Source organism: Stappia stellulata DSM 5886, assembly GCF_000423705.1.
GTDB lineage: Bacteria > Pseudomonadota > Alphaproteobacteria > Rhizobiales > Stappiaceae > Stappia > Stappia stellulata.
In genome coordinates this window covers 452,727-510,397 of the sequence record NZ_AUIM01000004.1, presented here as the reverse complement: position 1 = coordinate 510,397, position 57,671 = coordinate 452,727, and the positions used below count along the sequence as shown (strand labels likewise).

General features: G+C 63.6%; 47 protein-coding genes (1 of these 47 only partly in view). 35 read left to right on the top strand and 12 right to left on the bottom strand.

The window, feature by feature from the left end:
* The first annotated feature begins 437 nt into the window (after positions 1–437).
* From G572_RS0102515 to G572_RS0102495, 5 genes are all read left to right on the top strand, one after another.
* The gene (locus tag G572_RS0102515; RefSeq protein ID WP_029057149.1) at positions 438–1,100 is read left to right on the top strand and encodes a protein-L-isoaspartate O-methyltransferase family protein; all 663 of its coding nucleotides are present in this window, start codon (positions 438–440) and stop codon (positions 1,098–1,100) included.
* A 522-nt stretch (positions 1,101–1,622) separates the two neighbouring features.
* Entirely contained in the window at positions 1,623–2,996 is a 1,374-nt protein-coding gene (locus G572_RS0102510) for a TolC family outer membrane protein (protein ID WP_029057148.1), read from the top strand.
* A 283-nt stretch (positions 2,997–3,279) separates the two neighbouring features.
* Complete coding sequence (locus G572_RS0102505) at positions 3,280–3,924, top strand: PopZ family protein (RefSeq protein WP_208979005.1); 645 nt, start codon at positions 3,280–3,282, stop codon at positions 3,922–3,924.
* A 171-nt stretch (positions 3,925–4,095) separates the two neighbouring features.
* A complete protein-coding gene (locus tag G572_RS0102500; RefSeq protein ID WP_029057146.1) occupies positions 4,096–6,948 on the top strand; it encodes a valine--tRNA ligase in 2,853 nt (950 codons plus the stop codon).
* A 26-nt stretch (positions 6,949–6,974) separates the two neighbouring features.
* Positions 6,975–7,511: a DUF2155 domain-containing protein gene (locus G572_RS0102495; RefSeq protein WP_037545121.1), complete on the top strand. Its 537-nt coding sequence runs from the start codon at positions 6,975–6,977 to the stop codon at positions 7,509–7,511.
* Between the two features lie 18 nt (positions 7,512–7,529).
* On the opposite strand, the gene G572_RS22130 is transcribed toward G572_RS0102495, so the two are convergent.
* Both G572_RS22130 and G572_RS0102485 read right to left on the bottom strand, forming a co-directional pair.
* Complete coding sequence (locus tag G572_RS22130; protein ID WP_169391276.1) at positions 7,530–8,597, bottom strand: alpha/beta hydrolase family protein; 1,068 nt, start codon at positions 8,595–8,597, stop codon at positions 7,530–7,532.
* An 88-nt stretch (positions 8,598–8,685) separates the two neighbouring features.
* Positions 8,686–9,585, bottom strand: a complete 900-nt coding sequence (locus tag G572_RS0102485) for an ATP-binding protein (RefSeq protein ID WP_029057144.1) — start codon at positions 9,583–9,585, stop codon at positions 8,686–8,688.
* A 248-nt stretch (positions 9,586–9,833) separates the two neighbouring features.
* Between G572_RS0102485 and yajC the strand changes: the two genes are divergently transcribed.
* The 6 genes from yajC (at position 9,834) to G572_RS22125 (ending at position 16,163) form a co-directional block, all read left to right on the top strand.
* Positions 9,834–10,169 carry a preprotein translocase subunit YajC gene (gene yajC, locus G572_RS0102480; RefSeq protein ID WP_029057143.1) on the top strand — a complete coding sequence of 112 codons (336 nt, stop codon included), beginning with the start codon at positions 9,834–9,836 and terminating at the stop codon, positions 10,167–10,169.
* 77 nt (positions 10,170–10,246) lie between these two features.
* Complete coding sequence (secD, locus tag G572_RS26610; RefSeq protein WP_029057142.1) at positions 10,247–11,857, top strand: protein translocase subunit SecD; 1,611 nt, start codon at positions 10,247–10,249, stop codon at positions 11,855–11,857.
* An 18-nt stretch (positions 11,858–11,875) separates the two neighbouring features.
* Entirely contained in the window at positions 11,876–12,832 is a 957-nt protein-coding gene (gene secF, locus G572_RS26605; protein ID WP_029057141.1) for a protein translocase subunit SecF, read from the top strand.
* Between the two features lie 21 nt (positions 12,833–12,853).
* A complete protein-coding gene (locus tag G572_RS0102465; RefSeq protein WP_037545118.1) occupies positions 12,854–13,252 on the top strand; it encodes an Mth938-like domain-containing protein in 399 nt (132 codons plus the stop codon).
* 27 nt (positions 13,253–13,279) lie between these two features.
* The gene (locus tag G572_RS0102460) at positions 13,280–14,149 is read left to right on the top strand and encodes a phytoene/squalene synthase family protein (RefSeq protein WP_037545116.1); all 870 of its coding nucleotides are present in this window, start codon (positions 13,280–13,282) and stop codon (positions 14,147–14,149) included.
* Positions 14,150–14,333: 184 nt separating this feature from the next.
* Positions 14,334–16,163, top strand: coding sequence for a mechanosensitive ion channel family protein (locus tag G572_RS22125; RefSeq protein WP_169391274.1), 1,830 nt, complete (start codon positions 14,334–14,336; stop codon positions 16,161–16,163).
* An 85-nt stretch (positions 16,164–16,248) separates the two neighbouring features.
* On the opposite strand, the gene trmFO is transcribed toward G572_RS22125, so the two are convergent.
* Positions 16,249–17,661, bottom strand: coding sequence for a methylenetetrahydrofolate--tRNA-(uracil(54)-C(5))-methyltransferase (FADH(2)-oxidizing) TrmFO (gene trmFO, locus G572_RS0102450; RefSeq protein WP_029057138.1), 1,413 nt, complete (start codon positions 17,659–17,661; stop codon positions 16,249–16,251).
* A gap of 85 nt (positions 17,662–17,746) precedes the next feature.
* On the opposite strand from trmFO, the gene G572_RS0102445 reads away from it, so the two are divergent.
* The 4 genes from G572_RS0102445 to G572_RS0102430 all read left to right on the top strand — a co-directional run bounded on the left by G572_RS0102445 (position 17,747) and on the right by G572_RS0102430 (position 22,426).
* Complete coding sequence (locus G572_RS0102445; protein ID WP_208979004.1) at positions 17,747–18,415, top strand: hypothetical protein; 669 nt, start codon at positions 17,747–17,749, stop codon at positions 18,413–18,415.
* 639 nt (positions 18,416–19,054) lie between these two features.
* On the top strand, positions 19,055–20,386 hold the full coding sequence (gene proS, locus G572_RS0102440) for a proline--tRNA ligase (RefSeq protein ID WP_029057136.1): 1,332 nt from the start codon (positions 19,055–19,057) through the stop codon (positions 20,384–20,386).
* A 37-nt stretch (positions 20,387–20,423) separates the two neighbouring features.
* Positions 20,424–21,713 (top strand): lipoprotein-releasing ABC transporter permease subunit, encoded by a 1,290-nt coding sequence (locus tag G572_RS0102435; RefSeq protein WP_029057135.1) that lies wholly within the window; start codon positions 20,424–20,426, stop codon positions 21,711–21,713.
* Entirely contained in the window at positions 21,710–22,426 is a 717-nt protein-coding gene (locus G572_RS0102430; protein ID WP_051241481.1) for an ABC transporter ATP-binding protein, read from the top strand. The genes G572_RS0102435 and G572_RS0102430 overlap by 4 nt, the downstream gene beginning before the upstream one ends.
* Positions 22,427–22,526: 100 nt before the next feature.
* Here the strand turns inward: G572_RS0102430 and G572_RS0102425 are convergent, their stop codons facing one another.
* Positions 22,527–22,838, bottom strand: a complete 312-nt coding sequence (locus tag G572_RS0102425; protein ID WP_029057133.1) for a DMT family transporter — start codon at positions 22,836–22,838, stop codon at positions 22,527–22,529.
* A 573-nt stretch (positions 22,839–23,411) separates the two neighbouring features.
* Between G572_RS0102425 and dnaE the strand changes: the two genes are divergently transcribed.
* From dnaE to lpxB, 15 genes are all read left to right on the top strand, one after another.
* The gene (gene dnaE, locus G572_RS0102415; protein ID WP_029057132.1) at positions 23,412–26,852 is read left to right on the top strand and encodes a DNA polymerase III subunit alpha; all 3,441 of its coding nucleotides are present in this window, start codon (positions 23,412–23,414) and stop codon (positions 26,850–26,852) included.
* Between the two features lie 345 nt (positions 26,853–27,197).
* The gene (gene rpsB, locus G572_RS0102410; RefSeq protein ID WP_029057131.1) at positions 27,198–28,028 is read left to right on the top strand and encodes a 30S ribosomal protein S2; all 831 of its coding nucleotides are present in this window, start codon (positions 27,198–27,200) and stop codon (positions 28,026–28,028) included.
* 127 nt (positions 28,029–28,155) lie between these two features.
* A complete protein-coding gene (gene tsf / locus G572_RS0102405) occupies positions 28,156–29,079 on the top strand; it encodes a translation elongation factor Ts (protein WP_029057130.1) in 924 nt (307 codons plus the stop codon).
* 132 nt (positions 29,080–29,211) lie between these two features.
* A complete protein-coding gene (pyrH, locus tag G572_RS0102400) occupies positions 29,212–29,931 on the top strand; it encodes a UMP kinase (protein ID WP_029057129.1) in 720 nt (239 codons plus the stop codon).
* 190 nt (positions 29,932–30,121) lie between these two features.
* Positions 30,122–30,685 carry a ribosome recycling factor gene (frr, locus tag G572_RS0102395; RefSeq protein WP_029057128.1) on the top strand — a complete coding sequence of 188 codons (564 nt, stop codon included), beginning with the start codon at positions 30,122–30,124 and terminating at the stop codon, positions 30,683–30,685.
* Between the two features lie 40 nt (positions 30,686–30,725).
* Positions 30,726–31,496: an isoprenyl transferase gene (locus G572_RS0102390; protein ID WP_051241479.1), complete on the top strand. Its 771-nt coding sequence runs from the start codon at positions 30,726–30,728 to the stop codon at positions 31,494–31,496.
* A complete protein-coding gene (locus tag G572_RS0102385) occupies positions 31,493–32,362 on the top strand; it encodes a phosphatidate cytidylyltransferase (protein ID WP_051241478.1) in 870 nt (289 codons plus the stop codon). Before G572_RS0102390 ends, G572_RS0102385 begins: the two co-directional genes overlap by 4 nt.
* Positions 32,363–32,365: 3 nt before the next feature.
* Positions 32,366–33,586 (top strand): 1-deoxy-D-xylulose-5-phosphate reductoisomerase, encoded by a 1,221-nt coding sequence (dxr, locus tag G572_RS0102380; RefSeq protein WP_245566137.1) that lies wholly within the window; start codon positions 32,366–32,368, stop codon positions 33,584–33,586.
* 107 nt (positions 33,587–33,693) lie between these two features.
* Positions 33,694–34,830 (top strand): RIP metalloprotease RseP, encoded by a 1,137-nt coding sequence (gene rseP / locus G572_RS0102375; RefSeq protein WP_029057124.1) that lies wholly within the window; start codon positions 33,694–33,696, stop codon positions 34,828–34,830.
* A 180-nt stretch (positions 34,831–35,010) separates the two neighbouring features.
* A complete protein-coding gene (bamA, locus tag G572_RS0102370; RefSeq protein WP_029057123.1) occupies positions 35,011–37,380 on the top strand; it encodes an outer membrane protein assembly factor BamA in 2,370 nt (789 codons plus the stop codon).
* A gap of 69 nt (positions 37,381–37,449) precedes the next feature.
* Positions 37,450–38,505, top strand: a complete 1,056-nt coding sequence (lpxD, locus tag G572_RS0102365; RefSeq protein WP_029057122.1) for a UDP-3-O-(3-hydroxymyristoyl)glucosamine N-acyltransferase — start codon at positions 37,450–37,452, stop codon at positions 38,503–38,505.
* Positions 38,506–38,539: 34 nt separating this feature from the next.
* Entirely contained in the window at positions 38,540–39,007 is a 468-nt protein-coding gene (gene fabZ / locus G572_RS0102360) for a 3-hydroxyacyl-ACP dehydratase FabZ (RefSeq protein WP_029057121.1), read from the top strand.
* Between the two features lie 11 nt (positions 39,008–39,018).
* Positions 39,019–39,819: an acyl-ACP--UDP-N-acetylglucosamine O-acyltransferase gene (gene lpxA / locus G572_RS0102355; RefSeq protein WP_029057120.1), complete on the top strand. Its 801-nt coding sequence runs from the start codon at positions 39,019–39,021 to the stop codon at positions 39,817–39,819.
* Positions 39,820–39,825: 6 nt separating this feature from the next.
* On the top strand, positions 39,826–40,725 hold the full coding sequence (locus G572_RS22120) for an LpxI family protein (RefSeq protein ID WP_084649829.1): 900 nt from the start codon (positions 39,826–39,828) through the stop codon (positions 40,723–40,725).
* Positions 40,722–41,936: a lipid-A-disaccharide synthase gene (gene lpxB, locus G572_RS0102345; protein ID WP_029057119.1), complete on the top strand. Its 1,215-nt coding sequence runs from the start codon at positions 40,722–40,724 to the stop codon at positions 41,934–41,936. Before G572_RS22120 ends, lpxB begins: the two co-directional genes overlap by 4 nt.
* Before the next feature lie 219 nt (positions 41,937–42,155).
* Here lpxB and gltA read toward each other — a convergent pair whose 3' ends face one another.
* On the bottom strand, positions 42,156–43,448 hold the full coding sequence (gltA, locus tag G572_RS0102340; RefSeq protein WP_029057118.1) for a citrate synthase: 1,293 nt from the start codon (positions 43,446–43,448) through the stop codon (positions 42,156–42,158).
* A gap of 215 nt (positions 43,449–43,663) precedes the next feature.
* Positions 43,664–45,094 carry a glutamate--tRNA ligase gene (gene gltX, locus G572_RS0102335; protein ID WP_029057117.1) on the bottom strand — a complete coding sequence of 477 codons (1,431 nt, stop codon included), beginning with the start codon at positions 45,092–45,094 and terminating at the stop codon, positions 43,664–43,666.
* A gap of 233 nt (positions 45,095–45,327) precedes the next feature.
* On the opposite strand from gltX, the gene G572_RS22115 reads away from it, so the two are divergent.
* Entirely contained in the window at positions 45,328–47,727 is a 2,400-nt protein-coding gene (locus G572_RS22115; protein WP_051241477.1) for a ComEC/Rec2 family competence protein, read from the top strand.
* 16 nt (positions 47,728–47,743) lie between these two features.
* On the opposite strand, the gene lexA is transcribed toward G572_RS22115, so the two are convergent.
* The 6 genes from lexA to G572_RS0102300 form a co-directional block, all read right to left on the bottom strand.
* Positions 47,744–48,454, bottom strand: a complete 711-nt coding sequence (gene lexA / locus G572_RS0102325; RefSeq protein ID WP_029057116.1) for a transcriptional repressor LexA — start codon at positions 48,452–48,454, stop codon at positions 47,744–47,746.
* Positions 48,455–48,541: 87 nt separating this feature from the next.
* Positions 48,542–49,762, bottom strand: a complete 1,221-nt coding sequence (locus tag G572_RS0102320; protein WP_029057115.1) for a molybdopterin molybdotransferase MoeA — start codon at positions 49,760–49,762, stop codon at positions 48,542–48,544.
* Positions 49,759–50,247 carry a cyclic pyranopterin monophosphate synthase MoaC gene (gene moaC / locus G572_RS0102315; RefSeq protein ID WP_029057114.1) on the bottom strand — a complete coding sequence of 163 codons (489 nt, stop codon included), beginning with the start codon at positions 50,245–50,247 and terminating at the stop codon, positions 49,759–49,761. Before moaC ends, G572_RS0102320 begins: the two co-directional genes overlap by 4 nt.
* Positions 50,248–50,282: 35 nt before the next feature.
* Entirely contained in the window at positions 50,283–51,092 is an 810-nt protein-coding gene (trpC, locus tag G572_RS0102310) for an indole-3-glycerol phosphate synthase TrpC (RefSeq protein ID WP_029057113.1), read from the bottom strand.
* Positions 51,085–52,113 carry an anthranilate phosphoribosyltransferase gene (gene trpD, locus G572_RS0102305; protein WP_029057112.1) on the bottom strand — a complete coding sequence of 343 codons (1,029 nt, stop codon included), beginning with the start codon at positions 52,111–52,113 and terminating at the stop codon, positions 51,085–51,087. Before trpD ends, trpC begins: the two co-directional genes overlap by 8 nt.
* Before the next feature lie 92 nt (positions 52,114–52,205).
* Positions 52,206–54,098 (bottom strand): peptidylprolyl isomerase, encoded by a 1,893-nt coding sequence (locus tag G572_RS0102300; protein WP_029057111.1) that lies wholly within the window; start codon positions 54,096–54,098, stop codon positions 52,206–52,208.
* Positions 54,099–54,333: 235 nt separating this feature from the next.
* On the opposite strand from G572_RS0102300, the gene tpiA reads away from it, so the two are divergent.
* From tpiA to G572_RS0102280, 4 genes are all read left to right on the top strand, one after another.
* Positions 54,334–55,089 carry a triose-phosphate isomerase gene (gene tpiA, locus G572_RS0102295; RefSeq protein WP_029057110.1) on the top strand — a complete coding sequence of 252 codons (756 nt, stop codon included), beginning with the start codon at positions 54,334–54,336 and terminating at the stop codon, positions 55,087–55,089.
* Between the two features lie 100 nt (positions 55,090–55,189).
* A complete protein-coding gene (gene secG / locus G572_RS0102290; RefSeq protein WP_029057109.1) occupies positions 55,190–55,567 on the top strand; it encodes a preprotein translocase subunit SecG in 378 nt (125 codons plus the stop codon).
* 122 nt (positions 55,568–55,689) lie between these two features.
* On the top strand, positions 55,690–57,318 hold the full coding sequence (locus tag G572_RS0102285) for a CTP synthase (RefSeq protein ID WP_029057108.1): 1,629 nt from the start codon (positions 55,690–55,692) through the stop codon (positions 57,316–57,318).
* A 65-nt stretch (positions 57,319–57,383) separates the two neighbouring features.
* Positions 57,384–57,671, top strand: the start of a protein-coding gene (locus tag G572_RS0102280; protein WP_029057107.1) for a VOC family protein. 576 nt of this gene lie beyond the right edge of the window; 288 of the gene's 864 nt are visible here — the first part of the coding sequence; its start codon is at positions 57,384–57,386; the stop codon falls past the right edge of the window.

Sequence of the window (57,671 nt, the reverse complement as noted above, 5' to 3'; positions counted from 1 at the left end):
ACGCCGAGCGGCAAGATCTGCGATATCGGCCTTCGCTCCCGATTTGGTCCGCACGGACAGGGCTTGTCGGTCGCAAGGCCTGTCGCCCTTTGCCGGGTTCACGGAACGGCTGGCGGCAGGTGAATGACTGTCAGAATTGCAATCTCATTCGACACGCTTTCTGAACGACCGTGATGAAGCCGTTATTCTGGACGGGTCCGAAACCGGTTGCAAACAATGTGCTTTCGAAGCTCGGGCTTGCAAAAAAAGCGGGTGGAATTCACGCATCGCCTGATACATTGCGAAATGACGAATTCGGCGGTGATCGGAAGATTCTGACGGATGCTTGGCGAAATGGGTTGATGCGAGCCGTCATCCGTTCTCGTGCATCTTGTCACGGGCTTCGGACGCCGGTAATGAACCGGAACCACTCACTCGCTAAGCTGAAGAGGCGTGCAATGGGCGACTTCGAACGGGCTCGCACTCACATGGTCGACAATCAGTTGCGGACCAACGACGTAACCGACCATGGCATTCTCGACGCCATGGCAAGCGTCCCGCGCGAACGATTCGTGCCGGCCTCCAGGCGCAGCATTGCCTACAGCGATTCCGACATTCCCCTCTCTGTCGGCGACACCCAGCGCTATCTGATGAAACCGCATGTCTTTGCCAAGCTCATTCAGCTTGCAAAGATCGGACCTGACGACGTCGTTTTGTGCGTGGGTTGCGCGTCCGGCTACAGCGTGGCGGTCCTGGCGGAGCTCGCGGGCTCGGTCGTCGGGCTCGAGGCAACCGCAGACGCGACGGCCGCTGCGTCGGATCTGCTGGTCGATCTCGGGATCGAGAATGCGGCTGTCGTCGATGGCGATCTCGTCACCGGCGCGGCCTCGGAAGGACCGTATGACGTGATTGTCATCGACGGTGCCATTGAACATTTGCCGGATGCACTGACCGCGCAGATGAAGGACGGCGGTCGCCTCGTTGCCATCGAGGGCGTGGGCGGCGCGGGCGTCGCGCGGCTCTACGTACGTTCCGGCGAGGCCGTTTCGGGACGCTTCGCCTTCAATGCAACGGCTCATGTTCTGCCAGGCTATCAGGCCGCAAAAGAGTTCGTCTTTTAATCTGGAACGGTGCTGAGAGTACGGCCTGCACGGAACCGGGTGACGGCGCGGTCGCGTCTCCGGCCGCTTGCGGGAATCGGGCGCGCGCATCCGCGGATATCTGCCCTTGCGGCAGGTCAGCGTGCGGCGGTTTTCCGATGCTCGGGTGTGTTGCCCCGAGGACGCATCCCGGCCGGAATAGTCGGTGGGCGGGCTCTGCGCGGTTGTCTCGCGGGAGGAGCGCGGTAACAGTATGCTCCGGTTGGCTGCGGCGCGGTGCCAGGACCAACTCCCGGTTTGGTCATGTTGCGATCCCTTCGGCGTTCTCGGTCGAGGGCGGGCTGACCGGATGACGATATTCGCCGTCGCTTCCTTGTCTATGCGCCAGGGAAACGACGGTTCGCAGACCAGAATGTCAAAAACGGCACGGGTCTGAAGGTGAATGAGGCGGCGGCGGACGCTCTGTCCGCTAAAAACAGAAAGACCGTCGTGTGCCATTCGTGGCGTCAGACGGTCGGACAGAAGTCAACAGGGGTGCTCAACGTGAAACGCAGTGGTTACTGGCTTGGTGCGGCCGCTCTTTTCGTGCTTTCGGGAGCGGTTCCTGGCATTGGCCATGCCCAGTCAATTGACGAGGCCCTGGCACAGACTTACTCCAACAACCCGACGATCAACGCCGCACGCGCAACCCTGCGCTCCGTTGACGAGCGGGTCCCGCAGGCCCTGTCGGGGTGGCGTCCGCAGGTGTTCGGCCGGTTCGACGTCGGCGCCCAGTACTCCGATTCCGTGCCTGGACGTGCGAGTTATCGCAATACCGCCACTGCCGGTCTTGCCATTACCCAGAATATCTTTCGCGGGTTCAGGACGGTCAATTCTACGCGTCAGGCCGAAGCTGTGGTCAGGTCGGAGCGTGAAAGCCTCCGCGCGACGGAGCAAACGATTCTCCAGCAGGCGGCCACCGCCTATATGGACGTGATCTCGAACACGGCAATCGTCTCGCTGCGCCGCAGCAGCCTGGAATTCCTGTCCGAGCAGGTTCGCGCCGCCGATGACCGCTTCGAGGTGGGGGAGGGCACGCGCACCGACGTCTCCCAAGCCCGTGCCCGTTTTTCCGAGGCCCAGTCGGATCTCAATCTTGCAATGGCGAATGTGAACACAAGCCGCGCGATCTATCGGCAGCTTGTCGGAGCCGATCCCAAGCGGCTGTCCGCGCGCACATCGATTTACGGCCGTTTGCCGAAGGGGCTGGACGCGGCGCTGGGGGCGGGGGCGGCCAATCACCCCTCGATCTTGTCCGCGCAGCATCTTGTGGATGCGGCCGTGTTCGCCGTGAAGACGACGGAAGGCGAGCTGTTGCCGACCGTGACGCTGGAAGGCAACCTTCAGCGCCAGTGGAATCCGCCGACGTCCTCGACCGTCGATACGGTGGATTCCGCAAGCATCTTCGGAAGGGTCTCGATCCCGCTGTATCAGGGGGGCGCCGTGTCCTCTCGTGTCCGTCAGACGAAGGAAGACCTCGGCCAGACACGCATCCAGCTGGATGTCGCGCGCGACCAGATCCGGGCCTCGATCGTCTCGGCCTGGGGCCAGTATCAGGCAGCTGTCGCATCGATCGCGGCAGCGCAGGATGCGGTCTCCGCCAACCAGCTTGCCCTTGAAGGCGTGATCGAGGAACAGCGCGTGGGACAGCGCACGACACTCGATGTGCTGAATGCGCAGTTCGAGCTCGTCAACAGCCGGGTCAGCCTCGTTACGGCCCAGCGCAACCGTACGGTCGCGGCCTATGCGTTGCTCGCAGCCTCGGGCGCGCTCACCGCTGACCGCCTCGGTCTTGCCGTCGCGCGTTACGACGAAAAGGCGCATTACAAGAAGGTTCGCAACAGCTGGTTCGGGCTCAAGACGCCTGACGGTCGCTGAACCGCGACGGGACGCAAGGGTCACCCGGTGTTTGCCGGGTGCGGAATCGCGAAATTCGGTCGAAAACAGTGCTTTCTTGTGCTTGACAAGAGCAAAGCAGCGGATTCGTCGTTGCGTTGTGCTTTTCCCTTCGCCTTCGAACGCGTTATATTCTTCACAAGTGAGTCGCGCGACGGCATGAGGCGACAGCCTCTGCCATAGTGCCCGGGCATCGGTCCGGTCATCGCGGTAGTCGAGTACGGGGATCGGTATGGCCAACGCCAATCAAGCTCAGGAACCCTCCATGGAGGAAATTCTGGCGTCTATTCGCCGGATCATTTCCGACGAGGAAACGCCGGCAGCCGAAGCCGAGGACAATGTCGATGCGCCGGAGGCCGTGGCCGACGAGGACGGCTCCGCGGAGATGTCTCAGGACGATCTCGACAAGCTTTTTGATTCCGACGAAGACGAGGTCGAGCTCGGCGAGCCGGAACCCGAGTTCGCCCCGGAACCGGAGCTCGCCCCTGAACCGGAAGTCGAGGCTGAAGCGGATGACGTTCTCGAGTTGACCGAGGACCTTGCCGTCGACGATGCCGATGATGCTTTCGATATGGTCGAGGGACTGGCCACCGCCGAGGAGCAGATCGGCGATGTCGCCTTCATGGAAGAGGAACCCGTTGCAGAGCCGACGCCGGAGCCCTCCGGCGAGGCGCAAAGCGCGAGCGACCGGTTCACCGAGGAACTTCTTTCTCCGACCGCAAACCAGGCGGTGCATTCGGCTTTCAACAACCTTGCCGGCACGATCCTTTCCAACAACGCCAGGACGCTTGAGGATCTGGTCAAGGAAATGTTGCGGCCGATGCTCAAGTCCTGGCTGGACGAAAACCTCCCTCCCATGGTCGAACGCCTCGTACGGCAGGAAATCGAGCGGGTATCGCGCGGCCGGTAGGAAGGACGGATGTCCTTTCGCGCTTCTTTCCGCGCCGCCCTATCGGGGCGGCGCATTTATTTTCCGCTCATGTATCCAGCGCCTTGCTGTTGCCCCCTTTCCGGCGACGGTTGACTTGGCGCCGCGCCTGCGAGTAACCACGCGTTCAGTTTTCAGGATCCGAGAAAAACAATGCTCGACAAGTCATATGATGCCGCCAATGTCGAACCTCGTATCGCGGGGGTCTGGGAAGAGGCCGAGGCCTTCAAGGCCGGCGCCGGCGCCGATCCGGGCGCGGCGTCCTATTCCATCGTGATCCCGCCGCCCAATGTGACGGGTTCGCTGCACATGGGGCATGCGCTCAACAACACGCTGCAGGACATTCTGGTCCGCTTCCAGCGCATGCGCGGCCGCGATGTCCTTTGGCAGCCGGGCATGGATCATGCCGGGATCGCCACACAGATGGTCGTCGAGCGACAACTTGCGGAGCGGAACGAGCCCGACCGCCGCGCGATGGGGCGCGAAACCTTCGTTGAGCGCATCTGGGACTGGAAGGCCGAGTCCGGCGGCATGATCCTGAACCAGCTCAAGCGCCTGGGGGCATCGTGCGACTGGTCGCGCGAACGCTTCACCATGGACGAGGGGCTGTCGAAGGCCGTTCTCGAGGTGTTCGTCGGCCTGTTTCGCGAAGGGCTCATCTACAAGGACAAGCGCCTCGTCAACTGGGACCCGCGGTTCCTGACGGCGATTTCCGACCTTGAGGTCGAGCAGCGCGAGATCAAGGGCAATCTCTGGCACTTCCGGTATCCGCTGGAGGCGGGCGCAAGCTTTCAGGCGCCGGTTGCATGGGATGAGGACGGCACGCCGACCGAGTTCGAGACACGCACCTACATCACCGTGGCGACAACGCGCCCGGAGACCATGCTGGGCGATACAGCGGTTGCCGTGAACCCGGAAGATCCGCGTTATCGTGACCTTATCGGCAAGAGTGTTGTCCTGCCACTGGTCGGCCGATCCATTCCCATTGTTGCCGATGATTATGCCGATCCGGATGCGGGGTCGGGCGCGGTCAAGATCACGCCGGCGCATGATTTCAACGATTTCGAGGTCGGCCGGCGGCACAAGCTGCCGATGATTTCGGTCCTCGACCGTGAGGCGAAAGTCTGTCTGCGCGACAATCCGGAATTCCTGGACGGTCTTGCGGAGACCGATGAACTTGCCGCGACGATGGATGCCTTCGAGGGCGGCGACCGGTTCGACGTGCGCAAGCGCCTTGTCGAGGCAATGGACGAGAAGGGTCTGCTCGACCGGATCGAGCCGCATGCGCATATGGTTCCGCACGGCGACCGCGGCGGCGTTCCGATCGAGCCCTTGCTCACGGACCAGTGGTATGTCGACGCCAAGACGCTGGCAAAGCCGGCGATCGCCAGCGTGCGGGAGGGGCGGACCGAGTTCGTGCCCCGCAACTGGGAAAAGACCTATTTCGAGTGGATGGAAAACATCCAGCCGTGGTGCATCTCGCGCCAGCTGTGGTGGGGGCATCGCATTCCCGCCTGGTACGGACCCGACGGAAAAATCTTTGTCGAACGCTCGGAAGAGGACGCTGTCGCCGCTGCCCAGACCCATTACGGCAAGAGCTGCGAGGTGATCGCCCAGGATGACGCGCTCGCGCGCTGGGAGGAGGGCGGCGCCGACACAGCGGCCGTTGCGCTCTACCGCGACGAAGACGTGCTCGACACGTGGTTTTCCTCCGCGCTGTGGCCGTTCTCGACGCTCGGCTGGCCCGACAAGACGCCGGAGCTTGCCAATTACTATCCCACGAGCGTTCTGGTTACCGGCTTTGACATCATCTTTTTCTGGGTCGCCCGGATGATGATGTTCGGCGATCACTACATGACCACCGAACCCTTCAGCACGGTCTACATCCACGCCCTGGTCCGAGACGAGAAGGGCCAGAAGATGTCGAAGTCGAAGGGCAATGTCATCGACCCGTTGGCGCTGATCGACGAGTTCGGGGCGGATGCATTGCGCTTCACGCTGGCGGCGATGGCGGCGCAGGGGCGCGACATCAAGCTGGCGACCAGCCGCGTCGGCGGCTACCGGAACTTCGTCACGAAGCTGTGGAATGCGGCTCGCTTCGTCGAGATGAACGGCGGGACGCGCCCCGAGGGCTTCGATCCGGCCGGCGCGCAGGAAAGCGTAAACCGCTGGATCGTTACCGAAACGGGGCGTTGCACCGCGGATGTCACCGAGGCCCTGGACGGCTTCCGCTTCAACGAGGCGGCGGGCGCGGCCTATCGCTTCGTCTGGAACACTTACTGTGACTGGTACCTGGAGTTCGCCAAGCCGATCTTCGCCGACGGCTCGGACGCGGCAAAGGCGGAAACCCGCGCCACCGCAGCCTGGGTGCTCGACGAGATCCTGAAGATCCTGCATCCCTTCATGCCGTTCATGACCGAAGAACTGTGGGCACGCACGGTCGAAGAGGACGGCGCGGGCAAACCGCGTCCACGTCTTCTCGCGCACACCCGCTGGCCAAGCTCGCTCGGTGGCGATCCCGATGCCGCGGCGGAGATCAACTGGCTTGTCGACCTGATCTCGTCGGTTCGCTCCGTGCGCGCGGAGATGAACGTCCCGGCCGGCGCCAAAGTGCCGCTCGTGGTCACCGGCGCAAACGAAGAGACCAGGCGGCGGCTCGAGACGCATGAGGCGCTGATCCTCAGGCTGGCGCGGGCGGAAACCGTTTCGCTGGCCGAGGCCGCGCCGCGTGGCGCCGTGCAGATCGTCAGCGGTGAGGCGATGATCTGTCTCCCGCTCGCGGATGTCATCGACATCGAGGCGGAGGCCGGGCGTCTGGCGAAGGAAGCGTCGAAGCTCGACGGCGAGATCGCGCGCATCGACAAGAAGCTCGGCAACGAGGGATTTCTTGCCAAGGCACCGGAAGCGATTGTCGTGGCGGAGAAGGAGAAGCGCGACGAGCTGCTTGAGCGCAAGACGCGGATTGCCGAGGCGCAGGCACGGATCGCGGAGTTGACGGCGGCGTGAGGCCGTCGCCGATCGGAGTGGAATTCATGACGAACATCACACGTCGCACCGCCGGGGTCCGCGCTCTTCTGCTGGGGGCAAGCGCCTTGCTCGTTGCGCTGAGTGCACCGGCGTCGGCGGAAAAGATCGAAAACCCCGTTGCTGTCTTCTCCGGTCTCGACAAGATCACCGGCCGGATCATCGCCTTCGACGTCTACATCGGCGAAACCGTGCAGTTCGGCGCCCTTCAGGTGACGCCGCGCCAGTGCAACACACGTCCGCAGACGGAAACGCCGCAGACGACCGCCTTTGTCGAAGTCGATGAAATCACGCTCGACAACGAGGTCCGGCGCATCTTCACCGGCTGGATGTTCGCCGCGAGCCCGGGGCTGCATGCCGTCGAGCACGCCGTGTACGATGTCTGGCTGACCGACTGCAAACAGGCCTCGACCGTGGCGCCCCCGGAAAACTACAGCGGCCCGCCGATTTCCGAAGAGGCGGCAGCGGGCGACGATCCGTTGGCTGGAACGGCACCCAAACTGGGGGCGGGCGAGGTGATTCCCAGACTCAAGCCCGAGCCGTAACCGGTCGCCCGGTGACGTTCATCCGCCATCGGATGCAGCATTGCGTTGTGTCGTCGTGTCTTGGATCCACGTCGTGATCGTTGCGATTGCCGCGTCGCTATAGGCGTGTCGGCCAAGGACGACAAACGCCGCTGCTGCCCACCAGGGCATGTCCTGCGGCCGCTGGTAGTTGAAGAGCCGGCTCCGCAGCAGGGCGTGGGTGGCGTCCGGGATCACCACGACGTGGTTTTGCGGGTTGTTGGGCAGGATCAGGCGCGTGTAGTCCCTTGCGTTCGTGACGGCATCGACGTTCAGGTCGTCCTCTCCCCAGACAGCCAGAAACGGGGCGTCGCTGTTTTCCAGATTTGCTGCGGCATCGGCGTCGCGGTTGCGAAGGACGAAACGCGCGCGGGCCCGGGAGATGTCGAAAAGTCTTGCCGCGGCATCCGGCCTTGCCGCTTCGGGAAGATCCTCAAGCGCCGCTTCGTCCTCTGTCTGCCGTGCGATCTCCGCCGCAATCTCCTCCCTCGACCATCCGAGACGTTGCAATCGGCGTCGCGTCAGATAGTCACCCTGCCGTTGCCAGTTCACCGCGCCGCCGACCAGAACGTAGAAGGCGCCTCCATCGTTTTTCGCGGCAATTTTCGGCAAGACCCATCCGGCCTGCGAAAAGCCGAGATAGCCGGTGCGCCCGATCCGCGCTCCGGTCGTTCGTTCGACCGCGTCGCGCGCGGCCCGGGCTTCAGCCGCGCGATCTTGCATCGACTGATCGTGCCAGTTGCCGGCACTTGCACCAACTCCTGGCTTGTCCCAGCTGAACACTCCAATCCCCGCATCAAGGAGGGCATTGAAGAGCGGTCCATATCCGTCGGCCGAATATCTGTCCTGGGGGCCGTCGCCATGGACCACGAGAACGACCGGCGGTGGTGAGGAAGCGGATCCGGGAAGCAAAAGCGTGCCCGCAACCGGCCCGGAGTCCGTCGCAAAGACGATTTCTTCCTGCTCATGATCCGAGAGGTCGAAATCCGACATGCCCGCCAGAGCAATAAGGAGGAAAGCCGCAAGGGTCGCGGCCGCGAGCATCACGCCAAGTCTCTTGCCGGTCATCCACCGGGTCCCCCGTTTTCTCGCCCGCGGCGGCGCTGCGGTCATGCGACGTCGCAGGTTGAACCGCGGGCCGATGCAGCGCCGGGGGTCAATTCTTGAGGTGTTTTCCAAGCTGTCCGGCCAGGTCCTGGATGAACTGGAACGCAACGCGTCCTGACCGGCTTCCGCGGGTCGTTGCCCATTCCAGCGCCTTCGACCGCAGCTCCGCCGGTTCGATTTCCAGCTCGAAGTGCCCGGCGTAGGCATTGATCATATCCAGATAGTCGTCCTGGCTGCATTTGTGGAAACCGAGCCACAATCCGAAGCGATCGGACAGAGACACCTTTTCCTCCACCGCTTCGCCCGGGTTGATTGCCGTGGATCGCTCGTTCTCGATCATGTCGCGCGGCAGGAGGTGTCGGCGGTTCGAGGTGGCGTAGAAGAGCACATTGTCCGGCCGCCCTTCGATCCCGCCATCGAGGGCGGCCTTCAGCGACTTGTAGGACGTATCGTCATTGTCGAAACTCAGATCGTCGCAAAACAGGATCGTGTGATGCGGCGCCTGTTTCAGGGCGCTCATCAGCTCCGGAAGCGTTTCGATGTCCTCGCGGTGGATCTCAACGAGTTTCAGGCGGGTGGCATCGCCCTTGTCGGCAAACTCGCGATTGATGAACGCGTGAACGGACTTGACCAGCGACGACTTGCCCATACCCCGCGCGCCCCAAAGCAGCACATTGTTGGCGGCAAACCCCTTGGCGAACCGTCGGGTGTTTTCGACGAGCTGGTTCCGCGCGCGGTCCACGCCCTGCAGCAGGGAAATATCGATCCGGTTCACGCGTGCGACGGGCGTCAGGCTTGAGGTGCCGGCACTCCACACGAAGGCGTCGGCGGCCGCAAAATCCGGGATTTCGGGAGCGGGGGGAACCGCGCGGGAAATCAGCGAGATCAACGTGTCGAGGCGTTCGGTCAGAGCCTGAAAGTCGCTCTTGTCTTGCGAAGAGGTGGTCATCGTGTCGGGCCGTGTCCAAGGTTTTCCGCGCGCAGTCGGGTGCTTCGGAGGAGGAGGGCGGGACGCACGTCCTAGCATGGAGCGCGGGCGCGGCGAAAGACGTGCGGCGACGGGCGGTCAGCGGGTCGGTTCGCCTTGCAAAGCCGTACGCGGCTTGTATAGTCCGCGCGATCTGAGGTTCAGTCGTCGGACGAGGGCGAGATTGCGTTACGGCGCAAGGCGCGCCGGGTCCGATCAAGGAGAGTTTCATGCTGATTACGCCTGCCTATGCCCAAGGGTTCGGCGGTGCCGGTGCACCCGACCTGTTGATGTCCGTTCTCCCCTTCATCCTGATCTTTGTGATCATGTATTTCCTGATCATCCGCCCGCAGCGGCAGCGGATGAAACAGCACCAGGAAATGGTCGCTAACCTGCGCCGCGGCGACACCATCGTGACGGCTGGCGGCATGATCGGAAAAATCGCCAAGGTCGTGGACGACGCCGAAGTTCAGGTCGAGCTTGCGGAGGGGCTCAAGGTCCGGGTCGTGCGCAGCATGATCACCGAAGTGCGCTCGAAGTCCGAGCCCGCGAAGGACAACGGCTGATCCCAAACGTCCGACTTCCAATCCTCTCCGCTACACCCGCGACAGGGTGAGGCGGGGATACCAGAGACGGCCACGCCATGCTTTATTTCGCACGCTGGAAGATCGTTCTGATCGTCCTCGTCATCCTGTCCGGCGCAGTGTCCACACTGCCCAATTTCCTGTCGTCCGACACGCTGCGGGGACTGCCCAATTGGCTTCCCAAGAACCAGATCGTGCTGGGTCTCGACTTGCAGGGCGGGGCCTATCTTCTCTACGAGGTCGACCGGAACGACTACGTCCGGAAGCGGCTTAACACGCTGGTCGGCGATATTCGTCAACGGCTTCGCGACGATCCGCGCATTGGCTACACCGGGCTTGGCGTGCAGGCGGACGGCGCCCAGGTGCGCATTCGCGACCTGACGCGGCTGGACGAAGCGCGCCAGCGGCTCAGCGAACTGACCAACCCGCTTGTCGCCAACATGTTCGGCGGACAAGCGGTCGAGGAATTCGGCATGACCGTCAGCGACGACGGCCTGATCCGCTTCGCCTACACCGAGCAGGGCCTGTCGCAGCGCATGAGTTCGATCGTGCAGCAGTCGATCGAGGTGATTCGCCTGCGTCTCGACGAATTCGGCACGACGGAACCGTCGATCCAGCGCCAGGGCGAGGACCGCATTCTCGTTGAAGCACCGGGCGAAGGCGATCCGGAGCGACTGAAGGATCTTGTCGGCCAAACCGCCCAGCTCACGTTCCATATGGTCGATCAGTCGATGTCGGCGGAACAGGCGATGCAGTCGCGCCCGCCGGTCGGCAGCGTCGTGATGTATTCGCCGGACGATCCGCCGTTTCCCTATCTTCTCGAGGAAGCGCCGCTTCTGTCGGGCGAGGACCTGATCGACGCGCAGGTGTCCTTCAATCCGGAAACCAACGAGCCGGTCGTCAATTTCCGGTTCAACACGTCGGGTGCGCGTACCTTTTCGGTCGTGACCCAGCGCAATGTCGGACGTCCCTTCGCCATCGTGCTCGACAACGAGGTGATTTCCGCGCCGGTCATTCGCGAACCCATCACCGGTGGTTCGGGCCAGATTTCGGGTGACTTCACCGTCGAAAGCGCCAACGATCTCGCGGTGCTGCTGCGCGCCGGCGCGTTGCCTGCAAAGCTCACGGTCGTGGAGGAGCGCTCCATCGGGCCGGGGCTGGGTCAGGATTCGGTCGATGCCGGCCGGGTTGCATCGCTTATCGGTGCGGCGCTGGTCATCGCCTTCATGGTGCTCGCCTATGGCCGGTTCGGCGTCATCGCCGACCTGGCGCTTATCACCAACGTGCTGCTGATCTTTGGTGCTCTCACGGCGCTTCAGGCCACGCTCACCCTGCCGGGCATCGCCGGAATCGTGCTGACCATCGGCATGGCGGTCGATGCCAACGTCCTGATCTTCGAGCGTATCCGGGAGGAGGCGCGGGCCGGGCGCTCGGCCATCAGCGCCATCGATGCGGGTTACTCACGTGCGCTCGGTACGATCTTGGACGCCAATATCACCACCCTGATCGCCGCCCTGATCCTGTTCCAGCTCGGCTCAGGCCCGATCCGCGGATTCGCGGTCACGCTGGCGATCGGCATCTTCACCACGGTGTTTTCCGCTTTCACCGTCTCGCGGCTTCTGGTTGCGCTGTGGGTGCGTTGGCAGCGCCCCAGCCACCTGCCGATCTGACCGACGGGGACAAAGACCATGTTGCTCAAATTCATCCCGGACAACACGCATTTCCGCTTCATGCGGTTCCGGACCATCTCGTTTCCGTTCTCGGCTGTCGTCTTTCTGGTGTCGATTGCGCTGTTCTTTTCCGTCGGGCTGAACTTCGGCATCGATTTCAAGGGCGGCACGGTCTTCGAGATGAAGACCAACGAATCGCCGGCTGACATCGGCGGTATTCGTGAGCAGCTCGCGACGCTCAATCTCGGTGACGTTCAGGTCCAGCAATTCGGTGCGCCCGACGAGGTGCTCGTGCGCGTTCAGGAGCCCGAGGGTGGCGAACTGGCCCAGCAGGCGGTCGTTTCACAGGTCCGCGAGACCTTCGGCGAGAGTGTCGAGTTTCGTCGGGTCGAGGTCGTCGGGCCGCGCGTGTCGGGCGAGTTGGCGCAGGCGGGCATGATCGCCGTCTCCGCATCGCTGATCGTGATCCTGTTCTACATCTGGTTCCGGTTCGAATGGCATTTCGCCGTCGGTGCGATCCTCACGACGATCAACGACATCGTCGTCACGGTCGGGTTGTTCGTCGTTCTGCAGCTCGAATTCTCGCTGTCGTCGATTGCGGCGATCCTCACGATTATCGGCTATTCGCTGAACGATACCGTGGTGGTCTATGACCGGATTCGGGAAAATCTCAGACGGTACAAGAAGACACCGCTTCCCGAACTCCTCGACCGGTCGATCAACGAGATGCTGTCGCGCACGGTGATGACGTCCGTCACCACGCTTCTCGCGCTTCTCGCGCTGTATTACTTCGGTGGCGAGGTCATTCGCTCCTTCACGCTGGCGATGATCTTCGGCGTGGTGATCGGCACGTATTCGTCGATCTTCCTTGCCGCTCCGTTCCTCATCGTCCTGAAGCTGCGGGCCTCCAAGGTGGTCGGCAACGATGGCGATTCGGGCGGATCCGACAAGGATGCCGAGACGGCTTCGGCCTGATAAGCGAGAAAGGGACAGCCAGTGGCACAGCGTGGCGAAGGCATCGTTGTCCGCGATGCCCATTTCCCCGATCGGGCGCCGATAGACGCCTACGGCAACGGCGGGTTTCGCTTCGCGGAGATGTCGCATCGCGGATCCATCCTGTGCGTTCCGACCGGGATTTACGGTTTTGCCGCGACGCGCCCGGACGAACTGACGCCAGAGGCGCTGGAGAAGGTGCTCGACGAACGCGAGAACGTCTCGGTTCTTCTGGTCGGCACCGGCGAGGACCTGCGGCCGCTGTCGCCGGCGTTGCAGGACGCCATGCGCGAAGCGGGGATCAGTGCCGACCCGATGTCGACCGGTGCGGCGGTGCGCACCTATAATGTCCTGCTTTCCGAAGGCCGGCCGGTGGCTGCCGTGTTTTTGGCGGTGGACTGAACCGGCTTCGGCCCTAGGTGTTCCCTGATGAACTCGGCCTCGATCCCGGACGTGCGCTATTGCCTGCAACACGTCCGTCAGCATGATTTCGAACGCTATGTCTCTCTGCTTTACGCTCCTGAGCCGGAACGGGCAGCATTGGCCGCGCTCTATGCATTCAACGTCGAGATCGCCAGGGCGCGCGAGGTTGTCTCCGACCCGATGCCGGGCGAGATCCGCTTTCAATGGTGGCGCGATGCGCTGAGCGCGCCCGAGGGCGCGGAGATCGACCAGCATCCGGTCGCCGGCGCCGTGCGGACGGTGATCGCGAGGTATTCTCTCCCGCTGTCCGCCTTCGAAAACTTGATCGATGCGCGGGTGTTCGATCTTTATGACGATCCGATGCCTGGCCTCTCCGATCTGGAGGGCTATGCCGGAGAGACCTCTTCAGCCCTGATCCAGCTGGCCGCGATCATTCTGGCCAAGGGCAGGGACCCCGACACTGCGGAGGTGGCGGGACATGCCGGTGTGGCCTACGCCCTGACGGGGTTGATGCGAGCGTTGCCCTGGCATGCGCGACGGCGCCAGCTTTATCTGCCGGCCGATCTGCTCGACGCTCACGGCGTCGACCCCGAAACGGTTTTTTCCGGTGAAACAACGCCTCGGCTCCACAATGCCTTGCGCGAATTGCGTGCCGTTGCGCATGGCCATCTTGCGCGCACGCGCGCGGCGGTTGCGAACGTTCCGGTTTCGGTCGTTCCGGCGTTTCTGCCAGTCTGCCTTGTCGAACCGCTGTTGGACCGCATGGAGGCGCGGGGGTTCGATCCCCTTCATTCCTCTGCCGAGCTTTCGGCCTTGCGCATGCAATGGACGATCTGGCGATCCTGGCGTAAGGCGGCAAGGCGGACGAGCGCGTAACCTAGAATTTATTATCGGCCGATAGTGTCCCGGTGATTGATCGCTTCTTTGTTCCAAGGGCCATGCCATGTTTCCGTTTCGCTCTGTCCTTTCTCGTTTGCGGCGCGCTGGATTCGCCGGGGCGCGCGCGGTGTGCCTCGCCGGTGCGATCTCCGTTTGCGGGGCTGCATCCGCGCAGGAGCCGTTGATCGATTCGGCAACGCAATCGTCCGATACAGCACCTGATGAGGCACGCGAGCAGGTTCCCGACCTTCAGACGTTGCTGCGCGACTATCCGATCTCGCCGCCGGATACCACGAGCCCTCGGGCGTCGCTGGAAAGCTTTATGGTGCTGATGACCGAGGCAAGCCGGGTCTGGCAGGAGGTTCGCAACGACTTTCGCGACAGCGGCAACGCTTTCATGTCGGACGCGCAGAAGCGGCAGGTCGAAGTGGTTCGCCTGCTGATCTCGAAGGCCCGCGAGATCTTCGATCTGGGCGATATTCCTGAGACGGCACGCACCGCGGTTGGCGTGGAAATCGTCCTTCAGTTTCAGGAGATTCTCGACCGGATCTTTTTGCCGCCGCTGGACGAGATCCCGGGTGACAGGGCCGGGTCCTTCCTCCACGCAAAGGAAGTCTCCGACTTGCCGGAGCGCTGGACCATTCCCGGGACCAGCATCGTCTTCCAGCGCAGCGATGCCACCAAGGGCGATCTGAAGTACCTCGTCTCGCGCGAGACGGTCGACCGGATTCCGGAAGACTACGAAAGCGTCAAGATGTTCCCCTCACGCTCCGACAAGGGGGAAGATTTCTACGACTACTACATCTACACGCCGGGATATCTTGTCGCTCCGCGCTGGTACGATCTCATTCTGGCCGGCCCCAAATGGCTTCAGAACCATTTCATGTCGCAGGCCTACTGGCAGTGGGCGGCGCTCTTCTTGATGGTTCTGGTTGCCATTGCGATCCCGGTCATGCTGCAGCGCTGGAACCGTTGGCGTGCCGTCCCCCTGTCGGAGGTTCACCGGCGGTTGCGCGGCTTTCAGCAGCCGCTGCTCCAACTAATCGTCGTGATTGCGTTCCGTTATGTGGTGGACGAACAGATAAACATCACGGGTGCGCCGATGATCGCCATCGGGACTTTCTCCTCCGTGGTGTTGTGGGTCAGCCTTGCCTGGCTCGCCTATCAGTCCGTCGATCTGCTGGCGAGCTATGTAACCAAGAACCCGGCCATGCCGACGGCAAGCCTCGACTCCAGTCTGTTGCTCTCGGCCTTCCGACTGTTCGGTCTGGCCTTCGCGATCATTACGCTTGGATATGGAGCGACGCGGATCGGCATTCCCATCTACGGTGTCATCGCCGGTCTCGGTGTCGGCGGTCTGGCGGTCGCGCTTGCCGCGCAGCCGACCCTGGAAAACCTTATCGGTGGCGTGATCCTTTATGCCGACCGGATGGTAAGGGTCGGGGAATACTGCGAGTTCGAGGGATTCGCCGGAACGGTCGAGGCAATCGGCATTCGCTCCACGCGGCTGCGCGCTCTCGACCGCACATTGATCACTGTGGCCAATTCGGACCTGGCCAAGCGCAAGATCGTCAACTTCAGCAGGCGCGACCGGTTTTTGTTCCGTCATGTCGTCGGTCTGCGATATGAAACCGGGCGCGAACAGGTGATGAGCGTCGTTCGTGAAATCCACGGCTTCTTCTCCGCGCACCCGAAGGTGCTCGACCAGATGGCGTTGCGCGTGTCGCTCGTTGGCTATGGTGCCTATTCCGTCGACATTGAAATCTTCTCCTACATCTCGACCTCCGATCGGGACGAGTTCCTGATGATCCAGGAGGAGCTCCTGCTCGAAGTCGGGCGGCTCATCAAGGAGAACGGGTCGGACTTCGCGTTCCCGTCGAATGTGACCTATCTCGGCCGTGATTCCGGTTTGCCGTCGGCGAAAGACGAGAAGCGCCCGCAGGGCGCGAACAAGGCGTCCTTGCGTGGTGACCGGATGGACGACCTGATGGAGACGGCAAGCGAGGCGTGACGCGGTTCGGCCTGCGAGCGAAAACGAAATCGGCCGGTGAAGCGCGTCTTCACCGGCCGATTTCGTGATGTGCGTGTGGAAGCGTTTATTCAGCCGCTTGCCGCGTCGGAACGCTTGAGGCGATCCAGGTTTCGAAATCTGTGCGGGCGCGGCCTGTCATCGCGCGTTTCTTCGCCTTGCCCTTTTCCTTGCCCTTGAGCTTGCGGCCTTCGTCGTCGACCTGCGGCGCTTCGATCGGGGGGAAAAGTCCGAAGTTGACGTTCATCGGCTGGAACGAGCCCGGGCCAGGGTCGTCGCGCAGAATGTGCCCGCCGGTGATGTGACCGAGCAGCGCGCCCATCGCGGTGGTCGGGGGCGGCGGCGGGCAGGCGGTGCCATGCCGTTCGGCGGCGGCGAACAGGCCGGCCATGCAACCGACACTCGCCGATTCCACATAGCCCTCGCAGCCGGTGATCTGTCCCGCAAAGCGCAGATCGGGGCGCGCCTTCAGCCGCAGCGTCCCGTCAAGAAGCTTCGGCGAGTTCAGGAACGTGTTGCGGTGCAGACCGCCGAGACGGGCAAAGACAGCGTTTTCCAGCCCCGGAATCATGCGGAAGATCTCAAGCTGGGCGCCGTGCTTCAGCTTCGTCTGGAAGCCGACCATGTTGTAGAGCGTGCCAAGGGCATTGTCCTGGCGCAGCTGGACCACCGCATAGGGCTTTTCGGTCGGCTTGTGGGCGTTGGTCAGCCCCATCGGCTTCATCGGGCCGTGGCGCAGCGTTTCCCGGCCGCGCTCCGCCATCACCTCGATCGGCAGGCAGCCATCGAAATAGGGGGTCGACTGTTCCCACTCCTTGAACTCGGTCTTGGGTCCGTCGATCAGCGCATCGATGAAGGCGTCATACTGCACCTTGTCCATCGGGCAGTTGATGTAATCCTTGCCCGATCCGCCGGGGCCGACCTTGTCGTAGCGTGACTGAAACCAGCAGACGTCGAGGTCGATCGACTCAAAGTGCAGGATGGGCGCAATGGCATCGAAGAAAGCCAGCGCATCCTCTCCCGTTGCCTCAAGGATCGCACTCGACAGGGCAGGCGATGTCAGGGGGCCGGTCGCGACGATCACACTGTCCCAGTCCTCGGGCGGCAGTCCGTCGACTTCACCGCGCTCGATGGTGATCAGCGGATGATCCTCGAGCGTTTTCGTGACCGCTGCGGCAAAACCGTCTCGATCGACCGCGAGCGCGCCCCCCGCCGGAACCTGGTGGCTGTCGGCTGCGGACATGATAAGCGATCCGGCCGCGCGCAGTTCCGCGTGCAGCAATCCGACGGCGTTGTGGTCGGCATCGTCGGAGCGAAACGAGTTGGAGCAGACCAGTTCCGCAAGGTCCTGGGTCTTGTGGGCATCGGTGCCGCGGGTCGGTCGCATTTCATGCAAGACGACCGGCACACCGCGGCGGGCCATTTGCCAGGCGGCTTCAGATCCGGCGAGGCCGCCGCCGACTACATGGACAGGCTTCATCATCAATCCCTTTGCGACACCCTGCGCGTTGACGAATACTGTATACCTCGGTTCGAGACCGCTCCCATAGCGCGTCCCCTTCCTGGTGGCAATCGAACCGCGAACACCTGTTCGTACTTGGTCGAAAACGGAAACGATTCGAATGAAAAGATCTTCGGGCGCGATTGCGCTTGCCGGCCTTCTGCTGGCTGCGGCATGCGCCGGTCAGGCCGCCGGTCCTGCGCGTTCCTGGTACGCAGCACACGATGGCGTCGCACCGCGCGCCGACAGGATCTATGTCTGCCATGCGTTCGGCTGTGCGCGCAAGACTGCGGTCAGCTATTCGGGCAAGGATCTTGCCATGCTTCGCCGCATCCTGGCGAAGGGAAGGGCTTCGCCCGCCGCCGAGCGCAAGGCCATCGCCGAGGCGGTTGCCTGGGCGGAGCGCAAGGCAGGCCCGATTGTCGGATCGGAAGGCGACGTCGGCGGTTTCGATTTGCACAATTCCGGGGTGCCGGGGCAGATGGACTGCATCGACGAGGCAACAAACACCACCAGCGTGCTGCTTCTTGCCGCCGACAGAAAATATCTTGCGCACCATACGGTCTCTCGCCCTGTTGCGCGCGGGTTCTTTCTTGATGGGCGATATCCCCATGCCACCGCTGTCGTCCGCAGTTCCGACGGCTCGGCTTACGCGGTCGATTCCTGGCCCGAGGCGAATGGAAAGAAACCAATTGTGCAGCCGCTTGATGCCTGGTTCGCTGAACGAAGCTGACGGGGCGCACAAGGCAACGCTTCGCGCCGTGACGGTGCGCCGGCTGCCTGCTGTGACCTGACGCCGCAATTGCAACCGGAAGACGCATTTTTCGGCAGTCGCCGCGGGGGCATGTCGGTCTGACCGAGCGGATCTTCCCCTGACTTTACTGAACGAAAAGCTGCGGAATTGGTGCCGGGCAGAAAAAAAGCAAGGCACAAGGCCTTGCTTTTTAGGTTTCGCGTATCAAACCTTCATGCATGTCTAGTCATCTAGGATGTTTGACATGGGCAGCGACTTCGAAAAGCGCGCCAGAAGGCTCTTCCTCCCAAGACTCAGACCGCGATGTCTGCTTTTGCAGCAAAGTAAGCCTTGCAACTTCTCTGCCTTGTTATCGCCGCAGACATTAGCGCATCGTTGTCGTCTTGTCATCATTTTGTGCAACCTGCGCCCAAATTTTTTGCGAAGTCCCTCTTGAAATGCCTGATTGCATTTCAGGGTCGGGTGCCGGGGACATTCGCCTGCCCGAAATTGACGCGGGCCTTGTCTTTTTGCGATGCATGCGCTTTGACTGCCGCTTGAGAGATTCCCGCGCAAGACGTCGACCGCGTTGCCTCCATCGCCGGCCGGTCGCGCTTGCCCAATAGCCGAGTGTCCCGAATGCGTCTGTCCCGCTTTTTTCTTCCGATCCTGAAGGAAACGCCGAAAGAGGCGGAAATCGTCTCCCACCGGCTCATGCTGCGCGCCGGACTGATCCGCCAGGAGGCGGCCGGGATTTATGCCTGGCTGCCGCTCGGGTTGCGGGTTCTGAAGAAGATCGAGCAGATCGTTCGCGAAGAGCAAAATCGCGCAGGCGCCAATGAACTGCTCATGCCCACCGTCCAGCCGGCCGATCTGTGGATGGAAAGCGGGCGCTACAATGCCTACGGCAAGGAGATGCTGCGCATTCAGGACCGTCAGGACCGGGCGATGCTCTACGGGCCGACGAACGAGGAGATGATCACCGAGATTTTCCGGGCCTCGGTGCGCTCCTACAAGGACCTGCCGCTTAATCTCTACCATATCCAGTGGAAATTCCGCGACGAGCTGCGCCCGCGCTTCGGTATCATGCGGGGGCGCGAGTTCCTCATGAAGGATGCCTATTCCTTCGACCTCGACAAGGAGGGCGCGCGTCATGCCTACAATCGCATGTTCGTCGCCTATCTGCGGACCTTTGAGCGGATGGGACTGAAGGCGATCCCGATGCGGGCCGACACCGGGCCTATCGGCGGCGACATGAGCCATGAATTCATCATTCTTGCCTCCACCGGCGAGAGTGAAGTGTTCTGTGACAAGGCCATTCTCGATCTGCCGGTTCCCGGGGAGGACACCGACTTTGAGTCCGACCTGACGCCGGTGATCGACGCCTGGACGGCGCCCTATGCCGCCACCGATGAGATGCATGATGCCGCCGCCTATGCAGAGGTCGCGGAAGATGCGCGCATGTCGGCGCGCGGCATCGAGGTCGGCCACATTTTCTATTTTGGCACGAAGTACTCCGAGCCGATGAACGCGAAGGTCGCGGGTCCCGACGGCGTCGAGGTGCCCGTGCACATGGGGTCCTACGGCGTTGGTGTATCGCGGTTGCTTGGCGCGATCATCGAGGCGCATCATGACGACGATGGAATCGTCTGGCCGGCATCCGTGGCGCCCTTTGATGTCGGACTGGTCAATCTGAAACCTGGCGATGCCGCGACGGATGCGGCCTGCGCCGATATCGAGGCGCAGCTCGCCGCCGCCGGTCTCGATGTCCTTGTCGATGACGTCGACACGCGCGCCGGGGCCAAGTTCGCGACCATGGATCTCATCGGCCTGCCGTGGCAGCTTGTGGTCGGTCCGCGCGGACTGAAGGAGGGGACGGTGGAACTGAAGAACCGCGCCAGCGGCGAGCGCGTCTCGCTTTCGGCGCAGGACGCCGTCAACCGCCTGAGCGGCGATCGTGGGGCGGCGTGAGGTTGAAGAATCGGGCGCCGGGGCGCGAGAGGCAGGAATGACAGACGGCGCGGCCGCGACGAAGGACGTTGGCGAAACCCGCATGTTTGCCGGGTTCGAGTGGATGCTCGCCGGCCGCTATCTGCGGTCGCGACGTCGGGAGACCTTCATTTCCGTGATCGCCGGCTTTTCGTTTCTCGGCATCATGCTTGGCGTTGCGACGCTGATTATCGTCATGGCGGTAATGAACGGCTTTCGTGGCGAACTGCTCTCCAAGATCCTTGGCATCAACGGGCATCTCCTGGTTCAGCCGATCGGCAGTGAACTCGACGACTACGATGCTGTCGCAGCGCGTATCGAGAACCTCGAAAACGTGACCTTCACGCTTCCTTTCGTGGAAGGGCAGGCGCTTGTTTCGGGTCCTTCCGGTGCGTTCGGGGCACTGGTGCGCGGTGTGCGCGGGGTCGATCTACGCAAGTTGCCGCTTGTTGCCGATACGGTGACGGCCGGGACGCTCGATGGCTTCGACGAGGGGCAGGGCCTTGCCATCGGCACCCGCATGGCCCAGCAACTCGGCGTTACTGTCGGCGACCGCATCACCGTGGTGAGCCCGCGCGGCAATGTCACGGCGCTTGGCGTGACGCCGCGTGTGAAAGGCTATCCCATCATTGCGATCTTCGAGATCGGCATGTCCGAATACGATGGCACCATCGCCTTCATGCCTTTGTCGGAAGCGCAGCTCTATTTCAATCAGGAAGGTATCGCGACGGGCATCGAGGTCTTCACGGAGGACCCGGATCTTGTCGGGGAGATGCGGCCCAGGATCGAGGAGGGCGCGGGGCGGCCGGCATTCGTGAGCGATTGGCGGACGCGCAACATGACGTTCTTCTCCGCGCTGGAGGTGGAACGCAATGTGATGTTCCTGATCCTGACGCTGATCGTGATCGTTGCCGCGCTCAACATCATTTCCGGCATGACGATGCTGGTGAAGGACAAGGGGCGTGACATCGCGATCCTGCGTACCATGGGCGCAACGCGCGGCGCGATCCTGCGTGTGTTCGTCATTACCGGCGCGAGCATCGGGATTGTCGGCACGATCGCCGGCTTTCTGCTCGGCTTCGTGGTGTGTCTCAACATCGAAAGCATTCGCCAGGCGATTTCCTGGATGACGCGCACCGAGCTTTTCTCGCCGGAACTTTATTTCCTGAGCCGATTGCCGGCGGAAATGGATCCGGGGGAGACGTTTTCCGTCGTGGTGATGGCCATGGTGCTGTCTCTGCTTGCGACACTCTATCCGGCATGGCGCGCGGCGCGGCTGGATCCGGTTGAGGCATTGCGGTACGAATGACGACGGAACAAGGGTATAGGCAGGAAGACCAGGCGGCGGCGTTGCCGCTTGTGTTGTCCGGGGTCTGCAGGAGCTTTCGCGAGGGCGAGGGCCAGCTGGAAATCCTGCGCGATGCCGATCTTTCGTTGAACCCCGGTGAACTCGTGGCGCTTGTCGCCCCCTCGGGGGCGGGCAAGTCCACGTTGCTGCATATTGCCGGACTTCTGGAGCGCCCGGACAGCGGCGAGGTTCTGATCGGCGGCGTTGCCTGCGAGGGGCTGGCCGATGCCGAGCGCACCCGCATGCGCCGGCTCAGCCTCGGTTTCGTCTACCAGTTTCATCACCTTCTGCCGGAATTCACCGCGCTTGAAAACCTGATGATGCCGCAGCTGATCCGTGGTCTCGACAAGGGCGAGGCGCGCGCGCGCGCAAGCCAGTTGCTCGACTACATGCGGCTCGGGCCGCGCGCCGATCACCGCCCTTCGGAATTGTCCGGCGGCGAGCAGCAGCGGGTGGCGATCGCCCGCGCGGTTGCGAATGCGCCCCGCATTCTTCTGGCGGACGAACCGACCGGAAACCTGGATCCGGTCACCTCCGCCTATGTGTTCGACGCGCTTGTCGCGCTGGTGCGCGCATCCGGCCTTGCGGCCCTCATTGCCACGCACAACATGGAACTCGCCTCGCGGATGGACCGCAGAATCACGCTGCGCGACCGGCAGGTCGTGGAACTCTAAGTCCGGCAGGTCGTGGAACTCTGAACCGCGATCAGACCGGCGACTGCGATGCGGGGAGCACGATGCGATGCGCGCGCCGTACCGACGTCGGCTGCGCGGTTCACGACAGCTTCATGGCCACCATTCCGGCAACGATCAGCCCCGCGGCAAACAGTCTTTGCAGCGACAGCTCCTCGCCGAGAAATCCGATCCCGACGACGAACGCCCCCACCGCGCCGATGCCCGTCCAGATCATGTAGGCGGTCCCGAGCGGCAAGCTGCGCATGGCAATCGCGAGCAGCGTGAAGGATCCGGCCATCGCGGCGAGCATGAGAAGGGTCGGGCCGGGGCGTGTGAACCCGGCGGACAGCTTCATCGCGAAGGCCCAGACGACCTCGAGCAGACCGGCGACTATCAGAAGGATCCAGGACATGGCGCTCCCCATGACCGGGTCGTCCCGGTGAATTTGCCCATGGTGGGGAGGTCGTCCTCTTGATCCGGTCAAGATCGGGATTGCGGGCGCAAACGTCAAGGGCGCAATGACGGACCTTCCGGACTTCCGCGAAGCGGATGGCAGTCGCGGGGCCGGATCTCTTCAAGAATTCACATTCGCTTTACCATGTTTCCGCTGGCGCGGCCGGCGAAGGAGGTGGGGGGTTGCAAAAGGAACAAAACATGAACATTATGATTCCATCGAGGGTTAGAGACGCGGGAGGGCACCATGCTCGACGATTTTCGAGAGACACTTCAGGACCTGGCGGCACTTGGATCCCTGGTTTTGATGGGAGCGACGATGCTGATCTGGAGCGATGTGCTGGTGGAACTCGCCCGGATATGAGGCGCCAGTGCCCCCCTTTGGCGGTTGCTGTGGAGCAGCGGGCGGTTTCTGGGGAAGGCACCGGGCGGCCTCTCGACATCGACTGACGCACCATCGACACTCGAGGTCCTGTCAGGTTGACGGATCGCGGGCCGGCGCTCGGCTTGCCTCGAGGGTCGAAGAGGTTTCATGTCCGACGTCGGTTTCGTGCATCTGAGGGTTCATTCGGCGTTTTCGCTGCTTGAGGGCGCCTTGCCGATCGGTCGGCTTATCGATCTGGCCCGCGCCGACGATCAGCCGGCAATCGCGATCACCGATACGGCCAATCTTTTCGGCGCACTGGAGTTTTCCGAAAAGGCCTGGGGCGCCGGTGTGCAGCCGATCATCGGCGTGCAGATACCGGTCGATTTTCAGGATGGCGGGATCAAGCGGGGCCGGGACACAGTTCATCTGAGCGATGTCGTGCTGATTGCAGCGGACGAAGCGGGCTACGCCAACCTGATGGACATCGTCAGCCGGGCCTATCTGGACACCGATCCTTCGGTCCAGGCGCATGTCACGGCTGCACGGCTTGTGGCGCATGCCGAAGGTGTCATCCTGTTGACCGGCGGGGTGGCCGGGCCCGTCGGGCAGGCGCTGGTGGCGGGCGATGCGGAAACGGCGCGGGCGCGGCTGGAGACGCTGAAGGCGGGCTTTGCGGACCGGCTCTATGTCGAGATCCAGCGGCATGACATGCCCGAGGAGATCGCGACCGAGGAGGCGATGGTCCAGCTCGCCTATGCGCTTGAGCTTCCGCTCGTGGCCACCAACGAGCCCTTTTTCGCCCATCGCGACGATTACGAGGCGCATGATGCGCTGATCTGCATTTCAGAAGGCCGGATGCTCGTTGAGGACGACCGGCGCAGGCTGACGCCGGAGCATTGCTTCAAGACACGCGCGGAAATGCTGGCGCTTTTCGCCGACCTGCCCGAGGCCGCCGCCAACACGGTGGAGATCGCGCGGCGCTGCCATGCCCGCCCGTTGAAACACGCGCCGATCCTGCCGCAGTTTGCCGGCGCCTCCGACGATCCGGAGGCCGCCTTTCGGGCCGAGGTTGACGAATTGCGCCGCCAGGCGAAGGAGGGCCTATCCGCGCGGCTTGCGGCCCATGGTCTGGCTCCGGACGTCTCGGAAGACGAGTACTGGTCCCGTCTCGATTACGAGCTTGGCATCATCGAGCGGATGCAGTTTCCAGGTTACTTCCTGATCGTTGCCGACTTCATCAAGTGGGCGAAGGCGCATGACATTCCGGTTGGACCGGGCCGCGGTTCCGGCGCCGGTTCTCTGGTCGCGTGGTCGTTGACCGTTACCGACCTGGATCCAATGCGTTATGCGCTTCTCTTCGAGCGGTTTCTCAATCCGGAACGTGTGTCGATGCCGGATTTCGATATCGATTTTTGTCAGAACCGCCGCGAGGAGGTCATCCGCTACGTCCAGGAAAAATACGGACGTGCGCAGGTGGCGCAGATTATCACCTTCGGGACGCTGCAGGCGCGCGCCGTGTTGCGCGATGTCGGCCGCGTCCTGCAGATGCCTTACGGGCAGGTCGACCGGTTGTCCAAGATGGTGCCGGCCACGCCCGGCCAGCAGGTGACGCTGGAGCAGGCGATCCGTGACGAGCCGCGCTTGCAGGAGGCGCAGCGCGACGAGGAGATCGTCGCGCGTTTGTTGGCGATGTCTCAGAAGCTCGAAGGCCTCTACCGGCACGCCTCGACGCATGCCGCCGGCGTGGTGATCGGCGACCGGCCGCTGGAGCAGCTCGTTCCGCTCTACCGCGATCCGCGTTCCGACATGCCGGTTGCCCAGTTCAACATGAAGTGGGTCGAGCAGGCGGGGCTGGTCAAGTTCGACTTTCTCGGCCTGAAAACCCTCACGGTGATCGATACGGCTGTGAAGCTGATCGCCGATAAGGACATCACGGTCGATATCGCCGCTTTGCCGATGGACGATGCCGCGACCTACAGGCTGCTCGCGGCCGGTGAGACTGTCGGCGTGTTCCAGCTGGAAAGTCAGGGCATGCGCCGCGCGATCGCGGGCATGAAGCCCGACCGGTTCGAGGACATCATCGCTCTGGTGGCGTTGTACCGCCCCGGTCCCATGGACAACATCCCGGTCTACAATGCTGTCAAGCATGGCGAGCAGGAGCCGGATTGCCTGCACCCCCTGCTGGAACCGATCCTGATCGAGACCAATGGCATCATCGTCTATCAGGAACAGGTGATGCAGATCGCCCAGATCCTGTCGGGCTATTCGCTCGGCGAAGCCGATCTTTTGCGTCGAGCGATGGGCAAGAAGATCGCCGCGGAGATGGAGGTTCAGCGCGCACGGTTCGTCGACGGTGCCGTGGAACGCGGCATCGACAAGGGGCAGGCGGGCTCGATCTTCGATCTCGTGGCGAAATTCGCCAACTACGGCTTCAACAAGTCGCATGCCGCAGCCTATGCGCTGGTCTCCTATCAAACGGCCTGGCTCAAGGCCAATCACCCGGTCGAGTTCATGGCGGCGTCGATGACGCTGGACCTTGGAAACACGGACAAGCTGAGTGACTTCTGCGTCGAGGCGCGTCGCATGAAGGTGGACGTCCTGCCGCCTTCGGTGAACCATTCCGGTGTGCATTTCTCGGTCGAGGGCGAGAAGATCCGTTATGCCATGGGCGCGATCAAGGGCGTCGGGGAGCAGGCGGTGGAGCACATCATCGAGGTGCGCGGCGACAAGCCTTTCGCCAGCATCGGGGATTTCGCAACCCGCATCAGCGCGCGACAGTTGAACAAGCGGACGCTGGAAAGCCTCGTCAATGCGGGCGCATTCGATGCGCTTGAGTCCAACCGTGGACGTCTGGTCGCCGGGATGGACCGGATCCTGGGCGTCGCGCAGCGCACCGACGAAGAAGCGCTGAGCGGGCAGAACGACATGTTCGGCGGCAGCGAGGGCGGCGAGGCGGTTCATCTTCCCGATGCGCCGGACTGGATGCCGGAGGAGCGCCTGCAGCGCGAACAGTCGGCGATCGGCTTTTATCTGTCGGCGCATCCGCTCGATTCCTACATGCCGCTTTTGGAGCGGATGCGGGTCCAGATGTGGGCGGATTTCTCGCAAGCGGTGAAACAGGGCGCCACGGCCGGTCGTCTTGCCGGCACAGTTCTTGGTCGGCAGGAACGCAAGACACGTTCGGGAAACAAGATGGGGATCGTTCGCCTGTCCGATCCCACGGGCCAGTACGAGGCCCTGCTGTTTTCCGAATCCCTGCAGCAGTACCGCGATGCGGTTGAACCTGGAAGATCCGTGGTTCTCCTCGTCGGTGCCGACATGCGCGACGATGAGCCGAGCCTGCGTATCCAGTCGGTGAAGCCGCTGGAAGAGGCCGCGACCCAGGTCCAGCGAAGCCTGACCGTGTATCTCAACCATCCGGATGCGGCCCGGCGCCTGCAGCGTCATCTCGGCGAGCGTGGCGATGGGGACGTAAGCATCGTCGTGCTGGTCGATGGCGGGGCGCGCGAGGTCGAAGTGAAACTGCCCGGACGTTTCCGCCTGTCGCCCCAGATCGCCGGGGCCATGAAGACAATTCCCGGTGTCGTCGAGGTCCAGCTCGCATGAGCCGCGAAGACCATGCGAATCGCGGCTGACCGGCTGGACCGGCTGTCTTGAGACCGGCCCGGCGTTTGCCGGGAGGAGAGGGCGGATCCCGGGTATGTCGCGCAGGTCTTGGTGCGTGTGGGCCCGCCGCAGTTCGCCGGATCGTCCCGTTTGGCGCATCTCGCGCACAGGGAATTGGCGATGATGCCCGCGCGGGCTTGAATTGCCGGGCGACGACGACTATAACGCGCGCATTCCACACGCAGGGTCGGTTTTCGTTCTTGAACGGGGTCCATCCGGTGTAAGCGCGCGAGCGCTGCCACGCCCTGCGGAGGTATAACCGGAAAATCAAGGAGTTGCACGGCCATGGCCCTGCCCGAATTCTCTATGCGTCAGCTGCTGGAAGCTGGTGTCCACTTCGGTCACCAGAAGCACCGTTGGAACCCGAAGATGGGCGATTACATCTTCGGTGTCCGCAACAACATCCACATTCTCGATCTCGCGCAGACCGTTCCGCTTCTGCATCAGGCGCTGAAGACGGTGTCCGACACCGTGGCCGCCGGCGGTCGCGTGCTGCTGGTCGGCACCAAGCGTCAGGCCCAGGAAGCTGTCGCGGACGGCGCGCGCCGGTCCGCGCAGTATCATGTCAACGCCCGCTGGCTTGGCGGCATGCTGACCAACTGGAAGACCATCTCCCAGTCGATCCAGCGTCTGCGCAAGCTGGAAGAGACGCTCAGCAACCCGAGCGGCCTGACCAAGAAAGAGCGGCTCTTCATGGACCGCGAGCGCGAGAAGCTCGAGCGCAACCTTGGCGGCATCAAGGACATGGGCGGTCTGCCTGACCTCCTGTTCGTGATCGACACCAACCGCGAGGCGATTGCCATTCAGGAAGCCAAGCGTCTTGGCATTCCGGTCGCGGCCATCGTCGACAGCAACTGCGATCCGGTCGGCATCGACTACCCGGTTCCGGGCAACGATGACGCCGGCCGTGCCATCAGCCTCTATTGCGATCTGATCGCCCGCGCTGCGATCGACGGCATTTCCCGTGCCCAGGGCGGCATGGGCATGGACGTCGGCGCAGCCGAAGAAGCCCCGGTCGAGCCGGCGCTTGAAGCGGAAGCTGCGGCCGAGGCTCCGGCCGAAGCGGCTCCGGCCGAAACGGCCGCTGCCGAAGAAACCCCGGCGAAGGTCGGCTGACGAAACCCGAGCGTTGCCCGGCAGGCCGCAGTGCCTGCCGGCGAAGCGTTTGTGCGTTTCTGTCATCAATCCTATGTGAGGCCTCGGCTAGGAATGCCGGGGTAAACACCCGTCAACGAGGCGATCTATGAGCATTACCGCAGCGATGGTGAAAGAGCTCCGCGAAAAGACCGGCGTGGGCATGATGGACTGCAAGGCAGCCCTTGCGGAAAACAACGGCGACATGGACGCAGCTGTCGACTGGCTGCGCACCAAGGGGCTGGCGAAGGCCGCAAAGAAGGCCGGTCGCGTCGCGGCCGAGGGGCTTGTCGGCGTTGCATCGGACGGCACCCGTGCCGCTGTGATCGAACTCAACTCCGAAACCGACTTCGTGGCTCGCAACGAGGCGTTCCAGGCACTGATCGCCGGCACGTCGCAGGCGGCGCTTTCCGTCGATGGCGATGTGGCGGCGCTTGCCGACGCTCCGTTCCCGGGTCGGGACAAGACGGTTGGCGACGAGATCAAGGAAGCGATCGCAACGATCGGCGAGAACATGTCGCTGCGTCGCGCTGCCGCGCTTTCGGTCGATAACGGCGCCGTGGCAACCTATGTCCATGGCGCGATTGCCGACGGCATGGGCAAGATCGGCGTTCTCGTCGCCCTGGAATCGACCGGCGATGCCGAGCAGGTCAATGCATTCGGTCGCAAGATCGCGATGCATGTCGCTGCGACGAACCCGCTGTCGCTCAATGTCGCATCGCTGGATGCCGACGTTGTCGAGCGCGAGCGTCAGATCTTCTCCGAACAGGCACGCGAATCCGGCAAGCCGGAAAACATCATCGAAAAGATGGTCGAAGGTCGCCTGCGCAAGTTCTACGAGGAAGTGACGCTTGAGAAGCAGGCGTTTGTCATCGATCCGGACAAGACGATCGAGCAGGCCATCGAGGCCTTTGCAAAGGATCTCGGCAGCCCTGTCACACTGACCGGTTTCGTCCGATTTGCCCTCGGCGAGGGGATCGAAAAGGAAGAAACGGATTTCGCGGCGGAAGTCGCCGCGGCGGCAGGCAGTTAAGCCCCGACAAAGGCGCCGGTCATTCCGGCGCCTTTCTTCTGTCCGGCACCGTCGCTCCACTGTGCAGGGGCACGTCACCTTGCCGGGCCACATGACAACAAAACCGGCCAACCCAAACGGCGAGACAAAAAGATGACGAGACAACTTCGCTGGCGGCGGGTACTTGTGAAACTGTCGGGCGAGGCCCTGATGGGATCGCAGGAGTTCGGGATCGACCCGGAAACTGTCGGGCGCGTGGCCAAGGAAATCGCCGAGGCGGTGAGCCTCGGGGCCCAGGTCGGGGTCGTGGTTGGCGGCGGCAACATCTTCCGCGGCGTCGCCGTTGCGGCAAAGGGCGGAAACCGGGTGACCGGCGACCACATGGGCATGCTGGCGACGGTCATGAATTCGCTGACGCTTGCCGATGCGCTTCGCCGTCTTGGCGTTCCCGCCCGTGTCCTGTCCGCTGTTCCCGTTCCCTCGATCTGCGAGACCTTCACCCAGCGCAGCGCCGAGCGCTACATGGAAGACGGCGACGTGATCGTCTTTGCCGGCGGCACGGGCAATCCGTTTTTCACCACCGACAGCGGTGCTGCATTGCGTGCGGCCGAAATGCGTTGCGATGCCTTCCTGAAGGGCACGAGTGTCGATGGCGTTTATTCCGACGACCCGAAAAAGGTGCCTGACGCCGAGCGCTACGACACGCTGACGCCCGGCGAGGTGCTGAACCGAGACCTGAAGGTGATGGATGCAACCGCCATTGCGCTTGCGCGTGACAATGCGATTCCCGTGATCGTCTTTTCCATCCGCACCCCCGGCGCGCTTGTCGACGTGATGAACGGCGCGGGGCTTTATACCGTCATTTCCGACTGACTGCCGCAAACGGCTTTCGACAGCCGGAGCTCTGCGGATTGCCTTGCCGTTTCCAGCGTTGTTTTGCGGTCTCGGGCGGGGCCGACGTGCGGAAGCGCTTGCGTTTCCGCCGCGCGTCATGGAAATAAGACGCAATGTGTTTGGTCGATCGGCCTTGGTCCGGTCGCGTGAAATGATGAGAGAGGACACTATGGCCGATCAGGATGTCGATTTTGGCGATCTCGAGCGTCGGATGACCGGGGCGATTGGCGTCCTGAAGACAGATCTTGCGGGTCTGCGTACCGGTCGGGCATCCTCCAGCATGCTGGATGCGATTTCTGTCGAAGCCTACGGTTCTCCCATGCCGATCAACCAGGTCGCCACGGTCAGCGTTCCCGAGCCGCGGATGATCTCGGTTCAGGTCTGGGACAAATCGATGGTGGGCGCCGTCGAGCGGGCGATCCGCGAATCGAATCTGGGTCTCAATCCGGTTGTGGACGGCACGAACCTGCGTCTGCCGATTCCGGAACTGAACGAAGAGCGGCGCAAGGATCTGATCAAAGTCGCGCACAAATACGCGGAGCAGTCGAAGGTGGCGGTGCGTCATGTCCGTCGTGACGGCATGGAAACGCTCAAGAAGCTGGAGAAGGACGGCAGCATCAGCGAGGACGACAGCCGGGTATCTGCCGATCGCGTGCAAAAGATGACCGATGGAATGATCGCCGATATCGACGCAATGCTTGCCAAGAAAGAACAGGAAATCTCCCAGATCTGATTGCAGATTGCGATTCGATCACAACGAAAGGGAGCAGGGGATGACGGTGACGGCAGGCCTGAACGTATCCGAGCAGGTCAGCGCGGCGGAGCGTGTCGACGTTCCGCGACATGTCGCCGTGATCATGGATGGCAACGGGCGATGGGCCGTCAAGCGCGGCCTGCCGCGTACGGAAGGCCATCGCGCCGGCGTTACCTCCCTTCGCCGCACCGTTCGCCATTGCTCCGACCGGGGCGTGCAATTTCTCACGCTTTTCAGCTTCTCGTCGGAAAACTGGAACCGTCCCGCTGCGGAAGTGGGGTTCCTGATGGGGCTTCTCGAGCGTTTCGTGCGGCGTGACCTGGCGGAAATCCACCGTCAGAACGTTCGGGTCACGATGATCGGGGAACGTGAGGGGCTCGATAAACGAATTCTCGGTCTCATCGAGGAAGGCGAGGCCCTGACGTGCGACAACACCGGTATGACGCTCGTGGTCGCCTTCAACTATGGTGGCCGCAACGAGATCGCCAGGGCGATCCGGCGCATTGCCGGGGAGGTTGAGGCAGGTCGGCTCAAGGCGGAAGATGTGACCGAGGCGCGCATTGCGCAATATCTCGACACTGCCACGCTCCCCGACCCGGACCTGATCATCCGCACCAGCGGCGAGCAGCGCTTGTCGAATTTTCTGCTCTGGCAGGCGGCTTATGCGGAGTTCTACTTCCCGGACGTCCACTGGCCGGACTTCGATGAATGCGCGCTTGAACAGGCGTTTGCAGCCTATGCCGCGCGGGACCGTCGCTTTGGCGGCTTGTCCGCGAAAGTCGCGAGATGAGCGAGGGACCGCTGCCCGTTCCGACGTCCGACATCAGGCGCACTGAACTCCGGCTGCGCGTGATATCCGCGCTTCTTCTTGTGCCGGCCGCGCTTGCGGTGACCTATGTCGGCGGAGTCTGGTTTGCTCTGGGCGCGGGCGCCTGTGCGCTCATTTTGCTGCGCGAGTGGTCCCTTATCGTCAAGGCGCAGAACGCACGTATTGCCTGCGCGCTGGCCTATGGAACGGTGACGGTGGCCGTGATCGCCGCGAGCGCAGGTGAGGTTGCGGCCGGATTTGCGCTTCTTCTGGTCGCCACTGCCGCTCTTGCCTTGTCAGCCGTTGCGATGGGTCAAAGGCACATCCTGTGGCTTGCCGGCGGCGTAGCCTACGCCGGAAGCTCCGGCGCGGTGCTGGTCGTGCTGCGCGAGGGAACCGCCGGCCTTGCGGTCATCGTCTTTCTGTTCGGCGTCGTCTGGGCGACCGATATCGTCGCCTATTTCGTCGGCCGCCGCTTCGGCGGGCCGAAGCTTTGGGTCCGGGTCTCGCCGAAAAAGACATGGAGCGGCGCCATTGGCGGGTTTGTCGCAGCCGTGGCAATCGGCTGGCTTGGCCATCAGGTGACCGGCCGGGCGGGCATGGGGGTCTGGCTCCTCTTTGCTGCAGGGCTTTCGGTGTTTTCCCAGATCGGAGACCTGTTTGAATCCGCGTTGAAGCGCCATTTCGGCGTGAAGGATTCCGGGCACATCATCCCCGGGCACGGCGGTGTCATGGACCGGCTCGACGGGCTGGTCGGGGCGGGCGTTCTTGGATACGCAGTCGCCGCTCTCCTGACCGGGTCGATGGTCGATCCGGTTGGCCAGATCATTTCAATGCGGGGATACTGACGCGTGGTTGGAAATGGAAGCCGGCAGTCCCCTGGCGGAGGCAACGCCGACGCACCGCTTCGCCTGAGCGTGCTCGGCGCCAGCGGATCCATCGGCACCAGCACACTGGATCTCGTCGCCCGCAATCCAGGCCGGTTCGACATTTGTGCGCTCACGGCGAACACGAATGCAAAAGCGTTGGCCGCAGCGGCGATCCGGGTCCGCGCCGAGCATGCCGTCGTGGCGGATGAAAGCGCCTACGGCAGCCTGAAAGATGCGCTTTCCGGGACCGGGATCACCTGCGCGGCGGGGCCCGCGGCGGTCGAGGAGGCCGCAGTGCGACCGGTGGACATGCTGGTTGCCGCCATCGTGGGGGCGGCTGGTCTGGCTCCGACGCTTGCCGCTGTGCGGCAGGGCACGGCAATCGCTCTCGCCAACAAGGAATGCCTTGTCTGCGCCGGCGATCTCTTCATGTCGGCCGCGCGCGCTTCGGGGGCGACGATTCTGCCCGTCGATTCCGAACACAATGCGGTGTTCCAGGTGTTCGAGCAGGGCAACGTCGAGCAGATCGAATGCCTCACGCTCACTGCGTCTGGCGGGCCCTTCAGAACACACACGCTTGCGCAAATGCGTGCGGTGTCACCCGAGGCCGCGTTGAAGCATCCGAACTGGAGCATGGGCGCGCGGATTTCGATCGACAGCGCGACGATGATGAACAAGGGTTTCGAGATCATCGAGGCGCATCATCTTTTTCCTCTGCGGCAGGATCAGCTGGAGGTTCTGGTTCACCCTCAATCGGTTGTTCACGGAATGGTACAATATTCCGACGGATCCGTTCTTGCGCAGCTCGGAGCGCCGGACATGAGAACCCCGATTTCCCATTGCCTGGCATGGCCGCGCCGGATGTCCACGCCCGCGCAGCGCCTTGATCTTGCCGCATTGGCGACGCTCACCTTCGAGGTGCCGGATCCTGTGCGCTTCCCGGCATTGCGGCTTGCGCGCGCGGCGATGGCCGATGGGGCTGCCGCGTCGGCTGCGCTCAATGCGGCGGATGAAGTGATGGTGCGGGCGTTTCTCGACCGCAAGCTCGGGTTTCTCGGTATTGCGGAGACCATCGAACGCGTACTCGAGCGCATGTCGGCCTCCGGTGAGCTCGGCGAGGCGCGCTCCGTCGAGGACGTCATGGTCGTGGATGCGGCGGCCCGGCGGTACTCGCTCGATGAACTCGCGCGTGTCGCGCACTAGATGCTCGACAATGACGCCCGGTTAAAGACAGTCCGGGCCTGGTCGAATTTCCACGATGGCCTCGTGCCGGCGGTGCGGGGCGGGCGAAACCCGCCAAAGGAGACAAAATGGAATTGATCGGATCGCTGTTCGGGTCTGTCGCCGGATATATCCTGCCCTTCCTCTTCGTATTGACGATTGTGGTCTTCTTTCACGAGCTGGGACACTTTCTCGTTGCGCGCTGGTGCGGCGTGCGGGTCGTTGCCTTTTCCGTCGGCTTTGGACCGGAACTTTTCGGGCGGAACGACAAACACGGGACCCGCTGGAAACTGTCGGCAATTCCGCTCGGCGGATACGTGAAGTTCGCGGGCGACGAAAACGAGGCAAGCGTTCCCGATACCGAGGCACTTGCGAAGATGAGCGACGCGGAACGCGCGGACGCCTTTCAGACCAAGAGCGTCGCACGTCGGGCCGCGATCGTGGCCGCCGGTCCCTTTGCCAATTTCCTGCTGTCCATCGTGATTTTCGCGGTCCTGTTTTCCACCATGGGTCGCCCGGAAATTTCGCCGCGTGTCGACCAGGTTCAGGAAAATAGCGCTGCCGCCGAGGCTGGCCTTGAGCAGGGCGACCTGATCCTCGCGATTGACGGAGCCCCGGTCGAGACCTTTGCCGATCTCCAAAGGGTGGTCAGCGTTAGCGCGGATGTCCCGCTCAACGTGACCGTGGAGCGCGGCACCCGGACCCTCGACCTCGTCGTCACCCCCAACAGGCGGGAAATCCGCGACCGGTTCGGCAATGTCCAGCGGGTCGGCCAGCTTGGCGTCAGTCGCAGCGCCAGTCAGGAAGACGTCATCCTGCGCAGCTTCGGTCCGATCGAAGCGGTGGTCGAAGGCGGCAAGGAGACCTGGTTCGTGGTGTCCCGGACCGCCGGATACATTGCCGGGATCGTGACGGGGCGCGAATCCGTCGACCAGCTCGGCGGTCCGATCCGTGTGGCCCAGATCTCGGGGCAGGTGGCAACCCTCGGGTTCGCGGCGCTGCTGAACCTCACCGCGATCCTGTCCGTCAGCATCGGTTTGCTGAACCTGATGCCGATCCCGATGCTCGACGGCGGGCACCTGCTTTTCTATGCCGCCGAGGCGTTGCGCGGGAAGCCGCTCAGCGAACGAACGCAGGAATATGGTTTTCGTATCGGGATTGCGATCGTGCTCTTCCTGATGGTGTTCGCGACGTGGAATGATGTCCTCCATCTCAGTTCGCTTTGAATGGACTGCGTGTCGCGCGTGCAACGCTTTGTCGCGAAACGCGGAAACGCGGTCATGTGTGGTTGCGTCGTTGGAAAAAGCCTGTAAAACGACTGACGGATATAGAGAATCTGACTGTCCCGGTGAGGGTGCGCCCCTCGTTTGTGCCGGTTGACGGAAAACCGAAGGCGAAGCGTCTTTATGCAGTGTTTGCAGAACCTGACCAGAACGATCCTGGTAGCCGCCATCCTGAGCGGATTCGCGCCGATCCTCACCGGTTCGCTCCCCGTGATCGGTGTCGTGGAGGCTGCTGCCGCTACGGTCAGCCGCATCGTCGTGCGTGGGAACTCCCGCGTCGAGGCGTCCACGGTGGAGAGTTACCTGACCATTCGGCCGGGTCGGCCCTACGGTCCCTCCGATGTGGATGAATCCCTGAAGACGCTTTTTGCCACCGGGCTTTTCGGTGACGTTTCGATCAATCGCCAGGGCAGCTCCCTTGTGGTGACCGTGACGGAAAATCCGATGGTCAACCGGATTTCCTTCGAGGGCAACAAACGTCTGAACGACAAGATGCTGACGGGTGTCGTGCGCACGGAAGAGCGCTCCATGCTCACCAGCGCCAAGGTTCAGTCCGACGTCCAGAACATTCTCGAGGCCTATCGCCGCTCCGGTCGCTATCGCGCCACCGTCGAGCCGAAGATCATCGACCGGTCGAACAATCGTGTCGACCTCGTGTTCGAGATCAACGAGGGCGATCGCACGGGCATCGAGCGCATCACCTTCATCGGCAACACCAAGTTCAGCGACGGCCGTCTGCGCGATGTGATCCGCACGCGCCAGAGTGGGCTGCTCAGCTTCCTGCGCACGACCGACAACTTCGATCCGGATCGTCTCGATGCCGATCAGGAGCTGCTGCGCCAGTTCTACTATCGCTACGGCTATGCCGACTTCCAGATCGTGTCGGCTGTCGCCGATCTCGACCGCGAGGAAAACGTCTTCTACGTGACCTTCACGGTGGAAGAGGGTGAGCAGTATACCTATGGCGACATCGATCTCCAGACGTCGCTGTCGAGCGTCGATCCGGAAGAGCTGCGTCGCAAGATCCGCACGGACTCCGGCGATACCTATTCCTCGCTTGAGGTGGAAAAGACGCTTGAGGACCTGACGCTTGACGTGTCGCGGCAGGGCTATGCCTTTGCACAGATCCGCCCGCGAGCGACCCGCGACTATGAGAACCGCACGATTTCGCTGACCTACTACATTGAAGAAGGTCCGCGTGTTTACATCGAGCGGATCAACATTCGCGGAAACGACCGGACACGCGAGTATGTCATCCGTCGCGAATTCGACTTGGTGGAGGGCGACGCCTTCAACCGCGTCCTGCTCGACAAGGCCGAGCGCCGGCTGAAGGACCTCCAGTTCTTCAAGGATGTCCGCATCACCACGTCGCGCGGCAGCTCGCCCGATCGCATCGTCATCAATGTCGATGTCGAGGAACAGGCAACGGGTGAGGTTGGCTTCGGTATCGGTTATTCCACGTCGGACGGCGTGATCGGCGATGTGACGATCAGCGAGAAGAACTTCCTCGGACGCGGTCAGTTCGTAAGCGCACGCGTCGGTGTCGGTTCGTCGACCCAGTCCTACGAGTTCGCCTTTACCGAGCCGTATTTCCTGGGGCGCCGGATCGCGCTGTCGCTGGACGCCTATCGCAAGTCCTTCGACCGCAATGATTACCGTCGTTACAAGCTTGAGACGACAGGTGGTTCGATCGGTCTCGGTCTGCCGCTGCGGGATGACGAGCTTCGGTTGAACCTCGTCTACCGTATCTTCGATCAGAGGCTGACCGAGGATCCAACCCGCCAGTACTCGAACGGACTGGAAACCTCTCTCGGTCGCAATCTGACGTCGTCGATCGGTTATGCCCTGGTCTGGGATACCCGCGACAGCCGGATGAACCCGCGTGACGGTTTCTACTTCAAGTTCGGGCAGGATTTTGCAGGGCTTGGGGGCGACAGCCGCTACATTTCGACCACCGTCGATGCGCGTGCCTACAAGGAACTGCTTCCCGAGTGGGGCGTGATCGGTATCCTGCGGGCCGGCGGCGGCAACATCATGGGCATCGGTCGTGACCTGCGCTCCTCCGATCAGTTCCAGCACAGCGACAATTGGTTGCGCGGCTTCGAACCTCAGGGCATTGGCCCGCGTGACCGCCTGACCGGAGATTCGCTCGGTGGTCGCTGGTATGTGCATGCAAATGCCGAAGCAGAGTTCCCGATCTTCGGTCTTCCCAAGGAGCTTGGTCTGTCAGGCGCCGTGTTCACCGACTTTGGCGCGGTTTGGGATGCGGATCCGGCGATTGTACGCTGTGTCGAGACGACCAATGGATGCGGCGGAAATCAGAATGGGGCGTCGGTATTGTCGAACGGCTTCTCTCCCCGGATTTCGGCGGGTGTTGGTGTCAAGTGGGCGTCACCTTTCGGTCCGCTGCGCGCCGACTTTGCCTGGCCGCTCCTGAAGGAAACCGGCGACCGCACCCAGTTCTTCCGGATCGGTGGCGGCACCCGTTTCTGATCCTTTGACAATGCAGATGCTTCATCCGGCCGCCGAATCTTCGGCGGCCGGCTTTGCTGTGGTGACCCGATGAGCGATCCTTTCTTTTTCGACCCTTTTGATGCCGTCAGTGTCGCGGACGTGGCCTCGTGGGTCGCAGGCGACCTTCCCGGCGGCGGCGGCGAGACGTCGATTTCCGGCGTCGCGCCGCTTGAGGATGCCGCCAGCGGCGATCTCGTCTTTTTCGACAACACCAAGTATCTGGCGGAGCTTGAGGTTACACGTGCTGCGGCTTGCTTGGTGTCGAAGCGGCACGTGGCGAAGATCCCGGAAGGCGTTGTCGCCATCGTTGTGGCAGAACCCTACAAGGCCTGGGGCATCGTGCTCGGGCGTCTCTATCCCACGGCGTTGCGCCCGCATGCGATGGATGCGACCGGCCGCGGGATTTCCCCGAACGCGCGCGTCGACGACAGCGCGGATCTGGAAGACGGCGTGTGTATCGAGGCTGGCGCCAGCATCGGACCCGGTGTCGAGATCGGTGCCGGCAGCGTGATCCAGGCAAATGCGGTTGTCGGCGCCGGGGTCCGGATCGGTCGAAACAGCACCGTCGGAGCGAACGCTGTCTTGCAGCACGCCTTGATCGGGGACCGGGTGATCGTTCATCCCGGTGTGTGCATCGGTCAGGACGGCTTCGGCTTCGCGATGGGGCCGGGAGGGCATCTCAAGGTGCCGCAGATCGGCCGTGTGATCGTTCAGGACGACGTCGAGATCGGTGCGAACACGACGGTGGATCGCGGTGCCAACCGCGATACGGTGATCGGCGAGGGCACGAAGATCGACAACCAGGTCCAGATTGGACACAACGTCGTAATCGGGCGTCACTGTGTGATTGTTTCCCAGGTTGGCATTTCGGGCAGTGCGACGCTTGAGGACTATGTTGCGATTGGCGGCCAGTCCGGGGTCCGTGGCCACGTGACGATCGGCATGGGCGCGCAAATCGCGGCCGTGAGCGTGGTCGAAGCGGATGTTCCGGCCGGGGCGCGTTATGGTGGTGTGCCGGCGAAGCCGGTCAAGGTCTGGTTCCGTGAGGTAAAGACCCTGGCCAAACTCGCTGAACGGGGACTGGGGACGCGCGACAAGGATTGAGCGCGTCGGACAAGGGCATCTTGAGGACGTCGAAATGAGCGAAGGCGACAAAAACACACTCGACAGCGCCGATATCATGCGGATCATGGAGCTTCTGCCGCACCGTTATCCGTTCCTGATGGTCGACCGGATCATCGACATCGACGGCGATAACAGCGCCGTGGGCATCAAGAACGTAACGGCGAACGAACCCCACTTCATGGGGCATTTTCCCGGCCAGCCGGTCATGCCGGGGGTGCTTCTGATCGAGGGTATGGCACAGACCGCAGGCGCCATTTGCGTTCATTCACGCGGCCAGTCGGGGAGCCCCAAGCTGGTCTACTTCATGACCATCGACAAGGCGAAGTTCCGCAAGCCCGTCCTTCCGGGGGATCAGGTGCGCTTCGAGATGCGCAAGATCCGCAACCGGACGAACATCTGGAAGTTCGAAGGCATTGCGACGGTCGATGGCACCAAGGTTGCCGAAGCCGAGATCAGCGCGATGCTCGTGGACGGCGCGTAAGGCAGACATTCATGACAGCAAGCATTCACGCATCGGCCGTCGTCGAGGATGGCGCACAACTGGGGGACGGTGTCTGCATCGGACCGTTCTGTCATGTCGGACCCGATGTTGTGCTGGGCGAGGGCGTGGAGCTCAAGTCGCATGCTGTCGTGGCCGGGCGTACACGCATCGGCGCGCGCAGCACGGTGTTCCCCTTCGCCTCGATCGGACATCAGGCGCAGGATCTGAAATACCGGGGGGAAGCTGCGACGCTGACCATCGGATCGGATTGCGTCATGCGCGAGGGCGTGACGATCAATCCCGGGACCGAGGGCGGCGGTCTGGAAACCGTGATCGGTGATCGCTGTGCCTTCCTCGCCAATTCGCATGTCGGTCACGATTCGCGACTTGGAAACGGCATCATTCTGTCCAACAACGTGATGATTGCCGGGCATGTAAGCGTCGGTGACAATGTGATCATGGGAGGCGGGGCAGCCGTCATCCAGTTCACGCGCGTTGGCGACAACGCCTTTGTCGGGGGGCTCGCCGGGCTGGAGAACGATCTCATCCCCTTCGGCATGGTGATGGGCAACCGGGCGCGGCTCAATGGTCTCAATCTGGTCGGTTTGAAGCGCCACGGATTTGCCCGCGAGGAAATCCATGCCCTGCGCAGCGCCTTCAAGGCGCTGTTCGAAGACAGCAACGGCACCTTGCGACAGAGGGCCGAAAAGATTGCTGAAGCCCATGCAGATCGTGCGCTGGTGCTGCGGGTGACCGACTTCATTCTGGCCGAACCTGAACGGCGGTTCTGCACACCGAGAAGCGACGGATAGGCGGTCATGACCATGGGCGAGCGGCCCGCATCGGGGGCACTCCCGCTTCCTGTCGCGGTCATCTGCGGGGGCGGTCGCTTGCCGGTAGAGGTTATCGCGTCGGTTGTGGAGAGCGGTCGGCGGGTGGTCGCCGTCGCCATCAAGGGCGAGGCTGACACAGGCGTCGATGCCTACAATCCGGCCTATCTCGGCTGGGGCCAGATCGGCAAGCTTGCGACGCTTCTGGAGCGCGAGGGGTGCCGTGAAATCGTGATGATCGGCAGTGTCACGCGACGTCCGGAGCTGCGTGAGATCGTCGGCGACCTGGGCACGATGCGGCGCCTGCCAAAGATTGTCGCCTCGCTTGCCGGCGGCGACGATTCCATTTTGAAAAAAATCATCCGGTTGTTCGAGGATGAAGGGTTTCGCGTGATCGGCGCTCATGAAGTGGCGCCGGGGCTGCTGGCCCGGTCCGGAACCATCGTCGGCAAGGATCCGGGTGCAGCTGCCGCTCTCGACCTCAAGCTTGCCCGCGAAGCCGTTATTGCGCTCGGTCGGTTGGATATCGGACAGGCGGCGGTGAGTGTTGCGGGGCGGGTGATCGCGGTTGAGGGCGCCGAAGGCACGGATGCCATGCTCGAGCGGTGCCGCGCGGTGCGGGAGCGCGGGCGGGTCAAGGGCCGGGGCGGTGTGCTCGTGAAATGCGCGAAACCCGGTCAGGACATGCGGGTGGACCTTCCGACAGTCGGTCCGGAGACGGTGCGGGCGGCCGCGAATGCCGGCCTGTCGGGCATCGGCATCGAGGCCGGTCGGGTGCTGATCGCCGAAAGGGCGCGAACGGAAGCGCTTGCGCGGGAAAACTCGATATCGCTTTGGGGGATCGACCCGCTTGAAGAAGCGCATGAACCGCGCGAGGCCGCGAAATGAACGACCAGCCGGAGACGCCGCTGTCAGTCTATCTTGTGGTCGGGGAGGAATCGGGCGACCAGCTCGGCGCCGGCCTGATCGAGGCCCTCACGGCGCAGGCCCCACAGCAGATCCGCTTCCTGGGCGTGGGCGGAGAGCGCATGAGTGCGCAAGGCGTCACATCTCTCTTTCCCATCGAAGACATCGCGGTGATGGGATTGTCCGCAGTTCTGTCGCGCCTTCCGCTGATCGTCAAACGTGTCTATCAGACCGTCGATGACATCGTGAACCGCAATCCGGATATCGTCGTCATTATCGACAGCCCGGATTTTACCCACAACGTCGCGAAGCGGGTTCGCAAGCGCGCGCCGCATATCCCGGTTGTCGATTACGTCTCGCCATCCGTCTGGGCGTGGCGGCCGGGGCGGGCCCGTCGCATGTCGGCCTATGTGGACCATCTCCTTGCCATTCTTCCGTTCGAGCCTGAGGTGCATGAAAAGCTCGGCGGGCCGGCGACCACCTACGTCGGCCATCCGTTGATCGAGCGCATCGACAGGCTGCGGCCTGCGGCGGGCGAACGTGCGCCGCTCGCCGGGAACGGGGCTCCGGTTCTTCTGGTGCTTCCAGGCAGCAGGCGCAGTGAAATCAGCCGGCTTCTTGCCGACTTCGGAGCTGCGATGGCAATCCTCAAGGACGCCGTTCCCGACATTGAAGTCGTGCTGCCGGCAGTCCCGCATCTCCGTGAGCGCATTGCCGAGGAAACGGCCAACTGGCCGGTAAAGCCGCAAATCGTGAGCGGGGAGGCGGAGAAATTTGCCGCGTTTCGCCGTGCGCATGCAGCGCTTGCTGCGTCCGGAACCGTCACACTTGAACTTGCGATTGCCGGTGTGCCTATGGCGGTCGCCTACCGCCTCGATTGGTTCTACCGTCGGATCAAGGACTTGAATCGTTTTATTCCGATTGCGACCGTTACATCTATGGTGTTGCCGAACATCATCCTTGGGGAGAACGTGGTGCCGGAATTCCTGGATGACGGCGCATCTCCGGATGCCCTTGCCGCGACGCTGGAACCGCTTCTGCGTCTTTCGCCGGAGCGCGCGGCGCAGGTCGATGCCTTCCGTCGCCTCGACGCGGAAATGCAGCTGGGAGAGGGCAGGAGCCAGGCGGGAGAGGCGGCGCGTATCGTTCTTGAGGTTGCGGCAGCAGGGCGTGCAACGAGATCCCGCCCCTGATTGTCTGCCTGTATGCGGGGCAGCCTTCTCCCTCGCGCCGAAGATGGGAGGCAGCCGCCGGCGCGGACAACATCGCAAGGCGGCCAATCGCCCATTTGCGGGTGCGGGGCAAGCGGGTCGCCGACCGGAACCTTTCAATGTCACCATGGTGAAAGCACGAAAAAAGGCCGCCCCGAAGGGCGGCCTCTGTTTTCGTTTTGGCGAAGCCTGATCGCGCGATCAGCGACGCTGCGGGATCGGCACATAGTCGCGCGGCGCCGCACCGGTGTAGAGCTGGCGCGGACGGCCGATCTTCTGCGACGGATCCTCGACCATTTCCTTCCACTGCGCGATCCAGCCGACCGTGCGCGCCAGTGCAAAGAGCACCGTGAACATGGTGGTCGGGAACCCCAGAGCGCGCAGCGTGATGCCGGAATAGAAGTCGATGTTCGGGTAGAGCTTCTTCTCGACGAAATACTCGTCGCTCAGCGCGATACGCTCCAGCTCCATGGCAACGTCCAGAAGCGGATCGTCGCGCATGCCAAGCTCCGCCAGAACCTCATGCGTCGTCTTCTGCATGATACGGGCGCGCGGATCGTAGTTCTTGTAGACCCGGTGACCGAAGCCCATCAGACGGAACGGATCGTTCTTGTCCTTGGCGCGGGCGATGTACTCCGGGATCCGGTCGACCGAGCCGATCTCGGCCAGCATGTTGAGCGCGGCTTCGTTGGCGCCGCCGTGGGCCGGGCCCCAGAGGCAGGCGATGCCGGCTGCGATGCAGGCGAAGGGGTTTGCGCCCGAGGAGCCCGCCAGACGCACGGTGGAGGTGGAGGCGTTCTGCTCGTGGTCTGCATGCAGGATGAAGATCCGGTCCATCGCACGTGCGAGCACCGGGTTCACCTTGTATTCCTCGCAAGGCACGGCGAAACACATGTGCAGGAAGTTCGCCGCATAGTCGAGATCGTTGCGCGGATACACGAAGGGCTGGCCGACATGGTACTTGTAGGCCATTGCCGCGATCGTCGGCATTTTCGCGATCATGCGAAGCGACGCCACCATCCGCTGGTGCGGATCGGAGATGTCCGTGCTGTCGTGATAGAAGGCGGAAAGTGCGCCGACCGTGCCGACCATGATCGCCATCGGATGCGCATCGCGACGGAAGCCGGTGAAGAAGCGGCTCATCTGCTCGTGGATCATCGTGTGGTAGGTCACGCGATTCACGAAGTCGTCCTTCTGCGCCTTCGTCGGCAATTCGCCGTAAAGCAGAAGGTAGCAGCTCTCGAGAAAGTCGCCATGTTCGGCAAGCTGCTCGATCGGATAGCCGCGGTACAGCAGCGTGCCTTCGTCGCCATCGATATAGGTGATGCCCGATTCACACGACGCGGTGGACGTGAAGCCCGGGTCGTACGTGAAACATCCCGTCTGGCTGTACAGGGACGCAATGTCGACTACGTTCGGGCCGACGCTTCCCGGGCGGACCTTCAGGTCCCACGACTTGTCGCCAATTGTCAGCTTGGCATTTGTATCAGTCATTCAGGCTACCCCCTGGTAAGAATGCGCCGTTGCTGCGTGGCCGCGTCTCGAGAGAGGCAGGAAACCGGCCGGCCATGCTTGGCGGGAGGAAAAGTCGATTGTTGGGTATCCCATTTGTAAGGTCCTCGCAAGCGCACACCCTTACCGCTTTGGTCATAGAGTGACGCGCCGTTCACCTTTCCCCTGCGGCAGGTGCGCCGGGTTGAGGGCTGGCCTCACGACACGGCCTGATCGTTAATGCGCGCAAGCGATTCCTCGCGTCCAAGCACATCAAGCACATCGAAAATCCCGGGCGAGGTTCCCTTGCCGGTGAGTGCGGCGCGCAGCGGTTGCGCCGCTTTTCCAAGCTTGAGATCGGCGTCTTCGGCATAGGCGCGTACGGCAGCTTCCGTGGTTTCCGCGTTCCATGTCTCGAGCGCGGCAAGCCGTTCATGAAGACCGGCGAGCGCGGCGCGCGCGCCTTCTGCGGCCAGGAGCTTTTCCGCCTTTTCGTCGAGTTCAAGCGGGCGGCTGGCCCACAGATACTCCGCGCTTTCCAGCAGCTCGACCAGGGTCTTGGCGCGCTCCTTCAGGCCCGGAAGGGCGGCGCGGAACATTTTTTCGTGTGTGCTGTCGGACAGCCAGGCCTGGACGGCCTGTCCGCCTTCGGCATGAGGCAGGAATGCCACGAAGTCGCGCATCAGTTCCTCGCTTGTCTGGGCGCGCATGTAGTGACCGTTGAGATTCTGCAGTTTTTGCATGTCGAACCGGGAGGCCGACTTTCCGATCGCGTCGAGGTCGAACCACTCGATCAATTGTTCGGTCGGGAAGATCTCCTCGTCGCCATGGCTCCAGCCGAGCCGTGCGAGATAATTGCGCATCGCTGCCGGAAGATAGCCCATCGCGCGATAGGCTTCCGCGCCAAGCGCGCCGTGGCGCTTGGAAAGTTTGGCGCCGTCCGGGCCGTGAATGAGCGGAATATGCGCCATCGTCGGCACGTCCCAGCCCATCGCCTTGTAGATCAGGGTCTGGCGGGCCGCATTGGTCAGGTGATCGTCGCCGCGCACGATATGGGTGACCCCCATGTCGTGATCGTCCACCACGACGGCGAGCATGTAGGTCGGGGACCCGTCGGAGCGCAGCAGGACGAGATCGTCGAGCTCTTTGTTGTTGAAGACGACGCGGCCCTGCACTTTGTCGTCAATCACCGTCTCGCCGTCGAGCGGGGCCTTGAGGCGGACGACAGGCTTCACGTCAGCGGGGGCCTCGGACGGGTCGCGGTCGCGCCAGCGTCCGTCGTAGCGCGGCGGGCGGCCTTCCGCGCGGGCGGTCTCGCGCATTTCGGCCAGTTCTTCCTGGGAGGCGTAGCAGGGATACGCCTGTCCGGCGTCGATCAGGGCTTTCGCCACCGCCCGGTGGCGGTCGGCGCGCGCATACTGGGAAATCGGCTCTCCGTCCCAGTCCAGCCCCAGCCAGGTCAGACCGTCGAGGATGGCGTCGATCGCGGCATCCGTGCTGCGGCTGCGGTCCGTATCCTCGATGCGCAGCAGCATCCTGCCGCCGAAGCGCTTGGCGTAGAGCCAGTTGAAGAGTGCGGTTCTTGCGCCGCCGATATGAAGGAAACCGGTGGGCGAGGGGGCGAAACGCGTGACCACGGGGGCGCTCATGACAACTGCCTTTTGTTTATCTGACATCGATGACGGTTCTGTCCGTGCCTGCCTGCAACCCGGGCGACACGAATTCCCGTCTTGCGCGAACCTGAGTTGCATTGCACGCTCACGTCCTGGCGCGGGGTTGGGTTCCCTTAGCATAGCGTCCGATCTCGCCAAAGCCTGAATACGGCGCGGCGGACCGGCTCGAGGGCCCTGTTTTGCCGACGGCGCTGAAAGGGGCGTGGCCGATGCCGGGCAGCGACAAGGCGGGTGTTGAAAAGGGCGCAAATCGCGACGTCGGCGACGGGCAGCCGGCGTTAAACCCGGATGACGCTCCCGGGCGCGACAGCACCGACGCGGGTTCCGGCGCGCAAGAGCGCGTGCGTGCGTCGCTCGCAATGCTGCTTCGCTCGCGTCTTCTGTCGCGCAAATCCGGTCGAGACGCCGAGGCGGCATGGTACGGCGGGTTCGCCATGGCTGTGCGGGCGGACCTGGATCGCGGACGCGGCCTGGTGTGGGCCTGCATCGCCTTCGGTCTCGGGATTGCCGGGTACTTTCAGTTGCCGCGCGAGCCTTCGCTTCCGGCGCTCCTGGGCGTTTGCGTCTTTCTCTGGGGGCTGTTTCTGTCGGCGCATCGCAATGGCCGCGCCGCCGCACTGCTTCTCGCATGCGCGGTCGTGCTTTCCGGAACCGCTGCGGCGAGCCTTCGCACCGTGCTTGTATCGGCGCCGATCCTCGAACGCGCGCGGAGCGTCACGCTTTCGGGGTTCGTGGAGCGTGCAGAGACGCGCGCCGGTGGTCGCTTGCGCCTGACCATCCGGGTTGTCGACGCGCCGCCGCTGCGGGGCGACAGCGTTCCAAAGCGTGTGCGGGTGAGTGTGCGCGGTGCGGACGCCGCATTTGAGACCGGAAACGCGGTTCGCCTGCGCGCAAGGTTGATGCCACCGGCCCCGGCCGTGATGCCGGGCGGATACGATTATTCGTTTCGCGCGTTTTTCGATGGAGTGGGCGCCAGCGGCTTTGCCTTCGGCGCGCCCGAGAAGACCGATCTCGGGCCCGTGCCCCGCGACCTGAGGCTGATGGCCGGGATCGACGGGCTGCGCCGCACGATTGCCGAACGCATCCTGCAGACGCTCGGCACGGGCGTTGCCGGCGGGCTGGCCGTCGCGCTGATCGTCGGCGACCGGTCGTCTATCCCGCCCGAGACCACCGAAGCGCTGAGGACAGCGGGGCTTGCGCATATCCTGGCGATTTCCGGCCTGCACATGGCGCTGTTTGCCGGGGCGGTGTTCTTTTCCGTGCGCGCCGTCCTGGCGCTTTCCGCCCGACTGTCCCAAAACCGGCCGATCGACCTGTGGGCGGCGGGCGCGGCGCTTGCCGCAGCCACCTTCTATCTCGCGATCTCGGGTGGATCGATCGCCACGCAGCGGGCCTTCGTGATGATTGCGCTCGTTCTTGCCGGCAGACTGCTCGGGCGACGGGCCCTGACGTTGCGCAATGCCGCCCTCGCGGCTTTTTTCATTCTCGTCGTCACGCCGGAGGCGCTTCTCGACCCCGGCTTCCAGATGTCCTTCGCCGCCGTGGTCGCCCTGATCGCGGCCTATGAGGAGATGACCCGTCGACGCGCGCGCACCAATCCGCGCGATCAGGCCGCTCGCGGACTTGTCATGTCGGCGATTGCAAATGTCGCACTCTGGCTCGGTGCGATCCTGATGACCTCGCTTATCGCAGGGGCTGCAACGGGTGCGATCGGTGCTTTTCATTTTCACCGGATCGCCCCGCTCGGGCCACTGATCAATCTCGTTGCCATGCCGCTGGTGACCGTCCTCGTCATGCCGATGGCGGTGCTGGCCCTGGCGTTGCTGCCTTTCGGGCTGGAGGTGTTGCCGCTGTCGGTGATGGGGTTGGCGCTGGAACAGGTCGCGGCGATCTCGAGTTGGGCGCAGGCGGCAACGCCCGGCGAAGGGGTGATCGGCATGCTCCCGTTGTCCGCCATTTTGCTGGTTGTGACCGGCGGTGGCGTTCTGTGTCTTGCGCCGGCGGGCTACAGGCACGTCGCGCTCGTGCCGCTGGTTTTCGCGGGGTTGGCTCTTGCGCTCCACCGCCCGCCGGACATGCTCGTCTCGGCAAACGGAAAAGCCATTGCCGTTCGCGACAGCACAGGGCGCTTGCAGGTTACCGCAAGGCCTTCGAGTTTTCTGGGGGATGTCTGGCTCAGGGCCGATGCGGTGACGGCGACCGAGAGGAACAACCGGCACCTGACACGCCGGCGCATGGCCTGTGACGACCGGGCCTGCATCGCCTCCGCCTACCCCGGGGGCGGCGCGAGGGCTGCTCCGGCCGGCGTCAAGCCCGCAGATATGTTGTCGGGGACAGACACCGCCGGTATCCGGCCGCTGACTATCTCGCTCGTATCCGATCCTTCGGCCTTCGCGCAGGACTGCGTGAGGGTGGATGTGATCGTCACGGCCTTGCGTGCGCCCGTGAGCTGCGCGGCACCCCACGTCTTCGACGCAAGCAGCCTTGCCCGCACGGGCGCGATCGCGATCTATCTGGAGCCGAGACAGGGCGCGCCGCCGCAAGTCATGCTTCGCTCCAGTTACAGCGCCCTGCGCCCATGGACGCCCAAACGTCAGCCGCGCCCCTGATCCGCCCGGAGACCGGTCAGTAGCGACGGAAGAGAGAGATCAGCTTGCCCTGAACGCGGACACGGCCCGGACCGAAGATGCGCGTCTCATAGGCCGGGTTGGCCGCCTCGAGCGCAATGGATTCGCCCTTCTTGCGCAGCCGCTTGAGCGTGGCCTCCTCGTCGTCGATCAGAGCGACGACGATGTCGCCGCTGTCGGCGCTGTCCGACTTGCGGATGACGACGGTGTCGCCGTCCAGAATGCCAGCGTCGATCATGGAATCGCCGCGCACCTCAAGCGCGTAATGCTCGCCGGACCCGAGAAGGTCGGCAGGCATGGAGATCGTGTGGCTGTGGGACTGGATCGCCTCGATCGGCACGCCGGCGGCGATGCGCCCCATCACCGCTATCGTCACGCTGTCGGTGTCCGGAACGGCAGGCCGGGCGGCAGCGGGCGGCGTCTTGCCGCGCGAGCCTTCGATCACGGAGGGCGAAAATCCCTGGCTGCGCGGTGCGGCGAGCCCCGGCGCGACCGATTCCGGCAGCTTCACGATTTCGAGCGCGCGCGCGCGATTGGGCAACCGGCGGATGAAGCCGCGTTCCTCCAGCGCCGTGATCAGGCGATGGATGCCCGACTTGGAGCGCAGGTCGAGGGCATCCTTCATTTCGTCGAAGGATGGCGGGACACCGGTTTCCTTGAGACGCTCATGGATAAACAGGAGCAATTCGTGCTGCTTGCGCGTCAACATCCGACGGGATCCCCAATGCCATTCGACTCAGACTACGGACAAATCATGAACATAGTCTAGCCGTTCTCGCCTTGTTCCACAACCGGCTCAGCGCCGGGAGATGCGAATGACGGGGACGGGGGTGCCTGCGGGAAGGGCGGGGCCATGCGGCGGCCGCACGATCAGGGCATGGGCGCACGCCAATGTGGCGAGCATTGAAGAATCCTGTCTTGCGAACGGCTTGACGCGTTCGGTGCCATCGCTGTCGATCTCGAGGCTTGCCCTGAGATAGTCCTCGCGCCGGTCGTTCTTGCCGACATCGACGGCGAGCGGGAGTTGCTCCGAGAGGCGTTTGCCGCGCGTGCGGCCCGAGAGAGCGGCCAACAGCGGCTTGAGGAACAAAAGCGAACAGACAAGGCTCGAGACCGGGTTTCCGGGCAGGCCAAGCACCTGCATGTCGCCGATCCGCCCCGCCATCAACGGCTTGCCGGGGCGCATGGCAATGCGCCAGAAGGCGAGATCCATGCCCGCCTGTCCAAGGGCGTCCTGAACTAGATCGTGATCGCCGACCGAGGCACCGCCAAGGGTCACAAGGATATCGGCCTTCGCCTCCCGTGCGGCGGCAATCTTGCGTGCCAGCGCATCGGGGCGGTCTTCGGCGATGCCCAGATGAATCGGCACGCCGCCGTTGTCCTCCACCAGTGCGCCGACGCCGATGTGGTTGGAGGCGATGATCTGGTCGGGACCGGGATCGGCTCCGGGCGGGACAAGCTCGTCGCCGGTCGCGAGAATTGCGACGCGCGGGCGGCGATGAACCGGCAGCGTCGCGTGGTTCATCGCGGCGGCCAGCGCAAGTTCCGTGAACCCGAGCGTCTGCCCCGCTCCAAGGAGCTTGTCGCCCTCGCGAAAGTCGAGCCCGGCCGGCCGGACGTACCGGCCTTTTTCGGCGGTTTCAAGGGCCGTGATTTCGGACGTTTGTGCGTTCTGTTCGGCGTTTTCCTGGATGAGGATCGTGTCCGCGCCCCGGGGAAGCGGGGCGCCGGTGAAGATCCGCACGGCCTCGCCCGGTTGCAGGTTGCCGTCGAAGCCATGGCCGGCCGGTGCCTCCGCGATCACGCGCAGCCGGGCTGGAACGGTGGCAATGTCTGCGGCGCGCACCGCATAGCCGTCCATGGCGGAAGCGGAAAACGGCGGCTGTGTGCGCCTGGCCTGGATGTCTTCGGCGAGCGTACGCCCGTTCGCCGCGTCCAGGGCGACCGCCTCGACGTCAAGCGGCAGCACGCCGTCGAGCAGCCGGGCCAGCGCCTCGTCGACGGAAATCAGTGTCATGCCGCGGTCCAGTCGCCGGATTTTCCGCCTGACTTGGACAGAACGCGCACATTCTGGATCACCATGCCCCGGTCAACCGCCTTGGCCATGTCGTAAATCGTCAGGCAGGCGAGCGAACAGGCGGTCAAGGCTTCCATCTCGACGCCGGTCTGGCCCGCGAGTTTGGCGTAGGCGGTCACTTTCAGTCCCGGCAGGCTCGCGTCCGGCTCGATGTCGACGGCCACCTTCGACAAGGCGAGGGGATGGCACAGTGGGATGAGCTCATGCGTGCGTTTCGCCGCCATGATCCCGGCGATCCGGGCAGTTGCGATGACATCGCCCTTCTTGGCGTTGCCGGACAGGATCATCTCCAGCGTTTCCGGTTTCATCCGGACATAGCCTTCGGCGGTTGCCTCGCGGGTGGTGATGTCCTTGGCGGAGACGTCGACCATATTGGCGGCGCCTGTGTCGTCCAGATGGGTCAGTCTTGCATCGGTGGGGGGCATGGTGCGTCCTGCTCGGCCGGGGGCGTCAGGCGAGGTTACAGCGCGGCGGCCGGGGCAGGCGCCAGCAATGCGCGCGTTGCCGCCGCCACATCCTCCTGTCGCATCAGGCTTTCGCCGATCAGGAAGGTGGAAATTCCGCAGCCCCGCATGCGGGAGAGATCGGCCGGTGTGAAGAGGCCCGATTCCCCGATGACCATCCTGTCGGACGGGACCAGCGGCGCCAGTTCCTCGCTGGTTTCAAGCCGGGTTTCGAAGGTCTTCAGATTGCGATTGTTGATGCCGATCATGGGTGAGGAGAGGCGAAGCGCGCGCTCCAGCTCCTGTGCGTCATGGACTTCCAGCAGCACGTCCATGCCAAGTTGCAGGGCGGTTGCTTCCAGTGCGGCGGCCGTTGCGTCGTCCAGTGCCGCCATGATGATCAGGATGCAGTCGGCCCCCCAGGCCCGCGCCTCATGCACCTGATACGTGTCGTAGAGGAAATCCTTGCGCAGGACCGGAAGCCGGCAGGCATCGCGCGCCTGGCCCAGAAACTCCGGCGCCCCCTGAAAAGACGGACCGTCGGTGAGTACGGACAGGCAGGCCGCGCCGCCGGCCTCATAGGCCCGTGCCAGTGCCGGAGGATCGAAGTCGGCACGGATCAGGCCCTTGGAGGGGCTTGCCTTCTTGATCTCGGCGATCAGGCCATAGTCGCCCTTTGCCTGACGGGCCTGAAGAGCGTTGAAAAAGCCGCGCGGGGCGGGCGCAGTCGACGCGTGGCGCTCGATCTCCGGCTGCGGGACCCTTGCCTTGGCGGCGGCGATCTCTTCGCGCTTGTAGATCTCGATGCGGGCGAGAATGTCAGCCATTGCCGTCTTCCTCGTTCGAGACCTGGATCAGGCGGGTCAGACGCTCCAGTGCCGCGCCGCTGTCGATGGCTTGCGCGGCCTGGACCACGCCTTCAGCCAGATCGGCGGCATGTCCGGCGACCAGCAGCGTCGCGCCGGCATTCAGCAGGACCGTATCGCGATAGGCGTTGTGCGTGCCCTCCAGAACGGCCTTGAGCGCTGCGGCATTTTCCGGCGCTTCGCCGCCTTTCAGGTCTTCCGGGCGGGACACGGAAAGGCCGACGTCCGGCGGCGAGATCTCGAAGCTGCGAACCGTGCCGTTCTCGAGCGCGGAAACGCTGGTCGGTCCGGTGGTGGTGATTTCGTCCAGTCCGTCGGACCCATGGACCACCCAGGCGGCCTCGGACCCGAGAGATGCCAGCACATGGGCGATGGGCTCGACCCAACGCTTGGCGAAGACGCCGACCATCTGACGTTTCACGCCTGCCGGATTGGACAGCGGGCCCAGCAGGTTGAAGATCGTGCGCGTGCCGAGTTCGGCCCGGGCCGGGCCGACGTGCTTCATTGCCGAATGGTGATTGGGCGCGAACATGAAGCCCAGGCCCACCTCGCGTATGCAGCGGCTGATCTGCTTGGGCTTGATGTCGATGTTCACGCCGAGCGCCATCAGAACATCGGCAGCGCCCGACTTCGACGACAGCGACCGGTTGCCGTGTTTGGCGACCGGAACGCCGCAGCCCGCGACGACAAAGGCGGAACAGGTGGAGATATTGTAGCTTCCCGAGGCGTCTCCGCCGGTGCCCACCACGTCGACGGCATTGGCCGGAGCATCGACGGGCAGCATTTTCGCCCGCATGGTCGTGACCGCGCCGGCAATCTCGTCGATGCTCTCGCCCCGAACGCGCAGGGCCATCAGGAAGCCGCCGATCTGGGACGGAGTCGCGGCGCCCGACATGATGATGTCGAATGCCTGGCGGGCCTCTTCGCGCGAAAGCGGTGTGCCGTCGGCTGCCTTGGCAATCAGGCTCTTCAGATTGCTCACTGCCTCGTCCTTTCAAACTCGCCCGTCACCCGGGGCGGTTGCCGTTGGCGAACCCTGTCCGCCGGCGACCGACCGTCGGCGGGCGGGCGGGCTTATCCGCCGCCCTGACCGATTAGAAGGTTGATGTTCGACTGGTTCACGCTGACGCCGAGCGCGGCCTGGCGTTCGCTGACGTATTCGCCGATCACCGAGTTCTGGAGTGCTTCGCCGAGGCGCTCGTCGAGCGCCGCGATCTCGCCGTCCTGGCGGAAGAACGCCGGTGAATTCACCGATTCCACCCTGAACACGATGCGGGCGCCGTCGCTGTCGCGCGCGGCCCGGCCCGTGGTGCCGACCGGTCCGGAGAACACGCCCTCGATCGCCGCGGCGGGGAAGGCGTCCGTCTCTGCGTTCCGGCGCAGCCCTTCGGCCGTCGCCACTTCCAACCCGCGTTCCTGCGCAACGCTTTCAAGCGAGGTGCCGGCGTCAATGGCCGAGAGGATCTCGGTTGCCATGGTGTCGAGGCGTTCCGCCCGCTGTTCGCGGGTCCAGGCCGCGACCACCCGGTCGCGCACCTCGTCGAGGGTGCGGTCACGGGCCGGAATGACATCGGTCACCTCGAACCAGACGAAACCCGTACGGCCGAGTTGAAGCGGATCGGTCTCGATGCCGACATCGCTTTCGAACGCATCGGAAACGAGATCGGCGGCATCGGGAAGATCGACGTCGGTGCCGTCCATGGCCGTGCCGGCGGTGTCGAAGGCAGGTGGCGTGTCAAGCGTCAGCGAGAAGCGGTCCGCGACCTCGGTCAGCGTGGCGCCGCCGGCGCGGGCATCCTCGATTTCGTCGTGCAGATCAAGCACCTCCCGCTCGGCGAGCCGAAGGGCGATTTCCTCACGCAACGTCTCGGCGACCTCCTCGTAGGGCGTCTTGCGGGCCGGGGTCACCTCGGCGATCTTGACGATGACCGGCGAGAAACGACCCTCGATGATGCCGGAGACCTCGCCCTCGCCAAGCGAGAACGCCGCATCGGCAATCGCGGGGTCGATCAGGTCGGATCGCTTCATCGAGCCGAGATCGATCGCCTCGATGGTCGTGCCCCGATCCTCGACAATCTCCTCGAAGCTCTTGCCTTCCGCCAGTGCCTGGCGCACGGCGTCTGCCTCGTCGGCGGAGGGAAGAGCCAGCTGGAGGATGCGACGCTCCTCGACTTCGCCGAACCGGCCTCCGGCCGACTCGTACTCGCGTTTCACGTCGTCTTCGCTGACTTCGCCCGGGCGCGCCACACGGTCCGGCGTGATCTCGAGCAGGGAGACCTCGCGGTACTCCGGCGCGCGAAACGCGGCGAGGTTTTCCTCGAAATAGCTGGCGAGTTCGTCCTGGCCGGGTGTCGGGATCTCGCCGGCGGTGTTCTGGTCGAGCTCGATGTATTTTGCGCTGCGCTCTTCCTTAGCGTGCTGGTTGAACGCTTCGAGCATGGGTTGGGGCGTGGCCAGCCCGCCGCTGATCGCTTCCGCGATCTGAAGGCGTTCTTCCAGAAGCCGGCGTTCCTCGACGAATTGATCCTCCGTCAGGCCGTTCGCCTGAAGGATCTGGACGAGACGGGCGCGGTCGAAGCCGCCGTCCGGCGCCTGGAAGGCCGGGGCTGACTGGATCAGCCGCACCAGTTCCTCATCCGTGACGCCGAGATTGAGGTCTGCCGCCGTCTGGTTGAGGGCCGCTTCCGCGACAAGGCGCCCGAGCACCTGTCCGGGAAGTCCGAGCGAAGCGCCCTCGGCCCTGGAAAGGGGACGCCCGATGCGTCGACCGATCCGGTCGAGCTCGCGGCGATAGGCCGTATCGAAGTCCTCGACGGAGACCTTCTGGTCGCCGACCGAGGCCACGCGGTCGCCCCCGACGTTCAGCAAATCGCCCGATATGCCCCAAATCGCGAAGCTGATCACGAGCAGGCCAATCAAGAGTTTTGAAATCCAGGACTTTGCGCCAGCGCGCAGAGTATCGAGCATTGCGGAATCCGTAGGTTCTAGGGCGAACAATTAGGAGTGCGGTCACATGGCCACATCCGGAGCGGGCGGATCATAGAGACGACAGCGGCTACGGGCAAGGCGGCGAAACCCGCCGTGTCACCATCTTGAACAAATTCGGAATTCTGCTAGCACCGGCTCCTGAAAGACAGGTTCGGTGGCCCCATATGAACGCGGAGGCCGCAGCGCGCCTATGGAAAAGAAAACGGGGTCCCGAATGTCGAAGGTTTCAAAGCCGCTGGTCGCCGGCAACTGGAAGATGAACGGCCTGGGGGCCGCGCTCGAGGAACTGACCCGCATCGCGGACGACGTGCGCGCAGGCGCGGGGGCAGTGGATGTCGCAATCTGTCCGCCGGCGACGATGATCGCGGCGGCGGTCCAGAAGGTCTTCGGAAGCGGCGTGCACATTGGCGGGCAGGACTGCCATGCCTCGGCAAGCGGTGCGCATACCGGCGACATTGCAGCGGAAATGCTCGCCGACGCCGGCGCTTTCTATGTCATCGTCGGCCATTCGGAGCGTCGTGCCGATCACGGCGAGGACGACGCGACGGTCAACGCCAAGGCACAGGCCGCGTGGCGCGCGGGCCTGACGGCGATCGTCTGCGTTGGCGAGACGGAAGCCGAGCGCAAGGCCGGGGAGGCGCTTGCCGTGGTCGGGCGCCAGCTTGCAGACAGCGTTCCGGAAGGCGCCACGCCGGAGACGCTCGTTGTCGCCTATGAGCCGGTGTGGGCGATCGGCACGGGCCTGACACCGACCGCGGAGGACGTCGCGGAGATGCATGCCTTCATGCGCCGCGAACTGGTGCAGCGGTTCGGCGGGGCCTTTGCGGCGGTCCGGCTGCTTTATGGCGGCTCGGTCAAGGCGGGCAATGCAACGGAGCTTCTGGGAATCGATGACGTCGACGGTGCGCTTGTCGGCGGCGCAAGCCTGAAAGCCGCCGATTTCCTGCCGATTGTGGCCGCCGCGGGATAAGGTTGCCGTTTCCCGCCGGCGGGATGGCCATCAAGGGTGGAAACCCGGCGCGCCTTGGTGTAGAACCCGGCTCAATTCCTTTCTCAAAGACTGGTCCTCGATGGAAACCGTAATCATCGTCATTCACCTGATGGTCGTGCTCGCGCTCGTACTCGTCGTTCTCCTGCAACGCTCCGAAGGCGGCGCGCTCGGCATGGGTGGCGGCGGAGGCGGCGGTGGCGGCGGCATGATGTCGGCGCGCGGCAGCGCCAACATCCTGACGCGCGCCACGGCAGCGCTGGCCGTCGTGTTCTTCGCCACCTCGCTCGGTCTCGCGATCATCGCCAAGAACGGCGAACGCCCGGCCTCGATCCTCGATGCCGTCCCGGGGGCGCCCACCGCACCTGCAGGGAACGACGGGTCGAGCGGCAATGGCATTCTCGACCAGATCAAGCCGGCTCCGGCCCCTGAGGGTCCCCAGGTTCCGCCGGCTCAATAGGGCGGCGCGGGCGCCTTTATCGTCTCTTCGCATGCCCCGCGACGATCTCGCGGGGCATTTTCTTGTGTGTTAAATACCGACGGGCGTTCGAATCAGCGCTCGCGGCGATATGGTATTTGTCCATGGCGCGATACATCTTCATCACCGGCGGCGTGGTGTCCTCACTGGGCAAGGGGCTTGCGTCTGCGGCCCTCGGTGCTCTCCTCCAGGCCCGCGGCTACCGGGTCCGTCTCAGGAAACTCGATCCCTATCTCAATGTGGATCCGGGCACGATGAGCCCGTATCAGCACGGGGAGTGCTTCGTCACCGACGACGGCGCGGAGACCGATCTCGACCTGGGGCACTACGAGCGGTTTACCGGGCGTCCGGCGAACAAGCGCGACAACATCACCACCGGGCGCATCTACCAGAACATCATCGCCAAGGAGCGCCGCGGCGATTACCTGGGCGGAACGGTCCAGGTCATTCCGCATGTGACCGATGCGATCAAGGCCTTCGTGCTCGATGGCAACGAGGACTTCGACTTCGTGCTGTGCGAGATCGGCGGCACGGTCGGCGACATCGAGGCGCTTCCGTTCTTCGAGGCGATTCGCCAGCTCGGCAACGAGTTGCCGCGCGGCCATGCCGTCTACATTCACCTGACCCTGATGCCGTTCATCGCGTCTGCCGGAGAACTGAAGACAAAGCCGACGCAGCATTCGGTGAAGGAGCTGCGCTCCATCGGCATTCAGCCGGATATCCTGATGGTCCGCTGCGACCGCAAGATTCCGGAAAGCGAGCGCCGCAAGCTGTCGCTGTTCTGCAACGTGCGCGAAGGCGCGGTGATCCCGGCCTACGACGTGAAGTCGATCTACAACGTTCCGATCGCCTATCACGAGGAAGGGCTGGACGAGGAGGTTCTCGCGGCCTTTGGCATCACCGGTGCGCCGGCGCTCGACCTGTCGCGCTGGACCGAGATCTCGGAAAACCTTGCCAACCCGGAAGGCGAGGTGACGATTGCGATCATCGGCAAGTACACCGTGCTCAAGGATGCCTACAAGTCGCTGATCGAGGCGCTGGTGCATGGCGGGATCGCCAATCACGTGCGCGTCAATATCGAGTGGATCGAATCGGAGATCTTCGAGAAGGAAGATCCCGCGCCCTGGCTGGAAAGCGTGCACGGCATCCTGGTTCCCGGAGGCTTCGGCGAGCGCGGTGCGGAAGGCAAGATTGCGGCTGCAAAATTCGCGCGCACGCACGGCGTTCCCTATTTCGGCATCTGTTTCGGCATGCAGATGGCGGTGATCGAGGCCGCCCGCAACCTGGCCGGAATCGGGGAGGCGAATTCGACGGAGTTCGGCGATACGCCCGAGCCCGTGGTCGGTCTGATGACGGAATGGGCGCGCGGCAATACGCTTGAAGTGCGCCAGGAAGACGGTGAACTCGGCGGAACCATGCGTTTGGGGGCCTATCCCGCCAAGCTGGAACCCGGCTCGCGTATTTCCCAAATCTATGAGAGCGAGGCCATCTCCGAGCGTCACCGTCACCGCTACGAGGTGAACATCGCCTACCGCGAACGCCTCGAGACGGCCGGTCTGACCTTCGCCGGCACATCGCCGGACGGGGAATTGCCGGAGACCGTCGAGCTTCCGGAACACCCCTGGTACATCGGCGTGCAATATCATCCGGAACTGAAATCCCGGCCGTTCGAGCCGCACCCGCTGTTCGCCTCCTTCGTCGCGGCTGCTGTCGAACAGAGCCGACTGGTGTAACGTCCCGTCACCGGGCGTCTGTCCGACCCGTCGGCCCGAGCCGATCAGAACAAGAAGAGGTGCGCATGCCCGCACGCGGATTCGACCATCTGGTCTGGGCCGTCACGGACCTTGATGCCACGGCTGCCCGGCTCGAAGCTCTCGGCTTCACGGTGACGCCGCGGGCGCGTCATCCCTGGGGGACGGAGAACCGTCTGGTGCAGCTTGACGGGTTCTTTCTCGAGTTGCTTGGTGTGGGCGAGGGCGCGGATATTCCCGAATCGGAAGGCGATGTCTTCTCCTTCGGTGCGTTCAACCGCGACTTTCTGAGCGCCCGCGAGGGTGGGTCCATGCTCGTGCTGGAAAGCCGGGAT

Bases quoted from the DNA above. Each gene is read 5' to 3' on its own strand.
- G572_RS0102515 (WP_029057149.1), top strand. From the start codon at position 438: ATGGGCGACTTCGAACGGGCTCGCACTCACATGGTCGACAATCAGTTG.
- G572_RS0102285 (WP_029057108.1), top strand. From the start codon at position 55,690: ATGGCGCGATACATCTTCATCACCGGCGGCGTGGTGTCCTCACTGGGC.
- secF (WP_029057141.1), top strand. From the start codon at position 11,876: ATGTTGCTCAAATTCATCCCGGACAACACGCATTTCCGCTTCATGCGG.
- yajC (WP_029057143.1), top strand. From the start codon at position 9,834: ATGCTGATTACGCCTGCCTATGCCCAAGGGTTCGGCGGTGCCGGTGCA.
- trpC (WP_029057113.1), bottom strand. From the start codon at position 51,092: ATGGCTGACATTCTCGCCCGCATCGAGATCTACAAGCGCGAAGAGATC.
- moaC (WP_029057114.1), bottom strand. From the start codon at position 50,247: ATGCCCCCCACCGATGCAAGACTGACCCATCTGGACGACACAGGCGCC.
- G572_RS22130 (WP_169391276.1), bottom strand. From the start codon at position 8,597: ATGACCGGCAAGAGACTTGGCGTGATGCTCGCGGCCGCGACCCTTGCG.
- secG (WP_029057109.1), top strand. From the start codon at position 55,190: ATGGAAACCGTAATCATCGTCATTCACCTGATGGTCGTGCTCGCGCTC.
- fabZ (WP_029057121.1), top strand. From the start codon at position 38,540: ATGAGCGAAGGCGACAAAAACACACTCGACAGCGCCGATATCATGCGG.
- pyrH (WP_029057129.1), top strand. From the start codon at position 29,212: ATGACGAGACAACTTCGCTGGCGGCGGGTACTTGTGAAACTGTCGGGC.
- G572_RS0102435 (WP_029057135.1), top strand. From the start codon at position 20,424: ATGACAGACGGCGCGGCCGCGACGAAGGACGTTGGCGAAACCCGCATG.
- bamA (WP_029057123.1), top strand. From the start codon at position 35,011: ATGCAGTGTTTGCAGAACCTGACCAGAACGATCCTGGTAGCCGCCATC.
- G572_RS22120 (WP_084649829.1), top strand. From the start codon at position 39,826: ATGACCATGGGCGAGCGGCCCGCATCGGGGGCACTCCCGCTTCCTGTC.
- G572_RS0102430 (WP_051241481.1), top strand. From the start codon at position 21,710: ATGACGACGGAACAAGGGTATAGGCAGGAAGACCAGGCGGCGGCGTTG.
- rpsB (WP_029057131.1), top strand. From the start codon at position 27,198: ATGGCCCTGCCCGAATTCTCTATGCGTCAGCTGCTGGAAGCTGGTGTC.
- G572_RS0102505 (WP_208979005.1), top strand. From the start codon at position 3,280: ATGGAGGAAATTCTGGCGTCTATTCGCCGGATCATTTCCGACGAGGAA.
- G572_RS0102500 (WP_029057146.1), top strand. From the start codon at position 4,096: ATGCTCGACAAGTCATATGATGCCGCCAATGTCGAACCTCGTATCGCG.
- G572_RS0102390 (WP_051241479.1), top strand. From the start codon at position 30,726: ATGACGGTGACGGCAGGCCTGAACGTATCCGAGCAGGTCAGCGCGGCG.
- G572_RS0102320 (WP_029057115.1), bottom strand. From the start codon at position 49,762: ATGACACTGATTTCCGTCGACGAGGCGCTGGCCCGGCTGCTCGACGGC.
- G572_RS0102495 (WP_037545121.1), top strand. From the start codon at position 6,975: ATGACGAACATCACACGTCGCACCGCCGGGGTCCGCGCTCTTCTGCTG.
- lpxA (WP_029057120.1), top strand. From the start codon at position 39,019: ATGACAGCAAGCATTCACGCATCGGCCGTCGTCGAGGATGGCGCACAA.
- proS (WP_029057136.1), top strand. From the start codon at position 19,055: ATGCGTCTGTCCCGCTTTTTTCTTCCGATCCTGAAGGAAACGCCGAAA.
- G572_RS0102385 (WP_051241478.1), top strand. From the start codon at position 31,493: ATGAGCGAGGGACCGCTGCCCGTTCCGACGTCCGACATCAGGCGCACT.
- rseP (WP_029057124.1), top strand. From the start codon at position 33,694: ATGGAATTGATCGGATCGCTGTTCGGGTCTGTCGCCGGATATATCCTG.
- G572_RS0102300 (WP_029057111.1), bottom strand. From the start codon at position 54,098: ATGCTCGATACTCTGCGCGCTGGCGCAAAGTCCTGGATTTCAAAACTC.
- G572_RS0102460 (WP_037545116.1), top strand. From the start codon at position 13,280: ATGAACTCGGCCTCGATCCCGGACGTGCGCTATTGCCTGCAACACGTC.
- lpxD (WP_029057122.1), top strand. From the start codon at position 37,450: ATGAGCGATCCTTTCTTTTTCGACCCTTTTGATGCCGTCAGTGTCGCG.
- lpxB (WP_029057119.1), top strand. From the start codon at position 40,722: ATGAACGACCAGCCGGAGACGCCGCTGTCAGTCTATCTTGTGGTCGGG.
- gltA (WP_029057118.1), bottom strand. From the start codon at position 43,448: ATGACTGATACAAATGCCAAGCTGACAATTGGCGACAAGTCGTGGGAC.
- frr (WP_029057128.1), top strand. From the start codon at position 30,122: ATGGCCGATCAGGATGTCGATTTTGGCGATCTCGAGCGTCGGATGACC.
- secD (WP_029057142.1), top strand. From the start codon at position 10,247: ATGCTTTATTTCGCACGCTGGAAGATCGTTCTGATCGTCCTCGTCATC.
- G572_RS22115 (WP_051241477.1), top strand. From the start codon at position 45,328: ATGCCGGGCAGCGACAAGGCGGGTGTTGAAAAGGGCGCAAATCGCGAC.
- G572_RS0102425 (WP_029057133.1), bottom strand. From the start codon at position 22,838: ATGTCCTGGATCCTTCTGATAGTCGCCGGTCTGCTCGAGGTCGTCTGG.
- tpiA (WP_029057110.1), top strand. From the start codon at position 54,334: ATGTCGAAGGTTTCAAAGCCGCTGGTCGCCGGCAACTGGAAGATGAAC.
- dnaE (WP_029057132.1), top strand. From the start codon at position 23,412: ATGTCCGACGTCGGTTTCGTGCATCTGAGGGTTCATTCGGCGTTTTCG.
- gltX (WP_029057117.1), bottom strand. From the start codon at position 45,094: ATGAGCGCCCCCGTGGTCACGCGTTTCGCCCCCTCGCCCACCGGTTTC.
- tsf (WP_029057130.1), top strand. From the start codon at position 28,156: ATGAGCATTACCGCAGCGATGGTGAAAGAGCTCCGCGAAAAGACCGGC.
- trmFO (WP_029057138.1), bottom strand. From the start codon at position 17,661: ATGAAGCCTGTCCATGTAGTCGGCGGCGGCCTCGCCGGATCTGAAGCC.
- lexA (WP_029057116.1), bottom strand. From the start codon at position 48,454: ATGTTGACGCGCAAGCAGCACGAATTGCTCCTGTTTATCCATGAGCGT.
- G572_RS0102485 (WP_029057144.1), bottom strand. From the start codon at position 9,585: ATGACCACCTCTTCGCAAGACAAGAGCGACTTTCAGGCTCTGACCGAA.